54 protein-coding genes and 2 pseudogenes (1 of these 56 only partly in view) are annotated in these 55,272 nt (G+C 60.3%); 27 read left to right on the plus strand and 29 right to left on the minus strand.

Annotated features, from left to right (window positions below; all coding sequences use genetic code 11):
* The 3 genes and pseudogenes from V6M90_RS21830 to V6M90_RS21840 form a co-directional block, all read right to left on the minus strand.
* Positions 1–740: pseudogene (locus tag V6M90_RS21830) on the minus strand (type IV secretion protein Rhs); the annotation flags it as partial.
* Between the two features lie 198 nt (positions 741–938).
* Positions 939–2,420 (minus strand): methyl-accepting chemotaxis protein, encoded by a 1,482-nt coding sequence (locus tag V6M90_RS21835; protein WP_042944377.1) that lies wholly within the window; start codon positions 2,418–2,420, stop codon positions 939–941.
* Positions 2,421–2,516: 96 nt separating this feature from the next.
* A complete protein-coding gene (locus V6M90_RS21840) occupies positions 2,517–3,323 on the minus strand; it encodes a TatD family hydrolase (RefSeq protein ID WP_332847135.1) in 807 nt (268 codons plus the stop codon).
* 236 nt (positions 3,324–3,559) lie between these two features.
* Here V6M90_RS21840 and V6M90_RS21845 point away from each other — a divergent pair, with 236 nt between their 5' ends.
* The 3 genes from V6M90_RS21845 (at position 3,560) to V6M90_RS21855 (ending at position 6,082) form a co-directional block, all read left to right on the plus strand.
* Positions 3,560–4,981, plus strand: coding sequence for an MltF family protein (locus V6M90_RS21845; protein WP_332847136.1), 1,422 nt, complete (start codon positions 3,560–3,562; stop codon positions 4,979–4,981).
* 103 nt (positions 4,982–5,084) lie between these two features.
* On the plus strand, positions 5,085–5,519 hold the full coding sequence (locus V6M90_RS21850) for a DoxX family protein (RefSeq protein ID WP_003172694.1): 435 nt from the start codon (positions 5,085–5,087) through the stop codon (positions 5,517–5,519).
* 254 nt (positions 5,520–5,773) lie between these two features.
* Positions 5,774–6,082 carry a class I SAM-dependent methyltransferase gene (locus V6M90_RS21855; protein ID WP_305428838.1) on the plus strand — a complete coding sequence of 103 codons (309 nt, stop codon included), beginning with the start codon at positions 5,774–5,776 and terminating at the stop codon, positions 6,080–6,082.
* A gap of 18 nt (positions 6,083–6,100) precedes the next feature.
* Here the strand turns inward: V6M90_RS21855 and V6M90_RS21860 are convergent, their stop codons facing one another.
* The 3 genes from V6M90_RS21860 to V6M90_RS21870 are packed head-to-tail and all read right to left on the minus strand — an operon-like array spanning position 6,101 to position 9,510.
* Positions 6,101–7,846, minus strand: a complete 1,746-nt coding sequence (locus tag V6M90_RS21860; RefSeq protein WP_332847137.1) for a Gldg family protein — start codon at positions 7,844–7,846, stop codon at positions 6,101–6,103.
* A 15-nt stretch (positions 7,847–7,861) separates the two neighbouring features.
* Positions 7,862–8,587, minus strand: coding sequence for an ABC transporter permease (locus V6M90_RS21865; RefSeq protein WP_305428842.1), 726 nt, complete (start codon positions 8,585–8,587; stop codon positions 7,862–7,864).
* Positions 8,584–9,510, minus strand: coding sequence for an ABC transporter ATP-binding protein (locus V6M90_RS21870; protein ID WP_141063769.1), 927 nt, complete (start codon positions 9,508–9,510; stop codon positions 8,584–8,586). The genes V6M90_RS21865 and V6M90_RS21870 overlap by 4 nt, the downstream gene beginning before the upstream one ends.
* Positions 9,511–9,730: 220 nt before the next feature.
* Here V6M90_RS21870 and V6M90_RS21875 point away from each other — a divergent pair, with 220 nt between their 5' ends.
* Positions 9,731–10,720, plus strand: coding sequence for a hypothetical protein (locus tag V6M90_RS21875; RefSeq protein WP_141063768.1), 990 nt, complete (start codon positions 9,731–9,733; stop codon positions 10,718–10,720).
* Between the two features lie 118 nt (positions 10,721–10,838).
* Positions 10,839–11,312: a transcription elongation factor GreB gene (gene greB / locus V6M90_RS21880; RefSeq protein ID WP_003172701.1), complete on the plus strand. Its 474-nt coding sequence runs from the start codon at positions 10,839–10,841 to the stop codon at positions 11,310–11,312.
* 45 nt (positions 11,313–11,357) lie between these two features.
* Here the strand turns inward: greB and V6M90_RS21885 are convergent, their stop codons facing one another.
* Together V6M90_RS21885 and V6M90_RS21890 are read right to left on the minus strand one after the other, a co-directional pair.
* Complete coding sequence (locus tag V6M90_RS21885) at positions 11,358–13,868, minus strand: ABC transporter permease (RefSeq protein ID WP_332847138.1); 2,511 nt, start codon at positions 13,866–13,868, stop codon at positions 11,358–11,360.
* On the minus strand, positions 13,868–14,551 hold the full coding sequence (locus V6M90_RS21890) for an ABC transporter ATP-binding protein (RefSeq protein WP_078732218.1): 684 nt from the start codon (positions 14,549–14,551) through the stop codon (positions 13,868–13,870). The genes V6M90_RS21885 and V6M90_RS21890 overlap by 1 nt, the downstream gene beginning before the upstream one ends.
* Positions 14,552–14,561: 10 nt before the next feature.
* Between V6M90_RS21890 and V6M90_RS21895 the strand changes: the two genes are divergently transcribed.
* The 3 genes from V6M90_RS21895 to V6M90_RS21905 all read left to right on the plus strand — a co-directional run bounded on the left by V6M90_RS21895 (position 14,562) and on the right by V6M90_RS21905 (position 16,570).
* A complete protein-coding gene (locus V6M90_RS21895) occupies positions 14,562–15,167 on the plus strand; it encodes an arylesterase (protein ID WP_003172704.1) in 606 nt (201 codons plus the stop codon).
* A gap of 58 nt (positions 15,168–15,225) precedes the next feature.
* The gene (locus V6M90_RS21900; protein ID WP_003172705.1) at positions 15,226–15,519 is read left to right on the plus strand and encodes a hypothetical protein; all 294 of its coding nucleotides are present in this window, start codon (positions 15,226–15,228) and stop codon (positions 15,517–15,519) included.
* 85 nt (positions 15,520–15,604) lie between these two features.
* Entirely contained in the window at positions 15,605–16,570 is a 966-nt protein-coding gene (locus V6M90_RS21905; RefSeq protein ID WP_003172706.1) for a L,D-transpeptidase family protein, read from the plus strand.
* 182 nt (positions 16,571–16,752) lie between these two features.
* On the opposite strand, the gene oprI is transcribed toward V6M90_RS21905, so the two are convergent.
* Positions 16,753–17,004 (minus strand): outer membrane lipoprotei OprI, encoded by a 252-nt coding sequence (gene oprI / locus V6M90_RS21910; RefSeq protein ID WP_003172710.1) that lies wholly within the window; start codon positions 17,002–17,004, stop codon positions 16,753–16,755.
* Positions 17,005–17,615: 611 nt separating this feature from the next.
* Between oprI and V6M90_RS21915 the strand changes: the two genes are divergently transcribed.
* Positions 17,616–17,897 (plus strand): GNAT family N-acetyltransferase, encoded by a 282-nt coding sequence (locus V6M90_RS21915; protein WP_042944380.1) that lies wholly within the window; start codon positions 17,616–17,618, stop codon positions 17,895–17,897.
* 72 nt (positions 17,898–17,969) lie between these two features.
* Here the strand turns inward: V6M90_RS21915 and V6M90_RS21920 are convergent, their stop codons facing one another.
* Both V6M90_RS21920 and V6M90_RS21925 read right to left on the minus strand, forming a co-directional pair.
* Complete coding sequence (locus tag V6M90_RS21920) at positions 17,970–19,046, minus strand: 3-deoxy-7-phosphoheptulonate synthase (RefSeq protein ID WP_141063753.1); 1,077 nt, start codon at positions 19,044–19,046, stop codon at positions 17,970–17,972.
* A 131-nt stretch (positions 19,047–19,177) separates the two neighbouring features.
* Positions 19,178–19,612, minus strand: a complete 435-nt coding sequence (locus V6M90_RS21925; RefSeq protein WP_332847139.1) for a PilZ domain-containing protein — start codon at positions 19,610–19,612, stop codon at positions 19,178–19,180.
* Here V6M90_RS21925 and V6M90_RS21930 point away from each other — a divergent pair.
* The 5 genes from V6M90_RS21930 to cysB all read left to right on the plus strand — a co-directional run bounded on the left by V6M90_RS21930 (position 19,611) and on the right by cysB (position 23,512).
* Positions 19,611–19,997: a YbbN family protein gene (locus V6M90_RS21930; RefSeq protein ID WP_332847140.1), complete on the plus strand. Its 387-nt coding sequence runs from the start codon at positions 19,611–19,613 to the stop codon at positions 19,995–19,997. The two genes, V6M90_RS21925 and V6M90_RS21930, sit on opposite strands and share 2 nt — an antisense overlap.
* The gene (locus V6M90_RS21935) at positions 19,994–20,947 is read left to right on the plus strand and encodes a putative 2-dehydropantoate 2-reductase (RefSeq protein ID WP_141063751.1); all 954 of its coding nucleotides are present in this window, start codon (positions 19,994–19,996) and stop codon (positions 20,945–20,947) included. The genes V6M90_RS21930 and V6M90_RS21935 overlap by 4 nt, the downstream gene beginning before the upstream one ends.
* Positions 20,948–20,962: 15 nt before the next feature.
* A complete protein-coding gene (locus V6M90_RS21940) occupies positions 20,963–21,880 on the plus strand; it encodes a 5'-nucleotidase (RefSeq protein ID WP_003172717.1) in 918 nt (305 codons plus the stop codon).
* A 53-nt stretch (positions 21,881–21,933) separates the two neighbouring features.
* On the plus strand, positions 21,934–22,434 hold the full coding sequence (locus V6M90_RS21945) for a universal stress protein (RefSeq protein WP_003172718.1): 501 nt from the start codon (positions 21,934–21,936) through the stop codon (positions 22,432–22,434).
* Between the two features lie 103 nt (positions 22,435–22,537).
* On the plus strand, positions 22,538–23,512 hold the full coding sequence (gene cysB / locus V6M90_RS21950; RefSeq protein WP_003172719.1) for an HTH-type transcriptional regulator CysB: 975 nt from the start codon (positions 22,538–22,540) through the stop codon (positions 23,510–23,512).
* Between the two features lie 5 nt (positions 23,513–23,517).
* Here the strand turns inward: cysB and V6M90_RS21955 are convergent, their stop codons facing one another.
* On the minus strand, positions 23,518–24,000 hold the full coding sequence (locus V6M90_RS21955) for a GreA/GreB family elongation factor (protein ID WP_141063750.1): 483 nt from the start codon (positions 23,998–24,000) through the stop codon (positions 23,518–23,520).
* Positions 24,001–24,012: 12 nt separating this feature from the next.
* Positions 24,013–24,387 carry a hypothetical protein gene (locus V6M90_RS21960; RefSeq protein WP_305428853.1) on the minus strand — a complete coding sequence of 125 codons (375 nt, stop codon included), beginning with the start codon at positions 24,385–24,387 and terminating at the stop codon, positions 24,013–24,015.
* Positions 24,388–24,519: 132 nt separating this feature from the next.
* Between V6M90_RS21960 and earP the strand changes: the two genes are divergently transcribed.
* Both earP and V6M90_RS21970 read left to right on the plus strand, forming a co-directional pair.
* Positions 24,520–25,653 carry an elongation factor P maturation arginine rhamnosyltransferase EarP gene (gene earP, locus V6M90_RS21965; protein WP_003172722.1) on the plus strand — a complete coding sequence of 378 codons (1,134 nt, stop codon included), beginning with the start codon at positions 24,520–24,522 and terminating at the stop codon, positions 25,651–25,653.
* A gap of 49 nt (positions 25,654–25,702) precedes the next feature.
* Positions 25,703–26,275, plus strand: coding sequence for an elongation factor P (locus V6M90_RS21970; RefSeq protein ID WP_003172723.1), 573 nt, complete (start codon positions 25,703–25,705; stop codon positions 26,273–26,275).
* A gap of 65 nt (positions 26,276–26,340) precedes the next feature.
* Here the strand turns inward: V6M90_RS21970 and V6M90_RS21975 are convergent, their stop codons facing one another.
* The 4 genes from V6M90_RS21975 to V6M90_RS21990 all read right to left on the minus strand — a co-directional run bounded on the left by V6M90_RS21975 (position 26,341) and on the right by V6M90_RS21990 (position 29,526).
* Positions 26,341–27,357 (minus strand): alpha/beta hydrolase fold domain-containing protein, encoded by a 1,017-nt coding sequence (locus tag V6M90_RS21975; RefSeq protein ID WP_141063748.1) that lies wholly within the window; start codon positions 27,355–27,357, stop codon positions 26,341–26,343.
* 27 nt (positions 27,358–27,384) lie between these two features.
* The gene (locus V6M90_RS21980; RefSeq protein ID WP_003172725.1) at positions 27,385–27,804 is read right to left on the minus strand and encodes an organic hydroperoxide resistance protein; all 420 of its coding nucleotides are present in this window, start codon (positions 27,802–27,804) and stop codon (positions 27,385–27,387) included.
* Between the two features lie 239 nt (positions 27,805–28,043).
* Complete coding sequence (locus V6M90_RS21985) at positions 28,044–28,496, minus strand: MarR family winged helix-turn-helix transcriptional regulator (protein WP_003172726.1); 453 nt, start codon at positions 28,494–28,496, stop codon at positions 28,044–28,046.
* A gap of 79 nt (positions 28,497–28,575) precedes the next feature.
* Positions 28,576–29,526, minus strand: coding sequence for a LysR family transcriptional regulator (locus tag V6M90_RS21990; protein WP_078732311.1), 951 nt, complete (start codon positions 29,524–29,526; stop codon positions 28,576–28,578).
* A 109-nt stretch (positions 29,527–29,635) separates the two neighbouring features.
* Between V6M90_RS21990 and V6M90_RS21995 the strand changes: the two genes are divergently transcribed.
* Entirely contained in the window at positions 29,636–30,385 is a 750-nt protein-coding gene (locus tag V6M90_RS21995; RefSeq protein ID WP_003172728.1) for a sulfite exporter TauE/SafE family protein, read from the plus strand.
* Here V6M90_RS21995 and V6M90_RS22000 read toward each other — a convergent pair.
* A complete protein-coding gene (locus V6M90_RS22000) occupies positions 30,375–31,256 on the minus strand; it encodes a LysR family transcriptional regulator (RefSeq protein ID WP_003172729.1) in 882 nt (293 codons plus the stop codon). The two genes, V6M90_RS21995 and V6M90_RS22000, sit on opposite strands and share 11 nt — an antisense overlap.
* A 70-nt stretch (positions 31,257–31,326) precedes the next feature.
* Here V6M90_RS22000 and V6M90_RS22005 point away from each other — a divergent pair, with 70 nt between their 5' ends.
* Positions 31,327–31,533: a DUF1127 domain-containing protein gene (locus tag V6M90_RS22005; protein ID WP_042944384.1), complete on the plus strand. Its 207-nt coding sequence runs from the start codon at positions 31,327–31,329 to the stop codon at positions 31,531–31,533.
* 45 nt (positions 31,534–31,578) lie between these two features.
* Positions 31,579–32,805 carry a winged helix-turn-helix domain-containing protein gene (locus V6M90_RS22010; RefSeq protein WP_003172731.1) on the plus strand — a complete coding sequence of 409 codons (1,227 nt, stop codon included), beginning with the start codon at positions 31,579–31,581 and terminating at the stop codon, positions 32,803–32,805.
* A gap of 96 nt (positions 32,806–32,901) precedes the next feature.
* Here the strand turns inward: V6M90_RS22010 and V6M90_RS22015 are convergent, their stop codons facing one another.
* The gene (locus tag V6M90_RS22015; RefSeq protein ID WP_078823766.1) at positions 32,902–34,248 is read right to left on the minus strand and encodes a class II 3-deoxy-7-phosphoheptulonate synthase; all 1,347 of its coding nucleotides are present in this window, start codon (positions 34,246–34,248) and stop codon (positions 32,902–32,904) included.
* 123 nt (positions 34,249–34,371) lie between these two features.
* On the opposite strand from V6M90_RS22015, the gene V6M90_RS22020 reads away from it, so the two are divergent.
* Entirely contained in the window at positions 34,372–35,127 is a 756-nt protein-coding gene (locus tag V6M90_RS22020; protein WP_003172733.1) for a spermidine synthase, read from the plus strand.
* Between the two features lie 55 nt (positions 35,128–35,182).
* Here the strand turns inward: V6M90_RS22020 and V6M90_RS22025 are convergent, their stop codons facing one another.
* Positions 35,183–35,974, minus strand: a complete 792-nt coding sequence (locus tag V6M90_RS22025; protein WP_141063746.1) for a crotonase/enoyl-CoA hydratase family protein — start codon at positions 35,972–35,974, stop codon at positions 35,183–35,185.
* 422 nt (positions 35,975–36,396) lie between these two features.
* On the opposite strand from V6M90_RS22025, the gene V6M90_RS22030 reads away from it, so the two are divergent.
* A complete protein-coding gene (locus V6M90_RS22030) occupies positions 36,397–38,070 on the plus strand; it encodes a DEAD/DEAH box helicase (RefSeq protein WP_003172736.1) in 1,674 nt (557 codons plus the stop codon).
* A 105-nt stretch (positions 38,071–38,175) separates the two neighbouring features.
* Here V6M90_RS22030 and V6M90_RS22035 read toward each other — a convergent pair whose 3' ends face one another.
* Entirely contained in the window at positions 38,176–38,943 is a 768-nt protein-coding gene (locus tag V6M90_RS22035; RefSeq protein WP_003172737.1) for a DODA-type extradiol aromatic ring-opening family dioxygenase, read from the minus strand.
* 104 nt (positions 38,944–39,047) lie between these two features.
* On the opposite strand from V6M90_RS22035, the pseudogene V6M90_RS22040 reads away from it, so the two are divergent.
* Positions 39,048–39,700: pseudogene (locus V6M90_RS22040) on the plus strand (thiopurine S-methyltransferase).
* A gap of 89 nt (positions 39,701–39,789) precedes the next feature.
* Here the strand turns inward: V6M90_RS22040 and htpX are convergent.
* Together htpX and V6M90_RS22050 are read right to left on the minus strand one after the other, a co-directional pair.
* Entirely contained in the window at positions 39,790–40,677 is an 888-nt protein-coding gene (htpX, locus tag V6M90_RS22045; protein WP_003172740.1) for a protease HtpX, read from the minus strand.
* 303 nt (positions 40,678–40,980) lie between these two features.
* Complete coding sequence (locus V6M90_RS22050) at positions 40,981–42,192, minus strand: pyridoxal phosphate-dependent aminotransferase (protein WP_332847141.1); 1,212 nt, start codon at positions 42,190–42,192, stop codon at positions 40,981–40,983.
* A 202-nt stretch (positions 42,193–42,394) separates the two neighbouring features.
* Here V6M90_RS22050 and msrB point away from each other — a divergent pair, with 202 nt between their 5' ends.
* The 3 genes from msrB to V6M90_RS22065 all read left to right on the plus strand — a co-directional run bounded on the left by msrB (position 42,395) and on the right by V6M90_RS22065 (position 43,921).
* Positions 42,395–42,787: a peptide-methionine (R)-S-oxide reductase MsrB gene (msrB, locus tag V6M90_RS22055; protein WP_332847142.1), complete on the plus strand. Its 393-nt coding sequence runs from the start codon at positions 42,395–42,397 to the stop codon at positions 42,785–42,787.
* 160 nt (positions 42,788–42,947) lie between these two features.
* Positions 42,948–43,433 carry a glutathione peroxidase gene (locus tag V6M90_RS22060; RefSeq protein ID WP_003172744.1) on the plus strand — a complete coding sequence of 162 codons (486 nt, stop codon included), beginning with the start codon at positions 42,948–42,950 and terminating at the stop codon, positions 43,431–43,433.
* Positions 43,430–43,921 (plus strand): MarR family winged helix-turn-helix transcriptional regulator, encoded by a 492-nt coding sequence (locus tag V6M90_RS22065; protein ID WP_141063743.1) that lies wholly within the window; start codon positions 43,430–43,432, stop codon positions 43,919–43,921. The genes V6M90_RS22060 and V6M90_RS22065 overlap by 4 nt, the downstream gene beginning before the upstream one ends.
* On the opposite strand, the gene V6M90_RS22070 is transcribed toward V6M90_RS22065, so the two are convergent.
* Positions 43,875–46,184, minus strand: coding sequence for a hybrid sensor histidine kinase/response regulator (locus V6M90_RS22070; RefSeq protein WP_305429596.1), 2,310 nt, complete (start codon positions 46,182–46,184; stop codon positions 43,875–43,877). The two genes, V6M90_RS22065 and V6M90_RS22070, sit on opposite strands and share 47 nt — an antisense overlap.
* 163 nt (positions 46,185–46,347) lie before the next feature.
* On the opposite strand from V6M90_RS22070, the gene V6M90_RS22075 reads away from it, so the two are divergent.
* Both V6M90_RS22075 and V6M90_RS22080 read left to right on the plus strand, forming a co-directional pair.
* Complete coding sequence (locus V6M90_RS22075; RefSeq protein WP_003172746.1) at positions 46,348–47,238, plus strand: ATP-binding protein; 891 nt, start codon at positions 46,348–46,350, stop codon at positions 47,236–47,238.
* A complete protein-coding gene (locus V6M90_RS22080; RefSeq protein WP_003172747.1) occupies positions 47,235–47,717 on the plus strand; it encodes a GAF domain-containing protein in 483 nt (160 codons plus the stop codon). Before V6M90_RS22075 ends, V6M90_RS22080 begins: the two co-directional genes overlap by 4 nt.
* Positions 47,718–47,741: 24 nt before the next feature.
* On the opposite strand, the gene V6M90_RS22085 is transcribed toward V6M90_RS22080, so the two are convergent.
* The 5 genes from V6M90_RS22085 to V6M90_RS22105 form a co-directional block, all read right to left on the minus strand.
* Complete coding sequence (locus V6M90_RS22085) at positions 47,742–51,377, minus strand: transporter substrate-binding domain-containing protein (RefSeq protein WP_141063742.1); 3,636 nt, start codon at positions 51,375–51,377, stop codon at positions 47,742–47,744.
* An 8-nt stretch (positions 51,378–51,385) separates the two neighbouring features.
* Positions 51,386–52,003 carry a response regulator transcription factor gene (locus V6M90_RS22090; protein ID WP_003172749.1) on the minus strand — a complete coding sequence of 206 codons (618 nt, stop codon included), beginning with the start codon at positions 52,001–52,003 and terminating at the stop codon, positions 51,386–51,388.
* A gap of 250 nt (positions 52,004–52,253) precedes the next feature.
* On the minus strand, positions 52,254–52,655 hold the full coding sequence (locus V6M90_RS22095) for a response regulator (protein ID WP_003172750.1): 402 nt from the start codon (positions 52,653–52,655) through the stop codon (positions 52,254–52,256).
* Between the two features lie 170 nt (positions 52,656–52,825).
* Positions 52,826–54,157, minus strand: a complete 1,332-nt coding sequence (locus V6M90_RS22100) for a deoxyguanosinetriphosphate triphosphohydrolase (RefSeq protein ID WP_003172751.1) — start codon at positions 54,155–54,157, stop codon at positions 52,826–52,828.
* Positions 54,158–54,228: 71 nt separating this feature from the next.
* Positions 54,229–55,272, minus strand: the 3' portion of a protein-coding gene (locus V6M90_RS22105) for an EAL domain-containing protein (protein WP_003172752.1). 120 nt of this gene lie beyond the right edge of the window; only the last 1,044 of its 1,164 coding nucleotides appear in the window; its start codon lies beyond the right edge, outside the window — the gene reads right to left on this strand; the stop codon is at positions 54,229–54,231.

A 55,272-nucleotide genomic window follows, 5' to 3' on the forward strand; every position in this document is an offset into this window, starting at 1 on the left:
GCCAGCAGCTCATCGAGTTCGGCCTGGGAGATGTACGCCAACAACTTTTCGCTGTTGGCCTTGAGATCCGATAGCAGCTCATACAACTGCGTGACGTTGTCCCACAGGTTGTAGAGGGCTTTGGCCAATCCGCTTGAAAACGCCAAGCCTTGCATCGCGCTGCGTTCGAACGGCCTGGCTTTGGCAAAATCCTTCCATTGGGCTTTATAGGTTTTCTTCCAATCGTCACGCAGACGGTCTTCCAAATCCGCGATCACCGACTGATAAGACGCATACAGCGCCTTGACGTGATCCCTGGAAACGTTGGGATAAAAAGTGATTTGGTATTTCTGGTCGCGGGTACATTCCTGGATTTCAAGAATGCCGCTGGGGCCAATGGTTCGATGGATGGGCGGGCCCGTCGGGCTGCCATCCTTGGCGATGGCTTGCAGCATCACCGGCGTGTTGCCGATAGGCACCGACCGTGTGCTTTCGAACATGTGCACCAGGGTCAGCGAGCCCTGGGCATCACACTTGGCGACGACAGCGTTGGGTTCTCTGGAAGAAACCGGCGCGATCAACGCAACCTCTTCGCCGACTTTGAAGACCTGCTCCACCTCAAGCGTCGAGCCACTCCAGAAGCTTTCGGCCCAGTCGTCAAAGGTGTTGAGGCACGCCCGGAAATCACGCAAGACGCCTTCAACGTCCGGCGCCTTGGCGTTCATGGGAGACAGGACGAACTTGCCTATGACCGGAATCAAGAGGCAGCCCCACTGAACAGGGCATTTATGGATGGGTGCATCGGCTGTCCCTCGCACTGAATGATCAGGCGAGGGACTTTGAAGAGGTTCGTCGGGTAAAGAAGTCGGCGTTATTCGCCAGGACGGCTAGGAGGTTTCGCCAAAACTTCAGGTAAACGGAGGGTCGATTGTAGGAGTCGGATTACAGGTTAATCAGTCCTACAGTTTCAACTGGCCAATCGCCTTGCTCAACTCTCCAGCCAGGGTGGCCAGCTCCTTGCTGGTGGTCGCCGAGTCCACGGTTTGCTGCACCGTGTTTTCGGTCACATCGCGGATGCTCACCACTGCGCGGTTCATCTCTTCGGCCACGTGGCTTTGCTGTTCGGCGGCGACGGCGATCTGGGTATTGCTCTCGCGCATCTGTGCCACTGCGCCGGTTATTTCGGCGAGTGCGGCACCGGCTTCCTGGGCCTGCTGCACGCAGTCGTCGGCCTTGAACGAGCTTTCCTGCATGAAGTCCACGGCGTCGCGGGTGCCGGCTTGCAGCGCCGAGACCATGCGGGTGATTTCGTCGGTGGAGCTTTGCACGCGCTTGGCGAGGTTGCGCACTTCGTCGGCGACCACGGCAAAGCCACGGCCCATTTCCCCGGCGCGGGCGGCCTCGATGGCGGCGTTGAGGGCGAGCAGGTTGGTCTGTTCGGCGATGCTGTGGATCACACTGACCACGCCGTTGATTTTCTGGCTGTCTTCGGCCAGTTTCTGGATCATTTCGGCGGTCTGTTGCACGCCGCTGGACAGACCCGCAATGGAGTGTTGCACGCGGGTCACCACGACTTGGCCGCTGCCGGCGAGGGTATCGGCAGCCTGGGATAAATCGCGGGTGGCGCCGGCGTGCTGGGCGATGTGGTGGACGGTGGTGGTCATCTCGTTGATCGCGGTGGCAGCCTGGTCGGTTTCGCTTTGCTGGCCGAGCATGCCGTGTTGCACCTCGTTCATGCTGCTGGCCAGGCGTGCGGCGCCTTCGTCCAGTTGCCGCGCGGTGCGAGCCACCGTGTTGACCACACGTTGGTAGCCGGCCTGCATGGCATTGAACGCAGTCGCCATCTGGCCGACTTCATCCTTGCACGCCAAGGGCACGCGGGCCGACAGATCGCCGGTTTTCTCCACGTGCAGCATCACGTCCTTGAGGGTGTTGAGCTGGCTGAGCAGGAAGCGAATCAGCAACTGCGAAGCGCCGAGCATGGCGAGCATCAGGATCAGCACTGCCACCGCATAGTTGGCGAAGCGCTCAGCGAACACCTGGCTCATGCTGGGGGCGAAAGCCAGCACGGCGATGTATTGCCCGTCCGGGCGGGCGATTACATCGGCACCCATCAGCGGGTTTTCGCCGAACAGCGGCATATGGTTGAGTTCGATCCAGCCCGTGGCTGTGCCCAAGGCTGACAGATCTTGATCACCTAGCTGTGGGACTTGGCCGCGCGCAAACGTCAGCCACTGTTCACCTTTGGGCAGCGGCTTGTCGACCGGCCATGCATTCAGCAGCCGCCCCTGGGCCTGCGCGGAGGCCTGGGATGCGGTGCTGCGCGCCTGCTGTTCGAGCTGCACGGCGTAGAGCACCAGCAGCAGGGTGGTGATGAAGGCGACCGCATTCACGGCCCAGAATTTGTACTTCAGCGAGATATTGCTAAGCCAGGCACCCATGGAAGGTTTTCTCTGATAGCGGAAACAGCATTGGCAAGGTGCCATTATTGTGCCGCTACTGAGGAAACCGGTTTTGACATGGGTCAATGCGCCGCATCAATCCAGGGCAGGCAGCCCAAAAAATGCGCGGGAGCAGGCGGTGCTGTGTTGGGCCAGGTCTTCTTGGCCCTCATTGCGGTGCAGTGCGACTTCGCGCAGTACTTCGGGCAAATACGCGGGTTCGTTGCGACCGTTTTTCGGTTTGGGTCGCAGGGTCCGCGGCAGCAGGTAGGGCGCGTCGCTTTCAAGCATCAGACGACCTCGGGGAATTTCTCTGACAAGCGGGTGCAGGTGTGTCCCACGGCGTTCATCGCAGATCCAACCGGTGATGCCGATGTGCAGGTCGAGGTCGAGGTAGCCGAACAGCGCCTGCTGTTCACCGGTAAAGCAATGCACCACCGCCGCAGTGAGGTGGTCGCGGTAGTCTTTGAGGATCTCCAACAGGCGCTGATTGGCGTCGCGCTCGTGCAGGAACACTGGCAGTTTCAGTTCGACGGCCAATGCCAGGTGCTGTTCCAGGACTTTTTCCTGCTGCGGGCGTGGGGAAAAGTCCCGGTTGAAATCCAGCCCGCACTCGCCCACCGCCCGTACGCGGTTGTTGCTGAGCACATTGCGCAAACGTTGGGCGCTGTCGCTGTTCCAGTCGCTGGCGGAGTGGGGGTGGATGCCGGCGGTGCTGAACAGTCGCTGGCCGCTTTCATCGAGCTTTACGCACAGCTCCAGTGCCTGTTCGCTGCCGTCGACGCTGGTACCGGTGAGCACCAATTGCTGTACGCCGGCGGCGTAGGCGCGGTCGAGAACGGCCTGGTGCCTGTCGTCGAAACTGGGGTTGGTCAGGTTGACGCCGATATCAATGAGTTGCATGGTGCTATCTCCGCCTGCGGCCGGAAAGCATATCAGAGCTGTAGAATTATAAGAAAATCGAAGAACTACAACGAGTTATAGCTGTCTTTGAACGTCGCGACCGACATTGTGGCTGGCCCAACGCCTTGCCCCTGGCCACGGTTGCCCGCAAAGCCTGCGCATAAAGCGCTCTGTTTCTGACCCCCAACGCCGCGTTTTTCGCGAGGGCGTTGGCCAGTTTTCTTTCCGGAGAGCGGATGATCCGACCCTCGGCGTTGCTTATGTTGTGCCTGACATTACTGCTGCCCATGGCGGCGGTCGCGCGTCTGGACGGGCCGCTGGAAGTGACCAAGTCTGGCAAGGTCCGCGACCTGGCAGAGATCCGCGCCAGTCGCACCCTGCGGGTATTGGTCAACCAGAGCCGTAACAGTTCCGGTGAAGTGCAAGGCCAGGCCATCGGTGTCGAGTACCATCGCCTGCGCGCTTTCGAGCAATACCTCAATGCCCGCGCACGAGATGGCCAGGAAATCAACCTCAAGATCATTCCAAAGGCCAAGGATCAGTTGCTGGGCGCCCTGGCCCGTGGCGAAGGTGATGTGGTCGCGCCCGGCGAATTACTGGATGTGAACGCCGCTCACAGGATCGCTACCAGTGACCCGATTGCCAGCGATGTGCCGCTGTGGCTGGTCGGCGTGAAAGGCGAACGTCGGTTCACCAAGCTGGAGCAACTGTCAGGGCGCACGCTGGCGCTGACCACTGGCAGTGCCGCCGCGGATGCGGTCAGCCAGGTCAATCAGAAGTTGGCACTGCACAAACAGCCGCCGATCAAGGTGGAATGGGTCGATCCGACGCTCGCGGTCGAAGATGTGCTGGAGATGGTCCAGGCCGGGATTTTTCATCTGACCATTGTAGAAAAGCCGATTGCCGAACGCTGGTCGAAGGTCCTGCCCAAGTTGCGCTTCGACAAACAGGTGGTGATCAATGAGCCGGGCGACGAGTACTGGTTTGTGCGCCAGGATGCCTCGATGCTGCGCGCCAGTATTGATCGATTTCTCAAGACCTATCACACGCCGTCCGACCAGGACGTGGCGTTCCAGCGCATCTACCGCCGCCTCTACCAAGTGCGTAATCCTCTGGCGCGCGCCGACCGCCAGCGTCTGGAAAAACTGCGTCCGGTATTGCAGAAACACGCCCGCGAGCAGGGCATGGATTGGCTTAACCTGGCGGCATTGGCCTTCAAGGAATCGGCGCTCGATCCAGGCGCGCGCAACAGCGGCGGCCCCACCGGCCTGATGCAGATCACACCCTCGGCGGCGCAACGGGTGGGCGTCAACAATATCGAGAATCTCGACAGTAACGTTCAAGCGGGGGCGCGTTATCTGGCGATGATCCGTCGCAAGTTTTTCGCCAGCCCCAAACTCAACGAACGCGAGCGCATGGCGTTTGTGCTGGCGGCGTACAACATGGGGCCCGAGCGCGTGCAGGGCATGCGCACCGAGGCCAAGCGCCGAGGGCTCAACCCCAACCAGTGGTTCTTCCAGGTTGAACGCATTGCCATGGAGCAGGTAGGGATGGGCGGCGTCAGCTATGTTAATAGCGTCAATAAGTACTATTTGGCGTTTGATCGGGAACGAGAGTCGCTGGAACCGCCGGCACCTAAAGTGGTATCACGTAAATAATCGATTATATTGATATTAATTAGGCATTTTTTCGGCTTTTATCATTGCTTAAACTGATTAATATAGCGGCCAACCAACCCCTACCTTGAAAAGGATTTGCACCATGAGCCCATTGATCAAAAGCATTCTGTCCACCCGTGCCGGCTACGGCTTGACCATCCTGCGCATCGTGGTCGGGGTCATTTTCGCTGCCCACGGCTCACAAAAACTCTTCGGCTGGTTTGGCGGCTACGGCCTGGCAGGTACCGCTCAGTGGATGGAGAGCATCGGCCTGGCGCCGGGCACCCTGATGGCGCTGTTGTCGGGCGGCACGGAGTTCTTCGCCGGTTTGGCGCTGATTATCGGTTTGCTGGTACGCCCTGCGGCATTGGGCCTGACCATCCTGTCGGTCGTGGCGATCTTGTCGGTGCATATCCACAACGGTCTGTTCATGGCCAACAATGGTTATGAGTTCGCTCTGGCCCTGCTCGGCGGCTCGCTGGCGGTGCTGCTCGAAGGTGCGGGGAAACTGTCTGCCGACCGTGCCATCGCCCATTAAGGGCACTGTAGTAACCGAAAAGGCCCGCACCCTGGTGTGGGCCTTTTCGTTGCTCTGGATTCTTGACACCGCCCCACCGGCTTCTCTACGATGCCGCTCATGCGCCGATTTAAACAGCTAATTGCGGGGCGCCACCGGGACTCATTGAAGCCCGACAGAAGCCGGGTCCAGACCCGCTTTGAAATTCCGCTAAAGCGCTGGTTCGGTGTTGCCTCTCACCTGCCCGCAGACTTTTGAGGCAGAGACACGACACGATGAATGCACCACGCCCCCTCATACGCCTGGCCCCGATCACCGCGGACCTCACTCAACGCAATCCAAAAATCCTCCTGGGCGGCAAGCACCAGCCGACGCTATTGCGTTACCTGGACGGTTGGCCACGGCGTACCGGACGACCTTCGGCGTTTCTGATCCAGTTTGTCGAAGACGGCGATTCCCTGGCCCGCTTTGCCAGCAACAGCTTTGACCTCGCGGTTATCCAGGCGCCCAGTGTCGGCGATGCGGAAGAAGTGATCCGCCAACTGACGCGCATTGCACGTCAGGGCTTGATCGCTCGTCGTTGATTGCCTTTGGTGGGGCGTTCAGTGAAACACCGTGCCGGCTCGTGAGTAACGACGATGCTGGCGCAGGTAAATGCCCCAGGCGATCAGGCATAACATCAGCGGTATTGTGAAGATCAGCAGCAGTTTTATCGCCAGTTCCAGGCGATGTACCTGGGCGTACGCTTCAACTTTCAAGGCATGCAGCTCGATGGGCAGGCGCAGGCGCTCCTTGTTGAGCGCTTGCAGCTGTGAGCTGGTATCTACCGTCTGGCTCACCACGCCGAGCGTCGACGGGCTCAGCAATTGCCATTCCTGCTCCGTTTGTTGCAGGCGCCGCTCCAGTTCGGCTGCTTCGTCACGATAGGCCCGCGCGGCGTTGTCGCGCATCTCGCTGAGTCTGTTCGGCAACTTCCGCGTCGGTGTACGCGGCCGGACGCTGGCGAGCGCATCGGGGGCGGTCAGGTTGTCCAGGGTGTTGAGGATAAACAGCATGTTGCCGTCGGGCGCTGAGCCGGCGACTTGATCGGTCAGCATGTCGGTGTCCGCGACCACCACCACCTGAATCTGCGTCGCTTTTTGCAACCCGCCCGGCTGACCCTTGATGCCGTCGGGAAAGATCGAATGAGCCGGCCCCTCGATACGGGCCGCGATCACATGGGGTTGCGCTTGCGTGGACGATGCATCGATCAGTGAGCCGAACTCGGTTGCCGAAGCAAAGCGGTCCGTGTCCAGCAATACCGATTGCCTGGAGCTTTGCAGGAGCGGGGTGAGGTGGGTACGACTGTTTTTGAGGGGCAATAGGGCGCCGCTGCTCGACAGCGTTACCCGGTTCAGCTTCCAACTGCTGATGTCGTGGGGGTTCATCGCGTCCCGGGGCAGGTTCAAGCGGGCCGGATGGAGTATCCCGGGTTTTCCCGGCTCCGGCGTTACCGAGGACGCGTAGAGGGGGTCGACAAGCAACTTGTCTTGCGGCATCTGCATGCCCCAGGCCGCCAGCAGTTCGTCCAACCTGGCATTGGCCGGCGTGGCGTTTGGGCCTTGCCCGCTGACGGGGTCGATAAACATCATCAACCTTCCGCCCCTCAATACAAATTGTTCAATCCCATACAACGTTTGCTCAGGCAGCGCACGTGGTTGCACGACGATCAGCGTCTGGACGTGTTCGGGCACACGTCCGGTGGCCCCCCCCAGATTGACCAGCGTGAAGTGAGGTTGCAGTGTCTTCAGCAGCCCGCTGGCGGACTCGTCCATCGCCAAACCTGACAGCAGCCCCACAACCCTGGGCTTCGGGTGCTGCAGTTTATGAATCAGGTGGCTGATTTCATATTCGAGCAGCGGTTCCCGGTCGAGGCTGAAAGCTTCAATGCGTTGTGCGCCGAGACCTGCGCGGGTACCGATCAAACCGAGGAAGCCCGCCTGATGGTCGAGGCCATAGAGCTGGGCCTTATAGGCATCTTCCGAAAACGGTGCAGGGTCGATAATGTGCAGGTTGAGCATGCCCTTCGCTGCCTTTTCGTATTCGCCAAGCAGGTCTTCGATGTGCTTGCCGTAGCGTCTCAGGGCATGGCTTCTGTTGGGGGCGTCGCTCGCGTTGAAATAGTACAGGTCCACAGGATGTTCCAATGACGCAAGTAACTGGCGTGCTGGAGGCGAGGGGGTATGGGTTTGCTGTTGGGAGACATCCCAGCGGATATCGGGAAGTTTGCCTAGCCAAACCAGATTGAATGCCAGAAACAGTAACAACAGGACAGCGAGTGTCATGCCGGTGCGCAGAGTGGAACGCATGGAGGGCTTTCCTTCTCAGCGGTTTTTGTAATTAAGAGTGACTGTTGTTGCGGTGAGAAAGGCGAGGATAATGCTGATGAAGTAAGCACTGTCGTGAAGCGTTAGTTTGCCACTGTCGAGCATGCTGAAGCGTGAGTGGGGATTAAGCGTGGCCAAACTATCAACGATCCAGATCGGTGCCTGATGCTCAAGAGCGTCTACCACCGAAGATAGGCCGGAGGCTATCAATAACAAGCTTGATGTCAATATGAACACCACCGTACGCTGGCGTATAAATGTGCAAATAAAACAACCGACAGACAAATAGCTTCCCGACAGAAGCCAACTTGCCAGCAATTGCGAGGCGATGACGCTGTTATCCGCAGTTCCGACGAAGTTGGCAAAAATGACCAGTGGAAACGTTAATATCAGGGCCCAACCCGCCACCACCCAAGCGGCCAGAAACTTGCCGATCGCAAGTTCAGCCCCGGTGACGGGGAGTGATTTCATCAGGTCACGAAAACCGACATGGGATTCGTCCGACCAAAGCTGCGTCGCCAGGGCAGGCATCAGCAGCAGATAGAGCCAGGGGTGTAACTGGAAGAACAGGCGCAAATCGTGGATGTCCTGCTCCAGCCATCGGCTGGCGTACAGCCCCAGGGCCATGGTCAGGGCTAGAAATATGGCGACACTTACGTAGGTGGCAGGTGACCCGGCATAGCAAGCGAGCTGGCGCTTGAAGATGGTGGACAGCAGTCTCAAGGAAGAACCTCCTGGCTCAAGTGCCGAACCACATCGTTCACGCGACCGGGCTCCAGGCTCAATGTATTGATTTTCCAACCGCGGTTGGCGATGAGTGAATGAACGTGTGAGTAGATAGCGTGCCCCGGCATGGCAAGTACGGTCACCGTGCCAGGGGTGTGTCGATGCTCTTCGATGCCGGCGACCCCCGGCAGTACGGCAAGGGCCAGCAGGTCCAGCGGCGCATCGGCGGTGAGCGTGACTGCCTGGAAATGGCGGGAGTCACGCTGTAGGTCGGGCAGAGGGGCATCGGCGACCAGGCGTCCGCCTGCGATAACCAGCGCCCGCGTGCAGAGCGCTGACAATTCATCGCTATTGCGGGAGGCGATGATCACCAGCATGTCTTGGGTCAGGGACTGAATGAGTTGCCTGAACGGGTGCTTTTGATCAGGCGCGAGCCCCTCGGTCGGCTCGTCCAGTAACAACAAGGCGGGGTTATGCACAATGGCCTGCGCAATCGCGACTCTGCGCTTCAGACCGGTGCAGAGGGCGTCGAGGGGCGCGTTGAGAACCGGTAGCAGCTCCAGGCGGGTGGCGGCGTGTTCCACGCGGGTGCGTTTTTCTGCACCGTTGAATCCGCGAAGGGCGGCGATGTAATAAAGGAATTCCCTTACATACATCGTCGGATGAGTGAGTATGCGGTCAAGTTGATAACCGACCAGACTTTTGGCTTTAAGAGTCTGGGCTTGAGTGTTGAAGCCCTGAATAGTGATATGCCCACTGGAGGGTGTTATCGAGGCCGATATCAGATCCAGCAAGGTGGTCTTGGCTTTACCGTCCTCTCCAAAGAGTCCCAGGCATTCCTGTTGTTTGGCGCTGAATGAAAAACCGCTGATTATATTTTTCTTGTCCAGGTGTTTTGTGAGATTGCTTATTTCGATCATTTTTTTACCGAATAAGTTTGGCAGGACAGAGAGGGCTGAGGTTGAAAGGGTACGGTTAATGATCATGTTTGGGAACGACGATCACTACTTATAAGACAAGTCCTACGTGCGTTCCCGGTGAGTCACTGAAACAATTGGTGTGTGTTTTGAATGCCTGAATGCTGAATGTTTAATTGATGTTTATATAAACTTCCATCCTTTTAATAAGGTCATGATTGACATGATGCTGCTACGTACTCTTGTTCTTGAGCGCAACGGTCAGGATGCGCCGGTCAACGGCGCTCTGCTCTGCGGGTTTGCCGTCGGTCAGATAGCCTCCAATTTTCTGGTTTATAGCTTGGACGAGGAGGTTGAACCGGGGAGCTCCAGGGTCTATATCGCGGCCTTGCGCAAAAAACTCGAACGCTATTTTCTGAGCGGGATTGAATCCAAGGAAGACCTGCAGATCGCCATGCACGTGTTCAAGCAAATCCTGATGCTGGCCAGCACGTCGGGCGCCAAGGCGGGCGGTGTCACCGAAACCCAGGTGCCTTACTATTTCGTCGATCTCAAAGGCTGCAAGTTGCCGCCTGCCAGGCCCGAAGACCATCACTCGGTCAACATCAAGAAGGCGCTGGTGATGAAAGTGATCACATTGGGAATATCCGCCCCTACGCTGCCTGCGATCGAAAGTACGTCGTTGATCGTGCCGTCCATTCGGTTTTCATCGCAAATGATCTCGCCACCCAGAAGTGGGAGCCCCGCTGAACCTGACCGGCAACCTGAACACGAACAATCGCTTGAAGAAAGCCTGCAGACTGCGGTTGAAACACCGTTGGTCCGGGTGTCGGTCGCGCCTGCTGATGTGCAGGAGCCTGGCCTGCCATCGAAGCCTCAACTACCGGCGCCGACCGAGCACGATGCCTTGCCCGAAGTGGACAGTACGTTGACCAACCTGGCGCGCGTCGCCCAGGAACTGACGCAACAAAAACATGCGGTACTTGAACGTGAGGCCACGCTGGAGCAGTGGCAGGTTCGGCTACAGCACGAGCAGAACCAGATGGATGACAAGGCGCGAGCCTTGGAGCAGCGCTGTGCGCAGTTGCATGATCAAACGCAGGCATTCAACCAGAAGGCCGATGCGTTGAACCTGATGAAGTCGCAATTGGCGCAGTTGCGCCAGAATCTGCAAGGGATGCTGCACGCGCTGGATCAGGTGCTGGAGGGGTGAAGCTGAACGGGTCTGGCTACTTTCCCGGGTTCATTTATCATCAACGTCAGCCCGTCGGTGCCAGGACTCGGAACCTGGCGTATCGTCATCACTGCACATTGCCTGGGGATGCAAGCGTTTGAGTACCAAGCTGATAACCAAAGAAGGTCATGAGGCGCTGAAAAAAGAGCTGGATTACCTGTGGCGCGAAAAGCGTCCAGACACCACGCGCAAAGTAACTTGGGCGGCTTCGCTTGGGGATCGCAGCGAAAACGCCGACTACCAATACAACAAAAAGCTGCTGCGCGAAATCGACCGTCGCGTGCGCTACCTGCGCAAGCGCCTGGAAGACATGCGCGTTGTGGAGTACATGCCCGAACAGGAAGGCAAGGTGTTCTTCGGTGCCTGGGTGGATATCGAAAACGAGAAAGGCGAAACCAAGCGTTTTCGCATCGTTGGCTACGACGAGATTTATGATCGAATGGACTACATCTCCATCGATTCACCCATGGCCCGCGCGCTGTTACGCAAGGAGGTCGACGATGAAGCCATCGTGCAGACCCCCAATGGCGAAGTGTGTTGGTGGATCACCGGTATCGAGTACGTAAAGTAGGCGACCGTGGCTCGCACGCGGTGAGGCATGCCTGCCATCGGTCGATCAGCCTTCGCGCAGAACGGTCAGTGGGCTGGCGTTCAGCGCGCGACGCGTACCGAATACTCCGGCGCCCCCGATCAACACTGCGCCTATGACCGGCAGCAGTAACAGCCAAGGGTGCGGTTGCCAGGCCAGGTCGAAGGCATAGCGGTACAGCACCCAGGTCACCAGTTCGGTGCCCAGCGCCGCCAACAGCCCGCTGACGGCTCCCAGCAAGCCGAATTCGATGCGTCGGGCCTTGACCAGCAACCTACGTTCAGCACCCAGTGCACGCAGCAGCGCACCCTGGCGGATACGTTCATCCAGGGTGGCCTGAAGGCCGGAGAACAGCACCGCCATCCCCGCCGCGAGCACAAACAACAGCACGTACTCCACTGCCAGGGTCACTTGGGCGAGGATGCTGCGCAACTGCTCCAGCAGGGCTTCGACCTGCAGGATGGTCACGGCCGGGAACGCCCGTGACAGATCGACGATCTGCGAGTCATGGCCCGGAGCCAGGTAGAAGCTGGTCAGGTACGTGGCTGGCAGGTCCTTCAAGGTGCCCGGCTGGAAAATCATGAAGAAGTTGGGTTGGAAGTTATCCCAATTGATGGTGCGAAGGCTGGTCACCCGCGCTTCGCGATTTTCCCCGGCGATAGTGAATACCAGGTGATCGTTGAGCTTGAGCTTGAGGCTTTCGGCAACCTTGGCTTCTACCGAGACGCCGGGGATGCCATCGCCGGGTTGCTGCGACCACCACGAACCCGCGGTGAGCACATTGCCCGGTGGCAGTTCGGCGGCCCAGGTCAGACTCAAGTCGCGCTGCACCGCGCGGTCACCGCTGGAGTCCTTGCTGACAATCTCCTGCACCGGCGCGCCATTGATGCTGATCAGTCGGCCCGGTACCACCGGGTACAACGGCGCCGATTGTGCCTGTACTTCCAGCAGGCGTGCACCAAAGGCGTCCTTGTCGGCCGGCAGGATGTTCAGCGCGAAATAGTTGGGGGCGTCCTTGGGCAGCTGGTTTTGCCAGGTGTCCAGCAATTCGCCACGCAGCAGGGCGATCAAGCCCATGGACAACAGGATCAAGCCGAACGCCAGGGATTGGCCGGCCGCCGCCAGTGGATGGCGCAACAACTGGCCCAGGCCCAGGCGCCAGGGCAGGGCGGCCCGGGCCAGCAAGCGTCGCAGACTCTGCAGCAACAGCAGCAGCAAGCCACCCAGGACCAGGGCCGCCACGACGCCACCGCCCAACAGGGCGAAGGTCAGCACCAGGTCGAGGCTCAGGCGCCACATGATCAGGCCCAGGGCGAACAGGGCTGCGCCGTAGACCATCCAGGTGCTGGAAGGAATGGGCAGCAGATCGCGACGCAACACCCGCAGCGGCGGTACGCGGCCCAGCGCAGCCAACGGCGGCAGGGCGAAGCCGGCGAGGGCGACCAGCCCGGTGCCGATTCCGGCAACGGCGGGTAACAGCCCGCCGGGCGGCACGTCGGCCGGTAGCAGGTCGTGCAGGAAGTAGAACAGACCAAACTGCGCCAGCCAGCCGAGCACAGCGCCGGCCAGGCTCGCCAGCAAGCCCAGGACCGTCAGTTGCAGGCTGAACAACAGCATGGCTTCGCGTCGCGACAACCCCAGGCAGCGCAACAGCGCACTGGCATCGAAACGTCGGGTCGCAAAGCGGTTGGCCGACAAGGCCACGGCCACACCGGCCAGTAACACGGCCACCAGGCTCGCCATGTTCAGGTAGCGCTCGGCCTTGCCCAGGGCCCCGCCGATCTGCTGGTTGCCGTCCCGTGAGTCTTGCAGGCGCTGGTTAGCGGCCAGGCCCGGTTTGATCAAGTCGCGATAAGTCTGCAACGCGGTACTGCCTTGTGGGCCACGCCACAGCTCGCGGTAACTGACGCGGCTGCCGGGCTGGACCACGCCGGTGGCGTCAAGGTCCGCCAGGTTGATCATGACCCGGGGCGTGAGGCTGTAGAAGTTGCCGGCGCGGTCCGGCTCATAGGTGAGCACGCGGGCCAGGCGCAGGGTCTTCATGCCCACATCGATGCTGTCGCCGACTTTGAGGTCCAGCGCTGTCAACAGGCGCGCTTCCACCCACGCTTCACCGGGTTTCGGTTCGCCGCCCGGGGTTTGCTCGGCGAAGGGCGCGGCGGCGCTTTTGAGTTCGCCGCGCAGCGGGTATTGCTCGCTGACCGCTTTGACACTGGAGAGCTGGATGCCGTTGTCGGTGGCGATGACGCTGGAGAATTCCACCACGCGGGCATGGTCCAGGCCCAGTTCGGTGCCGGAGCGGATTTGCTCCGGGCGGGCCGGCGAGCTGCCTTCGAGCACCAGGTCGGCACCCAGGAATTCGGTGGCGCGCAACAGCATGGCGCCGTTGAGACGCGCACCGAAGTAGCCGATGGCGGTACTGGCGGCCACAGCCACCAACAAGGCAAAGAACAACACGCGCAATTCGCCGGCGCGGGCATCGCGCAGTAATTGGCGCATGGCCAGGCTGAACAGGCGCAACAGCGGCAAACGTGCCATCAAGGCTCCAGGGGGGCGACCATCAGGCCGGCTTCAAGACGGATCAGGCGCCGGCAACGGTGGGCCAGGCGCTCGTCATGGGTGACCAGCACCAGCGTCGTGCCGTTCTCTTTATTGAGTTCGAACAGCAAGTCACTGATGCGCTCGCCGGTATGGCTGTCGAGGTTGCCGGTGGGTTCGTCGGCAAACAGCACGTCCGGCTCGGCGGCAAAGGCGCGGGCAATCGCCACGCGTTGCTGTTCGCCACCAGAGAGTTGGCGCGGCGAGTGGGTCAGGCGTTGGCCCAGGCCTACGCGCTCCAGCAGGTGTCTGGCGCGCTCGCGGGCATCTTTGCGGCCGTCCAGTTCCAGCGGCAGCATCACATTTTCCAGTGCATTGAGGCTGTCGAGCAGTTGGAACGACTGGAACACGAAGCCTACGTGTTCGGCGCGGATGCGCGCCCGTTGGTCTTCGTCGAGACTGCTGAGCGCCTGGCCGGCGAGGGTGACTTCGCCGCTGCTGGGCAGGTCGAGGCCGGCCAGCAGGCCCAGGAGGGTGGATTTGCCGGAGCCGGAGCTGCCGACGATAGCCAGGCTGTCGCCCTTGTTCAGTTCCAGGCTCAGTTCGTGCAGGATAGTCAGTTCACCTTCCGCGCTGGGAACCACTTTGCTGAGGTTTCGCGCGGTGAGAATGCTTGCGCCCATGGAGAGTCCGATGCGAATGTGGTTTTTGAGTGCTGGCCTGGCCTTGTTGTGCGTGGCCCAGAGCGCAGCGGCGGGTACGATCCTGATCGTCGGCGATAGTATCAGTGCCGGTTTCGGCCTGGATACCCGCAAAGGATGGGTTGCATTGCTGGAGCAACGCCTCAAGAAGGAAGGTTTCGACGATAAAGTGGTCAACGCCTCCATCAGTGGCGATACCAGTGCCGGAGGGCTCGCGCGGCTGCCGGCGGCGCTTGCGGAGCATAAGCCGGACGTGGTGGTTATCGAGCTTGGGGGCAATGATGGCTTGCGCGGGCAGCCGCCGGCGCAATTGCAACAAAATCTTGCGTCGATGATTGATCAGTCCAGGGCCGGCGGCGCCAAGGTACTGTTGTTGGGGATGCAGTTACCACCTAATTACGGTCCGCGATACACCAAGGCCTTTGCCGAAGTCTTTGGCACATTGGCCAAGGAAAAAGACATTCCGCTGGTACCGTTTTTCCTTGAAGGTATAGGCGGCCATCCGGAGTTGATGCAGGCTGACCAACTGCACCCGGCGGTCGCCGCCCAGGGCAAGTTGCTGGAAAATGTCTGGCCGGCGCTGAAACCGCTGTTATGACGCTTTTCTACCGGCAGGCTTTCGGCTAAGGTGGCGCCCCCCCGATCTGGAGCCCCCGATGTCGCGTCCTGCCTGGTCCCTGTTTAATTACCAACTGATCGAACCGGACGAGCAGCTGGATCTGTTCGCCTGCCAGGAAGTGCGGGTACATCTGGTCACGCGTCAATTGGAGCTGGGGGGCTCTATCGATCGCACGCTGTGCGGCACTTTATTGCCGGCGCAACCACGCTGGTCGCTGGTCGATCGATCGATTTTTCAGGATCAGCGCCTGTGCCCCTTATGCCGGGCCATTCTTGAGTCCCAGAAGCGTGGCACGCCGCCGATCTGGCCGGAGTTGCGTTTCGAACTCTAGGAGCTCTACACGCTTGCGGTTAGAGGCTCGCTTCACGTATACAATCGATTTTTACCTACCCGTCGTTCTGCGAAGGATTTTCCGGATGTTGTCGCGCCTTTCCGTCGTCACCTGCTGCCTGTCTCTCGCTGCACTCTGTGCGTCCGGTTCTGCGTCCGCGTTGCAGTTGCCTTTGCCACCACCCGGTGAGGACATCGTCGGCCAGGTCCAGGTGATCAAGGCCAAGTACGAAGACACCTTCGCCGACCTGGGCACTACCTACGACCTGGGCTATTCGGAGATGGTTGCGGCCAACCCCGGTGTCGATGCCTGGTTGCCGGGGGCGGGCACCGAGATCGTATTGCCGACGCGCTTCATCCTGCCACCGGGGCCTCGTGAAGGCATCGTGATCAACCTGGCGGAGTACCGGCTCTATTACTTCCCCAAGGGCCAGAACGTGGTCTACACCTTCCCGCTGGGGATTGGTCGCGAGGGCTGGGGCTCGCCGATTGCCCATACCAGCATCATCGCCAAGACACCGAACCCGACCTGGACGCCACCGGCTTCCATCAAGGCCGAACACGCCGCCAATGGTGACCCGTTGCCCAATGTGGTACCGGCCGGCCCGGACAACCCCCTGGGCCCGTTCAAGTTCACCCTGGGCACACCGGGTTACCTGATCCACGGTTCCAACATGAAGTTCGGCATCGGCACGCGCACCAGTCACGGTTGCTTCCGCATGTTCAACAACAACGTGCTGGAGATGGCCGGCATGGTGCCGGTGGGCACTTCGGTGCGCATCATCAATGATGCCTACAAGTTCGGCAGCAGCGGCGGCAAGGTCTATCTCGAAGCCCATACGCCGTTGAACGACGATGGCACGCCGTCGGTGGTCGACAAGCACACGGCGGTGATCAACGCGTTGCTCAAGCGTGAAGACCTGGCCAATAACCTGCGAGTCAACTGGGATCAGGTGCGTGATGTGGTGGCGGCGGAAGAGGGCTTGCCCACCGAAATCGGTGTGCCGGGCGCTGCGCCGATAGCCTCCAGCGCGCCGATTGATCTGCAGTAATAAACCCGAGCAAACCCTGTGAGAGGAGGCTTGCTCCCGATAGCGGCCGGTCGTTACCTGATGTGCTGACGGTTAACCCGTTATGGGGAACAAGTCGAGACGCCGCAACGTTCCTCTCGCATTCAGGCAATAAAAAAGCCGACCCATAAATGGATCGGCTTGATAACAACCCCGAGGGGTTATTACTTGCGGCTAGCTTTTTCAAGCATGCGCAGAGCGCGCTCGTTAGCTTCGTCAGCAGTCTGTTGTGCTTTTTGAGCAGCAGCCAGAGCTTCATCAGCTTTACGGTAGGCTTCGTCTGCACGGGCCTGGGAGCGAGCTGCTGCGTCTTCAGTTGCAGTCAGACGAGCTTCGGTTTCTTTGGAGACGCTGCTGCAACCGGTAGCCAGAACTGCGGCCAGAGCCAGAGCAGAGAATTTCAGAACGTTGTTCATCGTGTTCCCCTTCAAGGACTTTCTATTAAATGGCTACTTTCTCAGAGTGAGCTAATAGCCGGCGTACATACTACCCATTACTTGTAGTAAGTAAACTGACGTAGCGCAAGAAGCAAAAAAAATTCTCGCGGCGAATCTGTTTTGGCTAACCTTTTGGGGATTTGTATAAAAAGCGTCCAATTTTTTTCGATCGGGCGCAAATGAGACCCAGGCTGAAAGGGCCGGCCCGCATGTGCCAAGCCTTGCAGATAGATGAAAATTTATATATTCATCTCGACACTTGCGTTGCGTTGACTGTGGCCTTGCCGGGCATCTTTTACGCATGTAGAGGTGACTTTAAGAGCGCCTGTTCGTCTCAAGGTTCAACAGCCGGCAATGTTCAGGCTTTCGATCCGCGACGGGTCGAGGTCTTTTCTATATCCACCCGTGGCAGGGGATGACGAGTGCGCCTTGAGCAATCGCAGGATTGGTGCCTACTATTCCCTACGTGCAGGTGTGAGCGCTCAAGGTTTTCTCGTTGTCGAAACCGGCACGGGGTGGCGTAGATGTTCCTTCGCCGGAAAAACATCGGTAAGGTAGGGGTCAGAAACCAAGACCCGCAAGGAGTAGTGATGAGCGAGGCGTTGTCCATCCACCATGACCAGGCTGGTCATCAGTTCGAGACCAATGTGGACGGTCATCGTGCCTATCTGACCTATATGGACCTTGGGAAGCAGACCCTGGATATCTATCGGACCTTTGTGCCTAACGCACTGCGGGGCCGTGGCATTGCGGCGGCGCTGACCGAAGCGGCCTTGAAGTTTGCCGAAGAGGCTGGCTACACGGTGATTCCGTCCTGCTCCTATGTCGAGCGCTACATGGAGCGCCACCAGCGCCATGCCGCGAAGCTGTAAGGCATAAAACAGCCGTGTAAAAAAACGCCGGGCTCAGCCCGGCGTTTTTGTGGTGCGCTGTTGCGCTCCGATTCAAGTGCGTTTGCGTTTGGGCAATACGTCCTTGAGCTTGGCGTGCATGCTGCGCAGGGTGTTCTCGGTAGCGGACCAATCGATGCAGGCATCGGTGATCGACACGCCGTACTGCAAGTCGGCCAGATCTTTTGGAATGGCCTGGCAACCCCAGTTCAGGTGGCTTTCGACCATCAGGCCGATGATCGACTGGTTACCTTCCAGAATCTGGTTGGCGACGTTTTCCATCACCAGCGGTTGCAGGGCCGGGTCCTTGTTGGAGTTGGCGTGGCTGCAATCGACCATGATGTTCGGCTTGATTTTGGCCTTGTTCAGCGCCTGTTCGCACAGGGCAACGCTGACCGAGTCATAGTTGGGCTTGCCGTTGCCGCCGCGCAGCACCACGTGACCATAGGCATTACCTTTGGTGGTGACGATGGAGACGCCGCCTTCCTGGTTGATTCCCAGGAAACGGTGAGGGCTGGACACCGATTGCAGCGCGTTGATCGCAACCGTCAGGCCGCCGTCGGTGCCGTTCTTGAAGCCCACGGCCGAAGACAGGCCGGATGCCATTTCACGGTGGGTCTGGGATTCGGTGGTGCGTGCGCCGATGGCCGACCAACTGATCAGGTCCTGCAGGTACTGCGGGGAGATCGGGTCCAGCGCTTCGGTGGCGGTGGGCAGGCCCATTTCGGCCAGGTCCAGCAGCAGCTTGCGGCCGATGTGCAAGCCGTCCTGGATCTTGAACGAGTCGTCCAGGTACGGGTCGTTGATCAAACCTTTCCAGCCCACGGTGGTACGCGGCTTCTCGAAATAGACGCGCATGACCAGGTACAAGGTGTCGGACACTTCAGCCGCCAGCACCTTGAGGCGCTCAGCGTATTCGTGGGCGGCCTTGAGGTCGTGGATCGAGCAGGGGCCGATCACTACAAAGAGGCGGTGGTCGGTGCCGTCGAGAATATCACGGATGACTTCGCGGCCCTTGGTGACGGTCTGCAATGCAGCCTCGCTCAAAGGTATTTCGCGCTTGAGCTGATCGGGCGTGATCAGTGTCTCGTTGGATTCGACGTTTAGGTCATTGATCGGTAAATCAGCCATCGTGTTACTCGTCAGGGTCACGGGTGCCGGCCGCCAGCCATCCCCGTGCGGCGGAGCACAGCATGATTTGGATGCAGGGGGGAGGAACCTTAGCGCGTAACACGGGCCCGCGACAATGGGCAAAGCCCGCTTTAATCCCGCGCTGGCTGCACAAACGCCTCATGGGAGAACTCACCGGCATGGCGCGCCACCCACTCGCGGGCCAGGGCTTCGAGTTGCGCAGGGGTGGGGTCGACCTCTTCGTGCTGGCGGCAGTAGCGCTCTATCCTGCATGCTTGCTCACCCATGCGCGCCCCGAACAGGGCATGCTCATCGGTAAACGAAACCGCGACGCGATAGCCGTCTTCCACCTTGCGACACCATGCCACGTAGCCCGGATAACGTGCGTTGGCACCCAGCGAGGGAATGTGCAGATCAACAGCGGTGCCCTGGCGCCAGGCACGCGGGCAATTGCAGGCGATGCCGCCCAGGCCGATAGTGTGCAGGCGTTGGCGGGGAATGGCGGGGGAAGGACGTTGGATCAACAGCGCGGCGACATCATCAGGGTGAGGTAAAAAACGACCCATGTACACGGACTCCGAGCACCGTCCAGTCGACGGCGGTGGCAGCAGTATAGTGAAGGAACTGGAATTGACCGATCTGGATATTGACCAGCAATTGCTGGGATTGCCAGGGATTTCGCTGGTGGTGTTCGCAAGCGAAGGGTGTTCCAGTTGCCGTTGGGCACGCCAGCAATTGCCGGGTTGGCGTTTGCCGGTGGACCGTGTGTGCTGGGTGGATGCCGGGCACAACGGTGGCGCGGTCGAACGCTACCAAATCTTTCATTTGCCCGCGTTGTTCGTGGTGTGCGAGGGTCAGTTCCTCGGGCAATTACAGACACGTCTTACATTTTCTGACCTGACCAGCGCGGTGAATCACGCGCTGACCCGCACTCCTGAGGACTTGCCATGACCGTTCCATCGCCACGTATTGGGATTATCGGCACCGGCGCCATTGGTGGTTTCTACGGTGTGATGCTGGCACGTGCCGGGTTCGACGTGCACTTCCTGTTGCGCAGCGAGTATGCGGCGGTCAGCCAGCATGGTCTGCGTGTCAACAGCAACGTGCATGGCCAGTTGCACTTGCAGCCGGTACAGGCGTATGCGAGCGCTGCCGATATGCCGCCCTGCGACTGGCTGCTGGTGGGCACCAAGTCCACGGGGAACGTGGAGCTGGCGCCGACACTTGCCCAGGTCGCCGCGCCGGATGCCAAGGTGGTGTTGCTGCAGAACGGCCTGGACGTTGAAGACAGCCTGCGGGAGCACCTGCCGACGTCACTGCATCTGCTGGGCGGGCTGTGCTATATCGGTGTGCACCGATCGAGCCCCGGTGTTGTCGAGCATCAGGCGCTGGGTCGAGTCAACCTGGGCTACCACAGCGGTTCGGCGGCCAACGACGAACACCTTCAAACATCCATCGTCGAGGCCGGTGCCGCGTTGTTTCACCAGGCCGGCATCGAGTCCCAGGCCATGGCCAATGTGCATCAGGCGCGCTGGCACAAGCTGGTGTGGAACGTGCCCTTCAATGGCCTCTCTGTCTTGCTGGGCAGCGGCACCACAGCGTTGATGGCGGACGAATCCAGCCGCGAACTGATCCAGGCGCTGATGGCCGAAGTGGTGCAGGGCGCCCGCGCCTGCGGCCATGACATTCCCGCCAGTTACGCTGGGCAGATGTTCACCATGACCGAATCCATGGACGACTACCTGCCGAGCATGTACCACGACCACGTGCAAAAACGCCCGTTGGAGCTGGCGGCGATCTACGCGCGTCCGCTGGCCGCTGCCAAGGCCGCCGGTTGCGAGTTGCCGCGGATGCGGGCGCTGTACCAGGCCTTGAGCTTTATTGATCGGCACAACCGCTGAGTCGGGGGACACATCATGGCAAAGGGATTGGGCGACAAACTGGTACTGGCGATTTCATCGCGAGCGCTGTTCGACCTCAGCGACAGCCACAAGGTCTATCTGGCCCAAGGGGTTGAGGCTTATCGCAAATACCAGATCGAACACGAGGAAGAAATCCTTGAGCCTGGGGACGCCTTTCCGTTGGCCAAAAAGCTGCTGAGCCTTAACGCCAGCCTGGGCCGGGCGCGTGTCGAGGTGGTGTTGGTGTCACGCAATAGCGCAGACACGGGCCTGCGTGTGTTCAACTCGATTCAGCATTACGGCCTGGATATTTCCCGCGCCGCTTTCGTAGGCGGGCGTAGTCCTTATCCTTATTTAGCCGCATTCGGTTGCCACCTGTTTCTGTCGACCCATGCTGAGGATGTGCGCAGTGCCCTCGATGCCGGCTTTGCCGCCGCGACGATATTGTCGGGCGGTGCGCGCCGGGCCTGCAGCGAGGAACTGCGGATTGCCTTCGACGGCGACGCGGTACTGTTCTCCGATGAGTCGGAACGCGTGTACCAGGCCGGTGGCCTGGAGGCGTTCCAGGCGAGCGAACGCGAATCGGCGCGTCAGCCATTGCACGGCGGGCCGTTCAAAGGCTTCCTGGCGGCGCTCAATTTGTTGCAGCGCGAGTTTCCTGATGAGGCCTGTCCGATCCGTACAGCGCTGGTCACGGCGCGGTCGGCGCCGTCCCATGAACGGGTGATTCGCACCTTGCGCGAGTGGGATATCCGCCTGGATGAATCGTTGTTTCTCGGGGGGTTGGAAAAATCCGCGTTCCTTGAAGCTTTTGCCGCCGATGTGTTTTTCGACGACCAGGCCGGTCATTGCGAGAAGGCCAGGGAAGTGGTGGCCACCGGACATGTCCCCCACGGCATCAGTAACGAGGTGCGGATTCAGGCCGAGCCTTAAGGGCGCTGCTAAGCTCATTCAATCTCCTCCAGCCTGGCAGTCCAGGAGGTTTTATGATTCGCTCGATGCTGTATGCCACGGACCTCGGTCCGTACGCGCCTTATGTGATGCAGCATGCATTGGCGCTGGCGCGAACGTTCAAGGCGGATCTGTATGTCATTCATGTGGTCGAGCCCATCGGGCTGTTCGCCGAATCGGTGTTGCAGAGCTACCTTGATGAGAAAGCCCTGAGTGAGTGGCAAGCCCAGGGGGTGACGGCGGTGATGGCTACCATCGAACAGCGTGTGCTGGACAGTTTTCGCGAGGAGTTGGGCGATGGGGAGCAGGATCTGCAGTTGATCCGGTCGGTCAGGGTGATTCAGGGGGACCCGTGCGAGGTGATCCTCGACCAGTTGCGCAAGCTGTCCGTCGATCTGTTGATCGTAGGCAGTCACAGCCACGCAACCGCGGCCGCTACGCCGCTGGGACGCACCGCTGCACGGGTGCTGCAGCTGTCCAGTGTGCCGGTTTACCTGGTGCCGTCGCTACAACGTCGACGCAGTGATGACGTGTGAATGGCAGAAAGGATAAAAAGTTCTAGATTTATCCGTCTGACCTTTAATATAGTTATATACCGTCGCTGATACCCGTGGCGTCTATCTGCTTTGAGGGATACATATGAAGCTCCAACAACTGCGCTACATCTGGGAGGTGGCGCACCACGATCTCAACGTTTCCGCTACCGCTCAAAGCCTGTACACCTCGCAACCCGGTATCAGCAAGCAGATCCGCCTGCTCGAAGACGAGCTGGGTGTCGAAGTGTTCGCCCGCAGCGGCAAGCACCTGACCCGCGTGACCCCGGCCGGTGAGCGCATCATCACCACCGCCGGCGAGATCCTGCGTAAGGTCGAAAGCATCAAGCAGATCGCCCAGGAGTTCTCCAACGAGAAAAAGGGCACCCTGTCGATCGCAACCACGCACACCCAGGCGCGTTACGCATTGCCCCCGGTGATCCGTGACTTCATCAAGCAATACCCGGATGTGGCCCTGCACATGCACCAGGGTTCGCCGATGCAGATTGCCGAAATGGCGGCTGACGGCACCGTCGATTTCGCCATCGCCACCGAAGCCCTCGAGCTGTTCGGCGACCTGGTGATGATGCCGTGCTACCGCTGGAACCGTTGCGTGGTGGTGCCTCAGGGTCACCCGTTAGCCAAGCTGCCGAAGCTGACCCTGGAAGCCCTGGCTGAATACCCGATCGTCACCTATGTGTTCGGTTTTACCGGCCGTTCCAAGCTCGACGAAGCCTTCAGTCATCGCGGCCTCACGCCGAAAGTGGTGTTTACCGCCGCCGACGCCGACGTGATCAAGACCTATGTGCGCCTGGGCCTGGGCGTGGGGATCGTCGCCAAGATGGCGGTCGATACTCAGCTCGACAAAGACCTGGTGGTGCTCGATGCCAGCGAGCTGTTCGAGTCCAGCGTGACCAAGATCGGCTTCCGTCGTGGCACATTCCTGCGTGGCTTCATGTGCGATTTCATCGAGAAGTTCGCGCCGCACCTGACCCGCGAAGTCATGGCCAAGGCGATCCAGTGCCACAACAAGCAGGAACTGGAAGAGTTGTTTGACGGCGTTGAACTGCCGATCCACTGAGTGGCTCAGCGGGCCTCGGTGACCGTGAAGTGTTGCCGGGCGCCCGCCACCTGAATCTCTACCTCATCATCGATGCACTTGCCCAGCAGGCTCTTGCCCAAGGGTGAGCGCGGGGTGATGACCGTCACCGGTTGCCCGACCACGTCCACCTTCAAACCCGCCGCGTCCGGTGCCAGGAACAGCCACTGCTGGCGACCGTTTTCGTCTTCCAGGCCCATGAGCGTGCCGATTTCTATCCCGCGCCGCTCATCGTAGGCGCGCAGTTGCAGGTTCTGACACAGCGCCAACGCCTGCTTGATCTCCTCGACCCGCTTGGCCTGGCCGGCCGCCAGGTAGGAAGCCTCCAGCCCCAGAGTGTCGTATTTGTTTTCGGCGATGTTCTCTTCGTGGGTCGCGGTTTCGTAAGCGGTCTGCGCGGCGCGCTGGGCGATGCAGAGGTCGGCGGTGAGCTTTTCCAGAATCAACTGGTGAACGGCGTGTTTATTCATGGCTGTGCTTGATCATTCGCAGAATTGCAGGACATTTGCCCGGCTCTTTTCATTCGGCGCGTTCTGGTCCTGTTGCAGCCAGAACTGGCATTTTGGGTTGGACAAGTTACGTGCGTTGTTGCGCGCCTGGTCGAGGGTTTGCTGCTGTTCCTGTTTTTGCAGATTCTGTTGGTATTGCTCGAACATGCGGTTGGGCGGCTCCGGCGCCGGTGACGTCGCGGCCGGCTTGCCTAGCTGTTGCACGGCTTGCGCCACGGGGGCCAGGCTCTGCGGGAACAGGTAGCGCGAGGCCAGCCAGGCGGTCAACGCAATGGCAATAAACCCCAGCCACAAGCCAAAAGCCACAGCGGCACTGAGCTTGAACAGCGACAACGGACGTTCGGACATGATGGCCTCCTGGCAGGCATTGACGGTGTGGCGACGATTGTCGCACAGCCAGAGGGCAGAATAATCGCGATCAAGCCTTCTGCATCCGCGCATTTATGCGGACAATCGAGCCTTTGAGTGTTGGAGCCCGGAATGAAAGCCCGCTGGGATATTTTTTGCAGCGTCGTCGACAACTACGGCGACATCGGCGTGACCTGGCGCCTGGCCCGTCAGTTGGTGGCGGAGCAAGGATGCGAGGTGCGTTTGTGGGTCGATGATCTGCGTGCCTTCGAACGCATGTGCCCCGAGATTGATGTGCAGGTGACGCAGCAGTGGCAGGCGGGCGTCGACGTGCGTCATTGGCCCGCCGAGTGGGCCGGTGCGCCGCCTGCGGATGTGGTGATTGCAGCGTTTGCCTGCCAGTTGCCGCCTGGCTATATGGACACCATGGCCGAACGCGAGCGTGCGCCGCTGTGGATGAACCTGGATTACCTCAGTGCCGAAGACTGGGTAGTGGGCTGTCATCGGCTGCCATCGGTAAAGTACAAGGGCGTGCAGAAGTACTTCTTTTTCCCTGGTTTTCGTCCTGGGACGGGCGGCCTGTTGCGTGAAGCGGGATTACTGGAGCAGCGTCAGGCTTTTCAACAGGATGCGGTTGCGCAGCGGCAATTCCTGCAAAGCCTCGGGGTATTTCGGGCAGATGGTGCGCGATTATTCTCCCTGTTTGCCTACGAAAACGCCGGGCTCGCCAGTTGGCTGGATGTATTAGCGACGGACGGGCGTGCCACTCATCTGTTGGTGCCGGAAGGGCGCATCCTCGGTGACGTTCAGCGTTGGCTCGGTGCAGAGGGGCTGACAGCGGGGGATGTGCACCGACGTGACGCCCTGACCGTGCAGGTGCTGCCATTCGTGCGTCAGGAGCAGTACGACCATCTGCTGTGGTGTTGCGACTTCAATGCCGTGCGCGGTGAGGACTCGTTCGTGCGTGCCCAATGGGCCGGGCGGCCATTGTTGTGGCATATCTATCGCCAGGACGAAGACATCCATCTGGACAAGCTCGACGCTTTTCTGGCGCTGTACACCGCGGCTTTGTCGCCGGCGGCCAAGGCTGCGCTGGTAGCGCTCTGGCAAGCCTGGAACACCGAGGATGATATGGCGCAGCCATGGAAAATGCTGCTGGAGCACTGGCCGGAAGTGAGTCTGCACGCCCAAACCTGGTGTCTGGAACAGGGCTTGCAGGCCGATCTTGCGACGGCGCTGGTACAGTTTTATGAAAGTTGGATATGATACGCCACCTTGAATTTTGTAAATCCCATCCAAATTTCGGATATATGCAATGAAAACTGGTAAAGAACTGAAACCCGGTACAGTGATCCGTCTTGAAAACGACCCTTGGCTGGTTCAGAAAGCTGAGTTCACCAAGTCTGGTCGTAACAGCGCAATCATGAAGACCAAGCTGAAGAACCTGCTGACCGGTTACAAGACCGAGATCGTCTACAGCGCCGACGACAAACTGGACGATGTGATCCTCGACCGCAAAGAAGCGACCCTGTCCTTCATCAGCGGCGACACTTACACGTTCATGGACACCACTGACTACACCATGTACGAACTGAACGCTGAAGACATCGAAGCCGTTCTGCCGTTCATCGAAGAAGGCATGGAAGATGTCTGCGAAGCTATTTTCTTCGAAGAGCGCCTGGTTTCCGTAGAACTGCCGACCACTATCGTGCGTAAGGTTGCCTACACCGAAGGTTCCGCTCGCGGTGACACTTCGGGCAAAGTGATGAAGCCAGCCAAGCTGAGCAACGGTACCGAGCTGCAAGTGGCCGATTTCATCGAAATCGACGACCTGATCGAGATCGACACCCGCGAAGGCGGTTCGTACAAAGGTCGCGCCAAGAAGTAATTCTGGCCCTGCCGTACGAAGCAAAAAACCCGACCATGAGTCGGGTTTTTTTATGAGCGCAGGTTTTACTTCAGGTGTTGCTTGAGCTCATCCGACGCTTGCAGCATTGCCGAACGCACCGCCGGCACCTGGCTGACCACGTTGAGCAAACCGTAGTCGTGGATCATGCCGTTGTAGCGCACCGCGGTCACTGGCACACCGGCGGCATCCAGCTGGCGGGCATAGGCTTCACCCTCATCACGCAGCACGTCGGCACCGGCGGTCTGCACCAGCGCGGGCGGCAGGCCCTTGAGTTGTTCAGTGGTGGCCCGCAGCGGCGAGGCGTAGATCTCGGCGCGTTGCTTGGCATCGGTGGTGTAGTTGTCCCAGAACCACTTCATCATGTTCCTGGTGAGGAAGTGCCCTTCGGCGTATTGGTTGTAGGACCCCGTGTCGAAGTTGGCGTCGGTCACCGGCCACAACAGCAGTTGGAACTTGATTGCCGGTGTGCCTTTGTCCTTGGCCATCAAACTGACCACGGCCGCCATGTTGCCGCCGACGCTGTTGCCCGCGACCGCCAGGCGCTTGCCATCAACGTTGATCTCTTTGCCATGCTCGGCCACCCATTTGGTTGCGCCGTAGGCCTGGTTGATCGCCACCGGGTAGTGCGCTTCAGGGGACGGTGTGTAATTGACGAACACCGCCACCGCCCCTGAACCCGCCACCAGATCTCGTACCAGACGCTCATGCGTAGGGTAATCCCCAAGCACCCAGCCGCCGCCGTGGAAGAACATGAACACTGGCAATGTGCCCTTGACCCCGGCCGGACGCACGATCGTCAGGTCCAGCGGCTTGCCATCGACCTGGATGGTCTTCTGGCTCACATCGGCCTTGGGCAGCGTCAGCTTCACACCGGCCTGGGCGCCAGTCAGCACCGCACGGGCGTCTGTAGGCGTCAACTGCTCAATCGGCTTGCCCGTGCCAGCGTTCAGCGCATCCAGGAACGCCTGGGTGTTGTGTTCAACATCGCCGCTGGCGGCGAAGGCATGAGTGACGGACAGGGCGAGCAGGGTACCGGTGAGCGCTTTGGCAAAGGTGTTCATGATCTTCTCCTGGGCTGGCAGAGTTGGTTAGACGGCTACGTGCAGGCGCACATCGACGTTGCCACGGGTGGCGTTGGAGTACGGGCACACTTGGTGAGCGGCGTCGACCAGGCTTTGCGCCTCATCCTGGGCCAGGCCTGGCAGGCTGATGTGCAGGTCGATATCCAGGCCGAAACCGCCGGGGATCTGGCCGATGCCAACGTGGGCAGTGATCGAGGCGTCGTCCGGGATTTTGCGTTTGGTCTGGCTGGCGACGAATTTCAGTGCGCCGATGAAGCAGGCCGAGTAACCGGCGGCGAACAATTGTTCCGGGTTGGTGGCCTGGCCGCCGGCGCCGCCCAGTTCTTTCGGCGTGGAAAGTTTGACGTCGAGGATGTTATCGCTGGAAACAGCACGACCATCACGGCCGCCGGTGGCGGTGGCTACTGCGGTATAGAGCGTTTGCATAGGGTTTTCCTTTTGGGTTGTTTGCGCTAAATGTTTGCGCGCTAAGTAGTTGGTGAGATGAATGTATAGCGCTAATGTTTAGCGCGCAAGATAAATTTATAAATATTTTTTCTGAACACCCTAAACCAATGTGAGAGGGGGCTTGCTCCCGATAGCAGTGGATCAGCGACAGATATGCTCACTGACTCACCGCTATCGGGAGCAAGCCCCTCCTACATGTTTGAGCGCTTTATTGCTTGTTAGAGCGTGCTTTGCAGGTTGTTGCGCAGGGTAATCAACTCAGCTTGCAGCCTGCGCAGTTGGTCCAGCTCCAGCCCGCTGGCGCCGAGGATGCAGTGGGGAATGTTCATGGCCTTGTCCTGCAGGGCGCGGCCGGCGTCGGTCAATTCCACCACGACCACGCGTTCGTCTTCACGGCTGCGGGTGCGGCTGAGCAGGCCTTCAACCTCTAAGCGTTTGAGCAAAGGGGTCAGGGAGCCCGGATCGGTCAGCAAGCGGCTGCTGATTTCGCCGACGGTCAAACCGTCCTCTTCCCACAGCACCATCATGGCCAGGTACTGCGGGTAGGTCAGGCCGAGGGCTTGCAGCAGGGGCTTGTAGACTTTGGTCATCAGCAGCGAGGTGGAGTGCAGGGCGAAGCACAGTTGGTTGTCCAGCATCAGGTTTTCGCAGGGATCAGGGTTCTTGCTCATGGCGGGGGCCTTTAAAAACGTGTCTGGCCTGGAATCTAGCGGGCAAATGTTTAATGCGCTAGATAATTCTGGCGAATGGTCAGACCAGGCCGCTTTGCAGGGCCAGGTCCCATGGCGGTACCGGGCTGAATCGGGATTTCAGGTATTCCAGCAGCAAGCGGCTGCGTGCATTGGGCTGCTGTTCCAGGCGCAGGGCATAGATGCCGGTGGTTTCCGGACTGGGCAGACCGTCTTCGCAAAACAGCGGCAGCAATTCGCCACGCACCAGGTACTCGCTGGCCAGCCAAGTGGGCAAGTGGGCGATACCCAGTCCGGCCAGCGCGCCGCAGAGCAGGGCTTCGGCATTGTTGGCGCTCATGCGGATGCGCTGCGGGCGGTATGTGGCGCGGCGTCCGTCCATTTCAAAACGCCAGGCGAACATCGGCGCCAGGCCATCCCAATCCAAGCCGTCATGGTCGCTCAATTCGCGCGGGTGGGTCGGTGTGCCTCGGCTTTTCAGGTAGGCCGGGCTGGCGCAGGCGATGCGCACGATGCTGGCCAGGGGCGTGGCGATCAGCCGGGTATCGACGATGTGCCCGGCACGCAGCACCAGGTCGACCTTACCCAGGTGCGCGCCCTGCATGTCCACAAAGCTGTCGATCAGGTGCAGGTGCACATCCAGCCCCGGGTACACATTCAAAAAGTCTGCAATCACCGGCGCCAGATGCCGCCGACCAAACGCCGCCGGCGCGTCCACGCGAATCAGACCCTCCGGTGCATGGCTCAGGGACACTGCTTCAGCGCGCGCCAGCTGCAACTCGCTGACAATCCGCCGCGCGCGCTCGGCAAACGCCAGGCCTGCCGGGGTCGGCAGCACCGCATGGGTACTGCGCTGGAACAGGCGACTGCCCACCGAACTTTCCAGGCTGTCGATACGCCGCGCCACCGCCGAAGGCGTCAACGGATGGCGGCGTGCGGCGGCGGAAAAACTGCCGGTTTCCAGTACATCGAGAAACAGGCTCAGCTGATCGGTCAGGAGATTAGGGTTCATGCAGGCGCGCTTATGCAAGATTGGCACAGCCATTGTGCGTTGCTGTGCCTTTGCGCGCCAGAGCCGACTGCGTAGCATGCAAGGCCATGGGTTCGTGGAGTAATGAGTGGTGTTGGATTTAGCGATGTACCTGGTATTGGGCGCGGCCTTGGGCACGGTGGGCGGGCTGTTTGGTATCGGCGGAGGGCTGATTGCCATCCCGGTGCTCGGTGTGCTGTTCGGCCTGGATCAGCAGATCGCCCAGGGCACGGCGCTGGTGATGGTGGTGCCGAACGTGATGCTGGCCCTGTGGCGCTACCACCAGCGCAACCGGATTGAACTGCGCCATGCATTGCCGCTGGGGCTGACGGGCTTCACCTTTGCCTGGCTCGGTTCGATCTGGGCGGTGGGCCTGGATGCCGGCGCGATGCGTATCGGCTTTATTGCCTTTCTGGTGGCGCTGTCGACCTACAACCTGGTGCGCATGTTCACGCGCAACGCACCGCCGACGGCACAGATGCGCTATTCCTGGCCTTGGCTGGGGGTGTTGGGCGCCGCGTCCGGCTCCATGGGCGGTTTGTTTGGCGTCGGCGGCGCGGTGGTCGCGACGCCCGTGCTGACCAGTATTTTCGGCACCACCCAAGTGGTCGCCCAAGGCTTGTCCCTGGCCCTGGCGCTGCCCAGTACCGGTGTGACGTTGGTGACCTACGCCTGGCACCACGAAGTCGACTGGATGATCGGCATCCCCCTGGCGGTCGGCGGCCTGCTCAGCATCAGCTGGGGCGTGAAAGTCGCCCATGCGCTGCCGGAGCGTCTGTTGCGCGGCCTTTTCTGCGGCTTCCTGGTGGTCTGCGCGGTGATGCTCACCTTCAAAGTTTGAAGCCTTCGAGAATGTACTCGGCCAGGCATTCGGTGATGGGCGAGGCCATCGCCGGGTTGCGTAGCAGGCGCAGGTTCATCGAAGGCAAGGGCGGAAAACCTTCGTTGCTGCCGAGTATCCGCAAGTCTTCGGTCACCAGGCTTTCCATGCTGGCCATGACCGCAAGCCCGGCGCCGACCACGCTCTGAATCGCCGCGCAATTGGAGCTGTGATAGGCCAGGCGGTAGTCGAGCCCGGCCGCCTCCAATGCCGTTTGCGTCCACTGGGTACCGAAGCAATCGGTCCCCGAAACAGCTAAAGGCACGACCTGGTGCTCATCCACGCAGAAACTCTGCGCCGCTGCCCATACCAAGCGCTCAGTGCGCAACAGTTCTCCAATGTCATCGCCGGGCTGGCGGCTGATCACGGTCAAGGCCAAATCCCGGCGTTGCATTAAAACTTGCGACGACTCGCAGTGCATCTCGATCTGGATCAGCGGATAAGCCTTGGAAAACCGTTTGAGAATCCCAGGAAGAAAGCGCATCACGTAGTCATCCGGCGTGCCGATGCGTACCAGCCCGACCATATGCGGCTCTCGGAGGGTGTTGAACACTTCGCTGTGCAGTTTCAGGATGCGCCGCGCATACCCGAGCAACACCTGGCCTTCGGGCGTCAGCCGCACCTGCCGGCCGTCGCGCTCGAACAACTTGCGCTGCAGCACGTCTTCTTCCAGACGCTTCATCTGCATGCTCACCGCCGATTGCGTGCGGTTGACCTGTTCGCCGGCGCGGGTAAAACCGCCCTGATCGGCGATGGCGACGAAGGTGCGCAGCACTTCGGTGTCGATACTCGGGTAGCTGGACAATTGATCAATCCCTGAGATGTATTGCATAAGAAACATTCGTTGGATTGATCATAGAGCCAGGCACACACTTTCGTCATCCCCAAGGGAGGGCGCGAAGATGAAAGGTCAAAAAGGTTTTGTACTGATGGCGAAACGGCCACTTGCCGGGCTGTTCCACACGCTCATGCGCTGGCAGACGTTGCACCGCGAGCGCCAGACGCTGGCGAGTATGAACGACGACGCGCTCAAGGACATCGGCCTGAGCCGGGCCGATGTAGAGCAGGAAAATCATCGGCATTTCTGGGAAGACCCGCTGCGAAAATAGTCCGGGATGCAGTAGGGTAGGACGCGAGCACTCAAGGAGATGTCCATGCCCGCCGAACTGTCCTTTTCCCTCAAGCAGGCTCGACGCATGGCGCTGGCGGCCCAGGGTTTTTCCGGGCGCCAGACGCCTGCACAGATCAAGGCCGCGCACCTCAACCGTTTGATCGGGCGTTTGGGTGTGTTGCAGATCGACTCGGTCAACGCGGTGGTGCGATCCCATTACCTGCCGCTGTTTTCGCGACTGGGCAATTATTCCCCATTGATGCTTGAGCAGGCGGCCTGGAGCCAGGGGCGGCGGCGTACCTTGTTTGAATACTGGGGCCATGAGGCTTCTCTGCTGCCGATGGCGTTGTATCCGTTGATGCGTTGGCGCATGCAGCGGGCGCAGCAGGGCCAGGGCATCTATGCGCAGATGGCGCGTTTTGGGCGGGAGCAGCAAGCCACCATTCAACGTGTTTTAGCGATCGTCGAGCGGCAGGGCGCGCTGGGCGCAGGCAGTTTGTCGACACGCGAAGAGCGCGCCGGGCCCTGGTGGGATTGGAGTGAGGAGAAGCACGCGCTGGAATGGTTGTTCGCTGCTGGCCTGGTCACCGTCGCGGGGCGACGCGGGTTCGAACGGCTTTACGATTTACCCGAACGTGTCATTCCTGGCGATATCCTTCAACACGTCCCTCTGACGGAAGCCGAGGCCCAGCGCGGCCTGCTGCTGCACAGCGCGACTGCCCTGGGCGTGGGCACCGAAAAAGACCTGCGCGACTATTTCCGCCTGGACCCCTCCGACAGCCGCAGCCGTTTGGCCGAATTGGTCGAAGACGGTCACTTGCTGGCGTGTCGGGTGCAAGGCTGGAAGCAGCTGGCTTACTGCCTGCCCGAGCCGAAGGTGCCCCGCAAGGTGCCGGCCAGTGCCTTGTTGTCGCCATTCGATTCGTTGATTTGGGAGCGCAGCCGCACCGAGCGGTTGTTTGATTTCCGTTATCGGCTGGAGATCTACACCCCGCAACACAAACGGGTGTACGGCTACTACGTGCTACCGTTTTTGCATAACGAGCGCATTGCCGCACGGATCGACCTGCGTGCCGAGCGCGCCAACGGACGCCTGGCGGTGCATGCGGTACACGAAGAAGAACCGGGGTTGGATGAGGAAGGCATATTGGCGCTTGCGCTGAACTTGCGGCAAATGGCCGCCTGGCTGGGGCTGGAGCAGGTCCAGCTCAATTGCCAAAGCCCGAGTGCCGCCCGGTTAAGGGTGGCGATGATCAATATCGGGCTTTAGGGCCTCATCGCGGGCAAGCCCAGCGCCCACATTTGTAATGCGCTTCCTTGTGGGAGGGGGCTTGCCTGCGATGAGTCAGTTCAGTCGGCAAGTCTCTCAGCGCTTGACCTGCTTCAAGGTCTCGGCAATCAGAAACGCCAGCTCCAGGGACTGATCGGCATTCATCCGAGGGTCGCAATGGGTGTGGTAGCGGTCCGATAAACCGTCTTCGGTGATGGGCCGCGCGCCGCCGATGCATTCGGTTACGTTCTGCCCGGTCATCTCGATATGGATCCCGCCGGCATAGGTGCCTTCGGCCTGGTGCACCTGGAAGAAGTCCTTCACTTCCCCCAGGATCTGCGCGAAGTCGCGTGTCTTGTAACCGCTGCTGGCCTTGATGGTGTTGCCGTGCATGGGGTCCGAACTCCACAGCACCTGTTTGCCTTCGCGTTGCACGGCGCGGATCAGCTCCGGTAAATGATCGCCGACCTTGCCTGCGCCCATTCGCGCGATCAGGTTCAGACGGCCTGGGTCGTTGTCCGGGTTGAGGATATCGATCAAACGGATCAGGTCATCCGGGTTCATGCTCGGGCCGACCTTTACGCCAATCGGGTTGTTCACTCCGCGCAGGAACTCCACGTGAGCGCCGTCCAGCTGACGGGTACGGTCGCCGATCCACAGCATATGGGCCGAGCAGTCGTAGTAATCGTTGGTCAGGCTGTCGCGGCGCACGAAGGCTTCTTCGTAGTTGAGCAGCAGCGCTTCGTGGGCGGTGAAGAAGCTGGTTTCGCGCAGTTGCGGCGAGCTGTCCATGCCGCAGGCACGCATGAATGCCAGGGTTTCATCGATGCGGTTGGCCAACTGGCTGTATTTTTCAGCCAGGGCAGAGTTGGCGATAAAGTCCAGGTTCCACTTGTGCACCTGATGTAAATCGGCAAAACCGCCCTGGGCAAAGGCGCGCAGCAAGTTGAGCGTGGCGGTGGACTGATGGTAGGACTGCAGCAGGCGGTCCGGGTCCGGCACGCGGCTTTTTTCGTCAAAGCCGATGCCGTTGACGATATCGCCACGGTAGGCAGGCAGGGTGATGCCATCGATGGTCTCGTCGTTGGCCGAGCGCGGCTTGGCGAACTGGCCGGCCATGCGCCCGACTTTCACCACTGGGCACCCGGCGGCGAAGGTCATGACAATCGCCATCTGCAGCAGCACTTTGAAGGTGTCGCGGATCTTTGCCGCGGAGAACTCGGCAAAGCTCTCGGCGCAGTCGCCGCCCTGCAACAGGAAGGCGCGACCCTGGGTGACCTCGGCAAACTGACGGCGCAACTCGCGGGCTTCCCCGGCAAACACCAGCGGCGGATAGCTGGCCAGGCTCTGTTCCACCTGCAGCAGGTGTGCAGCGTCCGGGTACTGGGGTTGTTGCTGGATTGGCAGGGCGCGCCAGCTGTCGGGGCTCCAGGGTTGGCTCATCATGAACTCGTTTGGCTGATTGACGGTCGGGCGCCAATGTTATCAGCAATTAGTGCGTGACCTGTTGCCGCCGGTTGGCCGACAATTGCGCTTTTGCATGCAGCAGCCCCGTTAGGAGTAGTGATGACAGAGGAGCGTGTCGAGCGCCTGCTGGCCGAGGTCCATGATGATTTCGGCATGATCCGCGTGCTCGAAGTGGCCGATTACCGATTTCTCGAATTTGGCGACGCCATTGAGCAAAGCTGTGTGTTCACCGCCGATCCGAGCTGGCTGGAGTACGACTACACCCGTGCGATGCTGATCGGTGCGTTGTGCCACGATCAGCCGGAGAGCGCATTGTTCCTCGGTTTGGGCGCCGGCACGCTGACCCAGGCCTGCCTGAAGTTCCTGGCGTTGGAAGACGTCGAGGCCATCGAGCTGCGCCCCGAGGTGCCGCGCCTGGCCATTGAGTTCATGGGGTTGGATGACGATCCGCGGCTGTACATCCGCATCGGCGACGCTCTGGAGTTGTTGGAGACCGCTGAACCGGCCGACCTGATTTTTGTCGACCTGTATACCGATGTCGGCCCCGGCGTCGGGCACCTGGCCTGGACTTTCCTGGAAAACTGCCAGAAAAAACTCAACCCCGGCGGCTGGCTGGTGATCAACCAGTGGGCCACCGACGATGGCAAACCCTTGGGTGCTGCGTTGCTGCGTGGGTTGTACCACCGGCATTACTGGGAGCTGCCGGTGAAGGAGGGCAATGTGATTCTGCTGGTGCCTTCGGAGCTGGATCAGGAGTTGGACCGTGCCGCGCTCACGGCCCGCGCCGAGGCGCTGGCGCCGCGTTTGGGGTATTCGTTGCAGGCGTTGATCAAGGCGATTCGGCCGGCGACTTAGTCGTCTGTCCTGGCGTCATCGGAGGCTTGCCCCCGATGACGGCCGTACAGCCAACTCAAATCCCCTTGAACACCCCCGGCCGCTTTTCAATCATCGCCCGCACCCCTTCCTTGGCATCTTCGCTGTTAAACAATTTATCCACCATCGGCGGCAACGCTGCCGCCGCTACCGTCTCGCCTTCCATGCGCGCCAAACGCGACGACATCAACGTAGCCTGCACGCCCAGTGGGGCCTGGCGCGCAATACGGCTCGCCAGTTCGATGGCGCGCGGCAGCAGGTCCTCGCTGGCCATCACTTCCTGCACCAACCCCAGGCGCAGGGCTTCATGGGCGTCGAACTCATCGCCGGTGAGCAGCCAGCGCATCGCATTGCCCCAACCGGCGATCTGATGAAAGCGCAATGTTGCGCCGCCAAAGGGAAAGATCCCACGCTGCACTTCCATTTGCGCAAAGCGCGTATTGCTCGCGCAGAGGTTGATATCCGCCGCCAGCATCAACTCGATACCGAGGGTCAAGCAGTAACCCTGGGCGGCGACGATCACCGGTTTGCTCACGCGGGGGCCGGCGAATACGCCCCACGGATCGCAGCCGCCCAGCGGGGGTTGCCAGCCGCCGGCCATCACGGCGCTGACATTGGCCAGGTCCAGGCCGGCGGTGAAGTGGTCGCCGTGGGCAAATACCACGGCGACCCGCGCCTGGTCATTTCGATCAAATTCGCCATAGGCCAGGCTCAGCTCGTTGAGCAGACCCAGGTCAAAAGCGTTGCGCTTGGCCACCCGGTCCAGGCCCAACAGCAGGACATGACCCTGGAGTTCACGGCTGACACGGCTGCTGCTGGCTTGATTCATCGGGAGTGCCCTCGGGCGCAGGGAAGGGTTTCGGACCAAAGGTCTTCAGGGTTGGGTGAACCGTTTAAGCGTTATGACCAACAGGGCCGGGCCTCTGAAAAATAGACCCTGGCGGGATTATCTGCAAAGACTCTGACGCAGCACGGTTTATCGGCGCTTTCGGATAAAAAAAGCTCCCTTTTTCAGCTATTTCCGGTATAGTGCGCGCCGGCCTTTAACCGGGCCGCGTTTAGGTAGCGCAATTCCCCGAAGTCAGCTTCGGCTGCACGTCCGCACAGCGGACTCTTCCTTGACGAATCTTTTTCATTCATTCGTTTTCGCAAATCCCCGCCGACAAAGCAGCCAGGGCGACTCTTGAGTCTCAACACGGCATGCGCAGCTTTGGAGCATGGGTCTTTGCGGATGCACTTAGAGGCAGACCCATGACCCAGGAAACCGGCGGCTTCGCCGCTTTTAATCTTAACCCGAACATTCTTGCTGCCGTCATCGCGACCGGCTACGAAGAACCTTCGGCGATTCAGCAGCAATCGATCCCGATCATCATGGCCGGCCAGGACATGATTGGCCAGGCGCAGACCGGTACCGGTAAAACCGCCGCGTTCGCCCTGCCTATCCTGCACTGCATCGATCCTGCCAAGCGCGAGCCGCAAGCCCTGATCCTGGCGCCAACCCGTGAGTTGGCGCTGCAAGTAGCAACCGCTTTTGAAACCTACGCCAAGCAAATGCCAGGCGTAACCGTTGTGGCCGTTTACGGCGGCGCGCCTATGGGCCCACAACTGAAAGCCATCCGTAACGGCGCACAGATCGTTGTCGCCACCCCGGGCCGTCTGTGCGACCACCTGCGTCGTGACGAAAAAGTCCTGTCGACCGTGAATCACCTGGTGCTCGACGAAGCTGACGAAATGCTCAAGCTGGGCTTTATGGATGACCTGGAAGTCATCTTCAAGGCACTGCCACCGACCCGTCAGACCGTACTGTTCTCGGCGACCCTGCCACAGTCGATCCGTGCCATTGCCGAACGCCACCTGCGCGATCCGCAACACGTGAAGATCCAGACCAAGACCCAGACCGTTACCGCGATCGAACAGGCTCACCTGTTGGTTCACGCTGACCAGAAGACCTCGGCTGTATTGAGCCTGCTGGAAGTCGAAGACTTCGATGCCCTGATCATGTTCGTGCGCACCAAGCAAGCGACCCTGGACCTGGCCAGTGCCCTGGAAGCCAAAGGCTACAAAGCCGCTGCGCTGAACGGTGACATTGCCCAGAACCAACGTGAGCGCGTAATCGACTCGCTCAAGGATGGCCGTCTGGACATCGTTGTGGCGACCGACGTTGCCGCCCGTGGTCTCGACGTTCCACGTATCACCCACGTGTTCAACGTCGACATGCCTTACGATCCGGAATCCTACGTTCACCGTATCGGCCGTACCGGCCGTGCCGGTCGCGAAGGTCGTGCACTGCTGCTGGTGACTCCGCGCGAGCGCCGCATGCTGCAAGTGATCGAGCGTGTAACCGGTCAGAAAGTGGCCGAAGTCCGCCTGCCGGATGCCCAGGCCGTTCTCGATGCCCGCATCAAGAAACTGACCAACAGCCTGGCACCACTGGTGGCTGACGCTGAATCGACCCACGGCGACCTGCTGGACCGCCTGACCGCCGATATCGGTTGCACCCCGCGTGCCCTGGCTGCAGCCCTGCTGCGCAAGGCCACCAACGGTCAAGCCCTGACCCTGGCAGCCATCGAGAAAGAACGTCCACTGGTACCGAACAACGCGCCACGCGGTGATCGTCCAGAGCGTTCCGGCGACCGTCCAGACCGTGGTGATCGTGAGCGTCGTGCTCCGGTTCCATTGGCTGAAGGCCGTGCTCGTTGCCGTACCGCGCTGGGCGCGCGTGATGGCATTGCCGCCAAGAACCTGCTGGGCGCTATCCTCAACGAGGGTGGCCTGGCCCGTGAAGCCATCGGTCGCATCCAGGTGCGTGACAGCTTCTCCCTGGTGGAACTGCCGGAAGATGGTCTGGAAAAACTGCTGACCAAGCTCAAAGACACACGCGTTGCCGGTAAGCAGTTGAAGCTGCGTCGCTACCGCGAAGATTGATCCGCCCTTGGGTTGATTGATCGCACATAAAAAATCCCCGACTGGTTCGGGGATTTTTTTTGCGTGAAAGTTCTGTACCAGCGTCCGCCCAGCCGTCGATCGGTGTCAGCCAAAGCGATAGATGTCCATGCCCAGGGCGCCCAACGTGAAGCCTTGATGCGCCACGCTGAAATCACCGCCTGCGCCGCGCGCAAAGTACAGCGGCAACAGATGCTCATCGCTGGGATGGTTGCGTACCGCATTCGGCGCCCGGCGACGATAATCATGCAGCGCGGTTTCATCATCGGCCGCCAGCTTATCCACTACCCAATCGCGAAAATCTCGTGCCCAGGGCTGGATGCTCTCAGGCCCGGCATGCCAGTCCAGCTCCCCCAGGTTATGGGTGATGCTGCCCGAGCCGACCAGTAGCACGCCTTGCTCGCGCAGGCTGGCCAGTGCGTGCCCGACTCGGGTTTGCAGGGCAGGGCCCAGGCGGCTCGGCAGGGACACTTGTACCACCGGAATATCCGCCGCAGGGTACATCAGCGACAGCGGCACCCAAGTACCATGATCGAAGGGGCGGGTGCCATCGGTGCGGGCATTCAGGCCATCGGCGTGCAGCAAATCGACAATTTCGCCCGCCAGTTGCGGGTCGCCTGGCGCCGGATATTGCACAGCGAACAGCTCCCGGGGGAAGCCGCCGAAGTCGTGCCAGGTCTCGGGCGCGGCGCTGGCGCTGACCAACAGTTCCTGGCTTTCCCAATGGGCCGACACCACCACAATCGCCCGTGGCCGGGGCAGTTCTGCAGCCAAACGCCGCAGCGCCGGACCGCTGTCGCCTGGCTGCAGGGCGAGCATGGGCGAACCGTGTGAGATAAACAGGCTGGGGAGCATAAAGGGGTCCTGAGGGTTAATATGAGGCCATCTTCAATCAGATCATTGATCTAAATCTAATATAAGTTTTAGTGCTGTTTGATCGAATTTACGGAGGCGATTCCATGGAGCCCAAGTTTTGGCAGGAGCGCTGGGCGCGCAATCAGATCGGCTTTCACTTGCCCGAGGTCAATCCTTACCTGCAAAAGCATTGGCCCGGACTGGCCGTGGAGGAGGGCGCCAAGGTGCTGGTGCCGCTGTGTGGCAAAAGCCTGGACCTGATGTGGCTCGCCAGCCAGTGCCATCGCGTGCTGGGTGTGGAATTGTCGGAACAGGCGGTGGAAACCTTCTTTGACGAGCAGAACCTGACGCCGCGAATCACCCGGCGGGGTGAGTTCAAGGTGTATCAGGCTGATGCCATCGAGGTGTGGTGCGCTGACTTCTTTGCCCTGGACGCGCAGGCGCTGACTGCACTGCACTCTACGACCGTGCTGCGCTGATCGCCTTGCCGCCGCTGATGCGGGCGCAGTATGCCGAGCATTTGAACGTCGTGCTGCGGCCCGGTTGTCAGGGCCTGTTGATCGCCCTGGACTACGACCAGACGCAAAAGGCCGGCCCACCCTTTGCCGTCACCGATGAAGAGGTGCATATGCTGCTTGGCGAGCATTGGTCATTGGAGGTGTTGGAGCAGCAGGACATCCTTGGTGAGAGCTGGAAGTTCTTGCAGGATGGTGTTACGCGCCTTGAAGAGCGCGCTTACCGGCTCGTCAGGTGCTGAAAGGCGCGTTGTTCATACCGGTGCGATGACGGTATCGGCACCCACAAAAAAGGGGCGATCCTATCGCCCCTTGTCGAGTCGCCTGTCTATCAGCCGCGACGACGCAATGCTTCGATGCGTTCTTCCAGTGGCGGGTGGCTCATGAACATGCGCGCCAGGCCCTGCTTGATTCCGCCGTTGATGCCGAAGGCAGTCAGACTGTCCGGCATGTGCACCGGCATGCCCTGTTCGGAGCGCAAGCGTTGCAGCGCGCCGATCATTGCGCCGGTGCCCGCCAGCCGCGCACCGGCTTCGTCTGCGCGAAACTCGCGTTTGCGCGAGAACCACATCACGATCGCGCTGGCCAGGAAACCCAGCACCACTTCGGCAAAAATGGTTGCCACGAAGTAGGCGATGCCGCGACCTTCTTCATTTTTGAAGATCACTTTGTCGACGAAGTTGCCGATGATCCGCGCAAAAAACATTACGAAGGTGTTCACCACGCCCTGCACCAGCGCGAGGGTGACCATGTCGCCGTTGGCGACGTGGCCGATCTCGTGGGCCAGCACGGCTTTTACTTCGTCGGGCGAAAAACGCTCCAGTAGCCCCTGGCTCACGGCCACCAGGGCGTCGTTCTTGTTCCAACCCGTGGCGAAGGCGTTGGCCTCATAAGCAGGGAAAATCCCCACTTCGGGCATTTTGATGCCTGCTTCTTGAGACAACTGCTCCACGGTCTGCATCAGCCATTGTTCGTGGCGTGTGCGTGGTTGCGTGATGATCTGGGTGCTGGTGCTCATCTTCGCCATCCACTTGGAGATGAACAGCGAGAACAGCGAGCCGGCAAAACCAAAGACCGCACAGAAAATCAGCAGCTGATTGAGGTTCAGATCAACCCCGTTGGCCGCCATGAACCCATTGAAGCCAAAAAGGCTCAGGGTGACGCTGGCAATCAGTACAACCGCCAGGTTAGTGGCCAAGAACAGCAGGATGCGCATCATGGTTGTAGAGTTCTCCTCATGCTTAATATGTCGCTTACTGCGGGGTATATAAGGTGCGGCATGGGGTGATTCAACCGGGCGACTATTTCAAACTGTGTCCTACAGCTGAAATGTAGCACTTTGAAGGGATTTTCCTACCTCCAATCCCCTGCCCGGTCAGCCATCGAGTGCGTCGCCCCCCCGTGAACACTAGGGGAGGGCGGCTGGCACGGGGCTATCGTCGCGTTTCAGGCCGCGCACTCCAGAGAAGTGTTGCCAGATAATCGCCGTACGACCCAGAAGGCCGGTACGACGTCATTTCGGTTACTGGCGATAGGACTTGAGGAAGTTGCCGATGCGACCAATGGCCATGTCCAGGTCATCCACTCGCGGCAAGGTCACTACGCGGAAGTGGTCCGGCCATGGCCAATTAAACGCGGTGCCCTGGACCACCAGCAGCTTTTCCGACAAGAGCAGGTCGAGCACGAACTTCTCGTCGTTGAGGATCGGGCAGACTTTGGGGTCGATCCGTGGGAAGGCATACAGCGCGCCCATGGGTTTTACGCAGCTCACGCCCGGGATCGCATTGAGCAGTTCCCAGGTGCGGTTGCGTTGTTCCAGCAGTCGGCCTTGGGGCAGGATCAGGTCGTTGATGCTCTGGTAGCCACCGAGTGCGGTCTGGATCGCGTGCTGGCTCGGCACGTTGGCGCACAGGCGCATGTTGGCCAGCATGTCGATGCCTTCGATGTAGCTCTGGGCATTGTGCTTGGGGCCGGAGATGGCGATCCAGCCGGAGCGGAACCCTGCCACGCGGTAGGACTTGGACAGACCGTTGAAGGTCAGGCACAACAGGTCCGGCGCCAGGGAGGCGGTGCACACGTGTACGGCGTCGTCGTAGAGGATCTTGTCGTAGATCTCGTCGGAGAACACCACCAGGTTGTGCTGGCGGGCCAGTTCGATCATGCCCAGCAGCACTTCTTTAGAGTAAACGGCGCCGGTAGGGTTGTTCGGGTTGATGATTACCAGCGCCTTGGTGTTCGGGGTGATCTTGGCCTTGATGTCGGCCAGGTCCGGGAACCAGTCGGCGCCTTCGTCGCACAGGTAGTGCACGGGGTGGCCGCCGGCCAGGGTCACGGCAGCAGTCCACAGCGGGTAGTCCGGCGCCGGTACCAGCACTTCATCGCCGTTGTTGAGCAGCGCCTGCATGGACATCACGATCAGCTCGGAAACGCCATTGCCCAGGTAGATGTCTTCGATGCCGACACCTTCCACCTGCTTTTGCTGGTAGTACTGCATCACTGCCTTGCGCGCACTGAACAGGCCTTTGGAGTCGCTGTAGCCCTGGGCGGTCGGCAGGTTGCGGATCACATCCTGGAGGATTTCGTCCGGCGCTTCGAAACCAAAGGGCGCCGGGTTGCCAATGTTCAGCTTGAGGATGCGGTGGCCTTCCTCTTCCAGACGTTTGGCGTGCTTGAGCACCGGGCCACGAATGTCATAGCAGACGTTGGCGAGCTTGTTCGATTTGCTGACCTGCATGGCGATGTGATCCTGAAAATGAACGATCCAGACGGCATGGACACTACCGTACTGTGAAACCTGCGAGGCCCGCACCCATAAATACGTTTGAATGCCGATAGCGCGGGTGCCAGACTGGCGTTTTGACGAGGCGCAATCATACGTGCCGCCTGATCCATGGAAAAGACACAGATCAGGCTTTTTCAGTTGTCGAGGTGTACCGATGGAAAAGTTGCAGAAGACCTTTGAAGAATGGAAAGCCATGCTCGATCCGGAGCAGTACAACGTGTGCCGTCTCAAGGGTACCGAGCGACCTTTCAGCGGCAAGTACAATGCCACCAAGACCGACGGCGTTTACCACTGCATCTGCTGCAATGAACCGTTGTTCGATTCCAAGGCCAAGTTTGATTCGGGCTGCGGCTGGCCGAGCTTCTTTGAGCCGATCGCCGACAGCGCGATGGTCGAGATCCGTGATGTCAGCCACGGCATGATCCGCACCGAAGTCACCTGCGCCAAATGCGACGCGCACCTGGGCCACGTGTTCCCGGACGGCCCGCCGCCGACAGGGTTGCGATACTGCATCAACTCGGTGTGCCTGGACCTGGTGCCGCGCTAGGCCTCACTTGATGCAAGGTGGGAGGGGGCAAGCCGAATTGTCGCACCGCCCTCTCATCGATAGAACCGGGCTTATCGGCTACCATCATTGCGATCAATTGAATTGCACGCAACTGAATCGCTCGCTATGGTTTGCCTCTTTTCTACGTCGAGGCACTGCCATGAGCAACAACCTGCTGAGCATCCCATGCACCACCATCAAGGGTGAGCAAAAGACCTTGGCCGATTTCGCCGGCAAGGCCGTGCTGGTGGTCAATACCGCCAGCAAATGCGGTTTTACCCCGCAGTACAAGGGCCTTGAGCAGCTCTGGCAGCAGTACAAGGATCAGGGCCTGGTGGTGCTGGGCTTTCCCTGCAACCAGTTCGGCAAACAGGAGCCGGGTGACGAAGGTGCGATTTCCGAATTTTGCGAGCTGAATTTCGGCGTGAGCTTTCCGCTGTTCAAGAAGATCGACGTCAATGGCAGCGACGCCCACCCGTTGTTTGTGCAACTTAAGAAATCGGCGCCGGGGCTGCTGGGCTCCAAAGGCATCAAGTGGAATTTCACCAAGTTCCTCATTGGTCGCGACGGCCAGGTCGTCAAGCGCTTTGGCCCGACCACCAAGCCGCAGGACTTGACCCAAGAGATCGAAGCCCTGCTCAAATGACCTCTTTACCGACCCTTTCCCTGGCCCTGGACAACCAGCTGTGTTTCAAGCTGTACGCCGCCTCGCGGGCGGTGACCCGCGCCTATAAACCGATGCTCGACCAGTTGGGCCTGACCTACCCGCAATACCTGGTGATGCTGGTGCTATGGGAATGGCGCGACACAGGCGCGCAACAGCCCACGGTCAAGGCACTTGGCGAACGCCTGATGCTCGACTCGGGCACCCTGACGCCGTTGCTCAAGCGCCTGGAACAGCTTGGCTGGGTGACGCGCCGGCGCAGCGCCAGGGATGAGCGGGAAGTGCATCTGGGCCTGAGCGACAGCGGTGTAGAACTGCGCGACCAGACCCATGCCCTCAAGACCCGTCTGTTGTGCGACAGCGGCATCGACCTCAACAGCGCCGACGCCTTGCGCGAGGGCCTGGATCAACTGATGGTGCAAATCACAGCGGTGTCGTCGTCGGCACCCACAGGTCCAACAGCGCGTTGAGTTCTTCACGCCGGAAGGGCTTGGCCAGGTAGTCATTCATGCCGGCGGCCCGACAACGTTCGCGTTCTTCGGCCATGGCGTTGGCGGTCAAGGCGACAATCGGCAGATCCGGCCAGCGCCCGCTGCGACGGATCTGCCGGCTGGCTTCGTAGCCATCCATCACCGGCATGTTGCAGTCCATCAGCACCATATCGAAGGGCTGTTCTTCCAAAAGCTTGAGCGCTTCACCGCCGTGGGCGGCCACAATCACTTCGCAGCCCAGCTTGCCGAGCATGCCCTTGGCCACCAGTTGGTTCACCGGGTTGTCCTCCACCAGCAGGATGCGCGCACGGCGCGCAAGAGGCGCGGCGTCCAGTTGCACCGGGTCGAGGACTGGCTGGGTGTCGCTGCGCAGGTTGCGCTGCAGGATCTGGTACAACGCATTGCGGCTCAATGGCCGGGCCTGTTGCTGCAAGGGCGCGAGGGCCGCCACCTCTTCGCTCGGCATGAAGTTGCCGTAGGCAGTCACTACCAGAATCGGCGCGGTGATGCCCGGCCGCAGGCGGAACAGGCATTCCGGGCAGTCGGTGATCAACAGGTCGGGATGCTGTGCGCTCAAGTCGTCATCGATGCTGTAGCAACGCGGTTTGAGTCCCCAATAGGGCAACAGGGTGGTCAGCAATTCGGCCAGGCCGCTGCTTTGCCCGGTAATCACAATGACATCGCCTGCCAATGGCGCCTGCGGTGATGCCGGCAGGTGCGCCGGCAACGGCAGTTGCGCACAGAACTGGCTGCCGAATCCCACCTCCGAACTGATGCTCAAGCGCCCCTTCATCGCTTCGCACAAGTTATACGTCAGCGCCAGGCCCAGCCCCGTGCCGCCAAACTGGCGGGTGATACCGGCGCCGGCCTGGGTGAACGGCTGGAAGATCTTCATCTGCGCGTCCTGCGCAATGCCGATGCCGGTATCGCAGACTTCAATGCTCACCGTGTCATCAATGCTGCTCAGGCGCACGTCCACCCGTCCGAAACGGGTGAACTTCAAGGCATTGGACAGCAAGTTGCTGACGATCTGCCGCACCCGGGTCGGGTCGCCCAATACCTGGGCGGGAAACTGCGGGTCGATCAGGCAGGTCAGTTCCACGCTGGGGGCCGCGTTTTGCGAGAGCAGGTTGGCGGTGTCTTCCACCAACGAGCCCAGATCGAACGGGATGCGCTCGAGCTCCAGCTGACCGGCGTCGAACTTGGACAAGTCGAGGATATCGTTGAGCAACTCCACCAAGACCTTGCCGGAGTCATGGGCGATGGACAACTGCTGGCGCTGTTCGGCGTTCAGCGGGCTATCGAGTGACAGGGCGATCATGCCCAGCAGGCCATTGAGCGGGGTGCGGATTTCGTGGCTCATATTGGCCAGAAACGCCGCCCGTGCCTGGGCCATCCCCAAGGCGTTTATTTTCGCGGCCTCCAGCTCATCGTTGGACTGGCTCAGGCGCTGGTTGCTGGCCTTGAGCTCAAGGGTGCGCGCGGAGACGATGTCTTCCAGTTGGCCCAGGTACTCGGTGAGACGGTCCTCGGCATGACGGCGTTGCTGGATCTCGGTCTCCATGGTTTCGAATTGCTGGTTGGCCACGTTCACCAGCACGCCGATTTCATCGTTTTCGTGGCCCGGTGGGCAGTCCAGTCGCGTGTTTTTACGCGTACTCAGTTCGCCAATGAGCCGCACCAGCGGCTGGGTCAGCATCACGTAATACAGTCCGAGCAGAATGCCGGTCAGCAGCAGGCTGCGCACGAACCCGTTGAGCAGGGTGATCTCGGCGCGACGCAGGAAACGGCTGCCGAAGGCGTAGGTGTCGACGTCCAGGCGCAGCACGCCGAGGGACTCGTCGGGCATGTGGCTGAGGAACAGGCGGTCTTCGAATTGGCGGTTGGCACCGAAGAGGAAGTCGCTGAGCGGCCGATAGGTGCTTTCCTTGCGCGGGTGGCCTACGTCGGCGAGTACCACGCCGTTGTTGTCGATCAACTGCGCGCGAATGACGGCGGGGGAGCGCAGCAGGCCCAGGGTCAGTTCCTGGGCCAGTTCAGCGTCGATGTTGTAGGCGATGCGTGACGCCGGGTTATGGCTGATTTCGATCAGTGAGCGAATTTCACGGTTGATGGATGCGTCTTCGCTGGCATAATCAATGCCGATCTGGATCAGGCTGAGCAAGGTTCCCAAGACGAAACCGACCAGCACAGTCAATCGGGCTTGTTTATAAGACAAGCGGTGGGCGAACTTGATATCCATCGAGTGTTGAACCACTTCACGTTTCCCTTCGCCCGGCAAGCATAGCTGAACATCCACACGCTCTGGCCTGCCCGGCATAATTCTGTTTTTACGCAGCCTGATGTGATCTGCCGCAGGGTTGCCAATACGCCATCTTTTGCAAGAACTTGCCAGAGGAATAAGTGTGGATTCTCGATTGAATGCCTTTCTTGAGCGAGCCGACGCCGTGCTCGCCCGTCTGGAACCCTTGTTGCCCATGCCACGCCAGGCCATCGACTGGAACCAGTGCCTGGCCGCCCGTTGGCAGCGTGAGGGCCGCAGCGGTTTCCTGATGCCGCTGGACGTGAGCCTGGACATGCGCCTGTCCGACCTGATCGGCGTGGACACGCAACGTGAAACCCTGGCGCGCAACACTCACCAATTCCTCGATGGCCTGCCCGCCAACCATGCGTTGCTATGGGGCTCGCGCGGCACCGGCAAATCGTCCATGGTACGTGCCTTGCTGGCCCAGCATTGCCAGGCCGGTTTGCGCCTGATCGAAATCGAGCGTGACCACCTTGCCGACCTGCCGCGTGTGGTCGAGCAACTGGTCAAGCTGCCGCAGCGTTTTATTCTGTTCTGTGATGATCTTTCGTTCGACGCCGGCGAAGGCGACTACCGCGTGCTCAAGAGTGTGCTTGACGGCTCCCTGGAACAGGCCCCGGAAAACGTGCTGCTGTATGCCACGTCCAACCGCCGCCACTTGGTGCCGGAAAACCAGAGCGACAATGAGAACTGGAAACGCGTGGACGGCGAATTGCACCCCAGCGAAGCGGTGGAAGACAAGATCGCCCTGTCCGACCGCTTCGGCTTGTGGCTGTCGTTCTACCCATTTACCCAGGAACATTTCCTGGCGGTGGTGGAGCACTGGATCGGCGAGTTGGCGGGCAAGGCCGGCTTGCCATGGCAGCGCGACGAAGCCCTCGACATTCTCGCCGTGCGCTGGGCGACCGGCCGCGGCAACCGCAACGGCCGTTGTGCTTATCAATTCGCCCGTTACTGGGTGGGCCTTAAATTGCTGGAGCGTCAACCATGATCGATCTGCAACACGCCGGCACCGGCCTGGACGGCTATGCCATGCTCTGCGCACAACTGGAATCGTTGCTGGCCGATGAACGGGATTTCATCGCCAACAGTGCGCAGTTTTCGGCATTCCTGTTCAACCAGCTGGATGACTTGAACTGGGCCGGCTTCTACCTCAATCGCAATGAAGAACTGGTGCTTGGTCCGTTCCAAGGCCAGATTGCCTGTGTGCGTATCCCTTTTGGCCGCGGCGTATGTGGTGCGGCCGCGGCGTCGCGACAAACCCAGCGCGTTGATGACGTGCACGCGTTCCCCGGCCACATCGCCTGTGACAGTGCGTCCAACAGCGAACTGGTGGTGCCGCTGGTCAAGAACGGCCAATTGATTGGCGTTCTTGACCTCGACAGCCCTTCACTGGCGCGTTTTACCCAGCAGGACCAGGTGGGCATCGAACAACTGGCGTCGATTTTCCTGCGCTTGACCGACTGCTGAGGCACGAGGGGCGGTCGCCGCCCCTTATTCGCCGTCCAGCCCACGCAGTTGTACCTGCAGCTCCCTTTCCAGTTCCAGCATCAGCTTTTCCAGGGATTTCACGGCCGCTTCGATCAGCGCTGGCTCATCGCCGCGTGCGCACGCCTGCTCGAGGGTTTCGCATTGCGAGGCCAATGCACGGGCCTGGACGATACGGGCTGCGCCCTTGATCTTGTGGGCCTGCTCGATAATGTCCTGGAGCGAAGCCTGCGCCGCCAGCAAGGCGAGCAGGTCCTGGCGATCCTGGCGACTGCTGCTCAACAGCTCTTCGAGCAGGCGCCGGCTCATCTGTGGGTCGCCGCCTGTGAGCGTGTCGAAGTTGCCGAGATCGAACGACTCGCCGACCGGTTGAGGACTGATCTGTGCCAGTTGCCGCTCCAGCGCGGTGAGGCTGATGGGTTTGAACAGGCAGTCGTTCATGCCGGCCTGGGCGCAGCGCTGTTTCTCTTCGGGTTGGGCATTGGCGGTAAATCCCAGGACCACGCAGGGCGTCAGTTGCTCGCGCTGCTCGTATTCGCGGATCGAGCGACTGAGCTCGTAACCGTTCATGATGGGCATGTTGCAGTCGGCGATGACCAGGTCGAAGTGTTGCTGGCGCCAGGCCTGGAAACCGGTGGCGCCGTTTTGAGCGGCGGTGAAGTGATGGCCGAGGTAGCCCAGCTGCTGGCACATCAACAGGCGGTTCGCCGGGTGATCGTCCACCACCAGCACATTGAGTACCGTCGCGGCCGCGGGCACCTCGGGGGTGAACTCATCCACCGCCAGCGCCGGCTGCAGACGAATCATCTTCAGGCTGACATGCACCTGGGTACCCACCATCGGCACGCTGCTCAGGCTGAGTTGCCCGCCCATCATGGCGCACAGGCTGCGGCAGATCACCAGCCCCAGGCCTGCGCCGCTCCTGGCCAGTTGCCCGGAGTTGTCGGCCTGGGCAAAGGGTTCGAACAGGCGCATCTGGTCTTCCCGGCTGATGCCGATGCCGGTGTCTTCCACCACCAGTTTCATCTCGATCTGTTGCGGCAGGTCGGTGGGCAGGACCTCTACCTTGATCTTTACCTGGCCGCGCTCGGTGAACTTGATCGCGTTGCTCACCAGGTTCGACAGCACCTGCTTGAAGCGCAGCGGGTCGATCAACACTTCGGTGTCGTCAAGGTCGGGCTTGAACTCCAACAGCAGGCTAAGGGTTTTCTGGCGTGCCAGGCCATCGAACACACGCACCACCGAGGCGATGACCTCTCGCAGGTTTACGCGTTCCGGTGCCAGGCTCAGGCGCCCGGACTCGATGCGCGCGATGTCGAGGATATCGCCGATCAGCTCCAGCAGGTCCTTGGCCGAGTTGTAGGCGACTTCAATGGCCGGACGATCGAGATGGCCCTGGTCGGCGCGTTTCAGGGTCAGCTCCAGCATGCCGATCACGGCGTTCATCGGTGTGCGGATTTCGTGGCTCATGGTGGCGAGGAAGGTACTCTTGGCACGATTGGCCTCGTCGGCGCGTTCCTTGGCCGCACGCAGCTCATCGAACAACTGGCGTCGCTCACTGATGTCGACCCAGCCACCGATGATGCCCTGTACCTCGCCAATGGAGTCGCGGTACGGCAGGATCCAGTGGTAGATCGTCAGTTTTTTTCCGCGGATATGCAGGGTACGGTCCAGGATCAACGGGTTGCCCTCTGCCACCACGCGCTGATAGTCGGCATGGTATTGCGCCGCTTCTGCCGCTAGGGCCGTGCTGATCTGCATCGCGCTTTTGCCAATGACGTCTTCGCGCTTGACGTCGAACACCTGCAGGTAGCTGTCGTTGCAGGTCTGCAGCAGGCCCTGGCGGTCACGTACGTAGATCGGGTGCGGGGTCTCATTGACCAGGGCCCGCATGAACTCGAACTGGTCGTTGAGGGCGCGTTCGGCCATTTTGCGTTGCTTGATCTGGCGGCGCATGTACGCATTCCAGGTCAGGGAAATCAGCAACAAGAGCCCGGTGCCGATGATGATGCGAGCGATCAGTTGGTGATAGTCGCGCCAATAACTGTCGCCGGCGGCGCTGTAGCCCCGCCAGCGGCTGTTGATCACCCCCAGTTCATCCGGGGCGATGCTGAGCAGGGCCTTGTCGAGAATCGAGCTGAGCTCGGTGGCGCGGCGTGAAGTGGCCAGCGCGAACGTGGCAGGCATCGTGCCGATGCTGAAGCTGATTTGAACCTTGTCCTGGAACATCGGTGAGGACAGGAAATAGTTGGCGATCACCAGGGTATTCACCGCGCCGTCCACGTGACCGTTGACCAGCAGTTCAGTCGACTTGAAGGTATCCCCCGTCTCTACCAGCTCGATCTTCGGAAAGCTGTCGCGCAGAAACTTTATCAGTGGGCTGCCTTGCGTCACCGCCAGGCGCTTGCCCGCCATTTCTTCCAGGCCGGTGGGTGCCTGGGCCTCCTTGCGCGTCAACATGACGTAGGAGTTCTCCAGGTAAGGACGACTGAAATCCAGTTGGGTTTCGCGTTCGGCGCTGGGGACGATACCGCCGATGATGTCGACTTTGCCGGCCTCGACCTGATCGATCATCGTGTTCACATCGCGCCCGCGCACGATCTTGAAGCGTAACCCGGTTCGCAGGCGAATCAATTCCAGCAGATCGGCCGTGATGCCACGAAAATTGCCGTTGGCGTCGAAGAATGTCAGCGGCGCATAGGCTTCGTTTACCACCACGCTGACTTCCGGGTGGTCTTTGAGCCAGCGTTCTTCGCGGGGCGTCAGTTGCAGTTTGTGGTCGGTCAGCAGGATATCGCTGCCGGCACTCCAGCGCTTGGCGATGGCTTCCCGTTCACTGGTGGGCACGCTCATCAGTACGGCGTCGACGATACTCAGCAGGATGGTCTGGTGCTGGGGCATGGCGAAACTGAAGCCATAGGCTTCATGTTTACCGAAGTTGGCCATGCGGATGTTTTTAAGGTAGCCCTTGTTGATCATGTAATGGGTGGAAATGGTGTCGCCGAGGAATACGTCAGCCTGGTCGAACGCCACCGCATTCAATGCGTTCTGATACGACGGATAGGCGCGAATGATTGCCTTGGGGTAAAGCTTTTCCACCTCGCCCATGGGCAGATAGTGATAGACCAGAGCCAGGCGCAGCCCCGCCAATCCATCACTCAGGCTGCGGGTTTCGCCTTCGCGGGTCACCAGCACCGGCTGGTCGGGGGCATAGGGCTCAGACAGGCTGAGGTTGGGGTTTGCCGCCTCGAAGCTGTTGGAGGAACCCAGCAGATCGATATCCCCCGCTTCAAGGGCGCGGATGGCAGCCTCTCTCGAGGAATAGCGCAACACTCTTACCGGCAGGGCCAGTGCCTTGTTCAGCAGCCCGGCATAATCGGCGGTGAAGCCTTCGTAGTCGCGTCCGCTGGAAGTGAGGTCAAAGGGTGGGTAGTCGGGGGACGCTGTGCCCAGGACCAGTTCGCGTTTGTTTTGCAGCCACAGGCGTTGCGTCCTGTTCAGATGGGGTTCCAGTTGTACCGAACCTGCGCGACTCAATAAGTTAAAGTGTTCCGGGCCCGTTTGATGATTTGCAGGCACGGCCGTACTGAAGCACAAGCCGGCACTCAATATAATCAGATAGTCCTTTATACATCTGGGCATCCGCTTTCTCACACTAGCGCGTTTCGTTTTGCCATCTCGATAAGTTCTACCAAGGACTTGGCTTGAAGTTTTTGCATGAGTCGTTTTTTATAAGTACTTACGGTTTTATTACTCAAGAACATGCCCTTGGCGATTTCCTTGTTGGTACGACCTTGAGCAAAAAGTTGCAATACCATTAGTTCGCGATCGTTGACGGCCTTGAACAGTTCAAGTTCCCTGCCGTCTGCGCCATGAGTGGTCAAGGCCTGGCTGGGAAAGTAGTTATAGCCTGACAGCACCGCGCGGATGGCGCTCAGCAGTTCGCTCAGGTCGCCTTCCTTGCACACGTAGCCATCGGCGCCCGAGCGCATGCAGCGAGTCGCGAACAAGGTGGGGGACTGGGCCGTCAGCACCAGCGTTTTCATGGTGGTATTCATGGCGTTGAAGCGGCAGAGCACTTCGAGCCCGTCGAGTTTGGGGATACTGATATCCAGGATGATCAGGTCCGGCAGGCTTTCGCGAACCATTTGTATGGCGTCGCAGCCATTATCCGTTTCTCCCACTACTTTGTAGCCTTCGTGCTCCAACAACATCCGGATGGCGAGCCTTATAACCGGGTGGTCGTCGATAATAAAAACGGTGTTCATAGTCACGTTCCATGCAGGTGTAAATAAAGCGGGCACATTAGCTCAGAAGCGGTGCCAGGAGCATGAAGCCAAGGCCGAGTAGATATAAAACAGGAGATTTCCTACAGCAAAAAAGGTAATGGCCTACCGGTTGCCAAGGCTTTGTGAGGTGGTTTGTCAGCGCTTGGCCGGCCGCGTGGCCAAATCAGGAAGCCAGGCATTTAATGGCGGTTAGTCGAGCACTTTTCGACGGGTCAATATGTTTAAAGTCCTACACTTGTAGTGTGAGTAAAGGTTGTATCAGTTGTGAAAGTTCATCGTTGTTCAGCGGTTTTGGCAAATAGCCAAGCAATGGCAGGCCGCGTGCCAGGGCCTGGGCATGCAACAGTGACAATTCCGCCACCGGCAGTCCGCTGAGCAGGATGGCGTTGCCGGCAAAACCGCCGTGGATGGCGATTTCGATCAATTCCAACCCGGGTAAGTCAGGCAGGCACTGGTCACACAACAGTACATCGAACGGGGCCTCGGCCTGCCTCATACAACGGATTGCCTGTTCGGAGTTCTCCGCCAGGGTCAATTGTTCGAAGCCGAAGCTCTTGAGCAGGCACTGGCTGGCCAGCAATTGAAAGGGATGATCCTCCACCAGCAGGATGCGAAGGGGATAACTGGGCATGGAAGGCACCCGGTGAGTCAAGCATCGATGGGGGGCATGTAGGAGTAGTTCGCCAAATTTGCCCGGAGCGTGCGCGATTATTCCTCGGATACTTGTGCGAATTCGATCAGGCCGCTCTGTTCCCGTTGTAGGCAGATTCCTTTCAGGGAGCAGGCGGCGCTTTCGGCAGGTTATTGCGGGCTGGACCGTCCTGTCATCTCTCGCGCCATTTCGGTGGCGTAGCTGTCGGTCATGCCGGCAATAAAGTCAATCATGCGCAGGAACGACTTGTGCAAAGGCCAGGCAGGGTCCGGTGCGTTGTTGCCGAGCAGATCGAGAATGCGTCGGTTCTTGAATGATGGCGTACGGCCGCCATGCTGCTCCAGGGCGGCGCCACAAAACGCGTTCAGGAGAATCTCCAGGGTGGTGTAGGCGCCGATTTCATGCAGCGTCTTGCGCTTGTCCTGGAAGATTTTCTTGCGCGCCATGTCCTTGGCATCCAGCACGCAGCGTTTGGCCGGGCCATGCATGTGCTCCACCAGATCGCCCGGCAGGGTGCCGGCCAGCAAGGCGTCCTGTTGTTCGACGAAGGCGTGTGCCGCGGCGTTGGTCAGGTGCTCGATGGCCTTGCCACGCAGAATCGCTAACTTGCGGCGACGCGAGTCCATTGGGCCCAGTTGTCGATAGGTCTGCGGCAGATCGTCGCCCACCAGGTCAAGCAGCAGGGATTCGACTTCGGCGTATTCCAGCAGGTCCATTTCCAGGCCGTCTTCCAGGTCGATGAGGGCGTAGCAAATGTCGTCGGCGGCCTCCATCAGGTACACCAGCGGATGACGGGCCCAGCGTTGTTCTTCAAGTTGCGGCAGGCCGAGCTTGTGGGCGATCTGTTCCAGAATCGGCAGTTCGCTCTGATAACAGCCGAACTTGTGCTTCTTGTAGCCCAGGGAGTCGGCGTGGCGAGCGGTCCAGGGGTATTTCAGGTAGGTGCCCAGGGTGGCGTACGTCAGGCGGGTGCCGCCGTCGAACTGGTGGTATTCCAGCTGGGTGAGTACGCGAAAGCCCTGCGCGTTGCCTTCGAAATTGAGAAAGTCATTGCGCTCGGCGGTACTCATGTCGTCCAGCCAGCCGCGCCCGGCCGCCTGCTGGAACCAGTGGCGGATCGCGTCCTCGCCGGAATGCCCGAATGGTGGGTTACCGATGTCATGGGCCAGGCACGCCGACTGCACCACCATGCCCAGGTCGCTCGGGTCGCACCAGTCGGGCAGGGCGCTGCGCAAGGTTTCACCGACGCGCATGCCGAGGGAGCGGCCCACGCAACTGACTTCCAGGGAATGGGTCAGACGGGTATGGATATGGTCGTTGCTCGACACCGGGTGCACTTGGGTCTTGCGTCCCAGGCGGCGGAACGCGCCGGAAAAAATGATGCGGTCATGGTCTTTGTGAAACGGGCTGCGCCCCAGTTCTTCCGGGCTGTGCAGCGGCTTTCCAAGACGTTCGCGGGTCAGCAGGGTGGGCCAATCCAAGGCGGGTACTCTCCGTACGGTGAATGACCCGCCCAGCTTCCCGGTTCGGCGCGGCCTGGGCAAGCGAAAATCTACAGGCCGACCGCGTCGATATCGATTAACAGTAAACGCTGACCGTTATCGAAGAATTGTCCGGCGGTGAGGCAGTACTGGTTCGTGGTGGCGTCGCGGTAGGTCGACGACAGGGTCAGGCGTCGCTCCTCCCAGCCTTCGGCCAGCAGGTGATAGAAATACGGGCGCCATGACCAGTTGTGGCCCAGGTAGCGACTGTCGGCCTGCCAGGCGTCCTGGCGCCATTCGAAGTTGGGCGTCAACTGTGTGCCATGCCGGTCGCACTGGTAAAAGCGCAGCAACCAGGGGAAGGCCGGCAGTTGCGGCAACTGCGCAAGCGGCGCCTGGTCCTGGGCCCAGGTTTGCAGGATGTTCATCAATTCGGCCAATTGCTGGCGCAACTGCATGGTGCGTCCGCGTTCCGTCAGTTTCTGCTGGACATACGCCGTGCGCAGCTGGGCAAAACGCGGCACGAAGGCGTCGGCGGCGAACCAGTCCAGCTGCGCCTGGGCAAACAGATAGCCCTGCACGTACCGCGAGCCGCATTCCAGGGCGAAGCTCAGTTGAGCCTCGGTTTCCACGCCTTCGGCGATGATCCAGCACCCGGTCTTTTCCGCCATCTGCGCCAGCGCCCGCACCACGTCGCTGCTGGGCCCGCCTCGCGCGGCCGCCTGGAACAGGCGCATATCCAGCTTGAGAATATCGGGCTGCAGCGCCAGCACCCGGTCGAGTTGGGAGTAGCCGGCGCCAAAGTCGTCGATGGCGATACGTGCGCCCGCCTCGCGATAGCGCGTCACTACGTCGGCCAGGCGTTGGATGTCTCCGCCCAGCTCGGTGATCTCGAACACGATGCGCGCAGGGTCGACGCCGTGCCGGTGAATCTGTTTCAGGCTCGGCAGCGCCTGGCCCGGGCGCAGGCGGTTAATCCAGCGCGGCGAAATATTCAGGCTCAGGAACCAGTCTTCGGGGGCCTCATGCAGGCGGCTCAGTGCATTGTCGCGAATCTGCCGGTCCAGGCGGCGCAAGGCCACGCCCGGTGTGCGCGGGTCGTCGAACAGCGGGCC

The sequence above is a fragment of the Pseudomonas lactucae genome (genome assembly GCF_036688725.1).
Taxonomy (GTDB): domain Bacteria; phylum Pseudomonadota; class Gammaproteobacteria; order Pseudomonadales; family Pseudomonadaceae; genus Aquipseudomonas; species Aquipseudomonas lactucae.

Bases quoted from the DNA above. Each gene is read 5' to 3' on its own strand.
- V6M90_RS21945 (WP_003172718.1), top strand. From the start codon at position 21,934: ATGATTCGCTCGATGCTGTATGCCACGGACCTCGGTCCGTACGCGCCT.
- V6M90_RS21855 (WP_305428838.1), top strand. From the start codon at position 5,774: ATGAATGCACCACGCCCCCTCATACGCCTGGCCCCGATCACCGCGGAC.
- V6M90_RS21930 (WP_332847140.1), top strand. From the start codon at position 19,611: ATGTACACGGACTCCGAGCACCGTCCAGTCGACGGCGGTGGCAGCAGT.
- earP (WP_003172722.1), top strand. From the start codon at position 24,520: ATGAAAGCCCGCTGGGATATTTTTTGCAGCGTCGTCGACAACTACGGC.
- V6M90_RS22070 (WP_305429596.1), bottom strand. From the start codon at position 46,184: ATGGATATCAAGTTCGCCCACCGCTTGTCTTATAAACAAGCCCGATTG.
- V6M90_RS22090 (WP_003172749.1), bottom strand. From the start codon at position 52,003: ATGAACACCGTTTTTATTATCGACGACCACCCGGTTATAAGGCTCGCC.
- V6M90_RS22080 (WP_003172747.1), top strand. From the start codon at position 47,235: ATGATCGATCTGCAACACGCCGGCACCGGCCTGGACGGCTATGCCATG.
- cysB (WP_003172719.1), top strand. From the start codon at position 22,538: ATGAAGCTCCAACAACTGCGCTACATCTGGGAGGTGGCGCACCACGAT.
- V6M90_RS21875 (WP_141063768.1), top strand. From the start codon at position 9,731: ATGATGCTGCTACGTACTCTTGTTCTTGAGCGCAACGGTCAGGATGCG.
- V6M90_RS22060 (WP_003172744.1), top strand. From the start codon at position 42,948: ATGAGCAACAACCTGCTGAGCATCCCATGCACCACCATCAAGGGTGAG.
- V6M90_RS21840 (WP_332847135.1), bottom strand. From the start codon at position 3,323: ATGCAACTCATTGATATCGGCGTCAACCTGACCAACCCCAGTTTCGAC.
- V6M90_RS21970 (WP_003172723.1), top strand. From the start codon at position 25,703: ATGAAAACTGGTAAAGAACTGAAACCCGGTACAGTGATCCGTCTTGAA.
- V6M90_RS21960 (WP_305428853.1), bottom strand. From the start codon at position 24,387: ATGTCCGAACGTCCGTTGTCGCTGTTCAAGCTCAGTGCCGCTGTGGCT.
- htpX (WP_003172740.1), bottom strand. From the start codon at position 40,677: ATGATGCGCATCCTGCTGTTCTTGGCCACTAACCTGGCGGTTGTACTG.
- V6M90_RS22015 (WP_078823766.1), bottom strand. From the start codon at position 34,248: ATGAGCCAACCCTGGAGCCCCGACAGCTGGCGCGCCCTGCCAATCCAG.
- V6M90_RS22085 (WP_141063742.1), bottom strand. From the start codon at position 51,377: ATGCCCAGATGTATAAAGGACTATCTGATTATATTGAGTGCCGGCTTG.
- V6M90_RS21890 (WP_078732218.1), bottom strand. From the start codon at position 14,551: ATGGGCGCAAGCATTCTCACCGCGCGAAACCTCAGCAAAGTGGTTCCC.
- V6M90_RS22065 (WP_141063743.1), top strand. From the start codon at position 43,430: ATGACCTCTTTACCGACCCTTTCCCTGGCCCTGGACAACCAGCTGTGT.
- V6M90_RS21935 (WP_141063751.1), top strand. From the start codon at position 19,994: ATGACCGTTCCATCGCCACGTATTGGGATTATCGGCACCGGCGCCATT.
- V6M90_RS21905 (WP_003172706.1), top strand. From the start codon at position 15,605: ATGTTGTCGCGCCTTTCCGTCGTCACCTGCTGCCTGTCTCTCGCTGCA.
- V6M90_RS21985 (WP_003172726.1), bottom strand. From the start codon at position 28,496: ATGAGCAAGAACCCTGATCCCTGCGAAAACCTGATGCTGGACAACCAA.
- V6M90_RS22025 (WP_141063746.1), bottom strand. From the start codon at position 35,974: ATGAATCAAGCCAGCAGCAGCCGTGTCAGCCGTGAACTCCAGGGTCAT.
- V6M90_RS21920 (WP_141063753.1), bottom strand. From the start codon at position 19,046: ATGGCTGATTTACCGATCAATGACCTAAACGTCGAATCCAACGAGACA.
- V6M90_RS22000 (WP_003172729.1), bottom strand. From the start codon at position 31,256: ATGCAATACATCTCAGGGATTGATCAATTGTCCAGCTACCCGAGTATC.
- V6M90_RS21850 (WP_003172694.1), top strand. From the start codon at position 5,085: ATGAGCCCATTGATCAAAAGCATTCTGTCCACCCGTGCCGGCTACGGC.
- V6M90_RS22010 (WP_003172731.1), top strand. From the start codon at position 31,579: ATGCCCGCCGAACTGTCCTTTTCCCTCAAGCAGGCTCGACGCATGGCG.
- V6M90_RS21845 (WP_332847136.1), top strand. From the start codon at position 3,560: ATGATCCGACCCTCGGCGTTGCTTATGTTGTGCCTGACATTACTGCTG.
- V6M90_RS21885 (WP_332847138.1), bottom strand. From the start codon at position 13,868: ATGGCACGTTTGCCGCTGTTGCGCCTGTTCAGCCTGGCCATGCGCCAA.
- V6M90_RS21955 (WP_141063750.1), bottom strand. From the start codon at position 24,000: ATGAATAAACACGCCGTTCACCAGTTGATTCTGGAAAAGCTCACCGCC.
- V6M90_RS21895 (WP_003172704.1), top strand. From the start codon at position 14,562: ATGCGAATGTGGTTTTTGAGTGCTGGCCTGGCCTTGTTGTGCGTGGCC.
- V6M90_RS22035 (WP_003172737.1), bottom strand. From the start codon at position 38,943: ATGCTCCCCAGCCTGTTTATCTCACACGGTTCGCCCATGCTCGCCCTG.
- V6M90_RS21860 (WP_332847137.1), bottom strand. From the start codon at position 7,846: ATGCGTTCCACTCTGCGCACCGGCATGACACTCGCTGTCCTGTTGTTA.
- V6M90_RS21870 (WP_141063769.1), bottom strand. From the start codon at position 9,510: ATGATCGAAATAAGCAATCTCACAAAACACCTGGACAAGAAAAATATA.
- V6M90_RS21900 (WP_003172705.1), top strand. From the start codon at position 15,226: ATGTCGCGTCCTGCCTGGTCCCTGTTTAATTACCAACTGATCGAACCG.
- V6M90_RS22095 (WP_003172750.1), bottom strand. From the start codon at position 52,655: ATGCCCAGTTATCCCCTTCGCATCCTGCTGGTGGAGGATCATCCCTTT.
- V6M90_RS21980 (WP_003172725.1), bottom strand. From the start codon at position 27,804: ATGCAAACGCTCTATACCGCAGTAGCCACCGCCACCGGCGGCCGTGAT.
- V6M90_RS21915 (WP_042944380.1), top strand. From the start codon at position 17,616: ATGAGCGAGGCGTTGTCCATCCACCATGACCAGGCTGGTCATCAGTTC.
- V6M90_RS21990 (WP_078732311.1), bottom strand. From the start codon at position 29,526: ATGAACCCTAATCTCCTGACCGATCAGCTGAGCCTGTTTCTCGATGTA.
- V6M90_RS21975 (WP_141063748.1), bottom strand. From the start codon at position 27,357: ATGAACACCTTTGCCAAAGCGCTCACCGGTACCCTGCTCGCCCTGTCC.
- V6M90_RS21940 (WP_003172717.1), top strand. From the start codon at position 20,963: ATGGCAAAGGGATTGGGCGACAAACTGGTACTGGCGATTTCATCGCGA.
- oprI (WP_003172710.1), bottom strand. From the start codon at position 17,004: ATGAACAACGTTCTGAAATTCTCTGCTCTGGCTCTGGCCGCAGTTCTG.
- V6M90_RS22005 (WP_042944384.1), top strand. From the start codon at position 31,327: ATGAAAGGTCAAAAAGGTTTTGTACTGATGGCGAAACGGCCACTTGCC.
- V6M90_RS22030 (WP_003172736.1), top strand. From the start codon at position 36,397: ATGACCCAGGAAACCGGCGGCTTCGCCGCTTTTAATCTTAACCCGAAC.
- V6M90_RS21925 (WP_332847139.1), bottom strand. From the start codon at position 19,612: ATGGGTCGTTTTTTACCTCACCCTGATGATGTCGCCGCGCTGTTGATC.
- V6M90_RS21835 (WP_042944377.1), bottom strand. From the start codon at position 2,420: ATGGGTGCCTGGCTTAGCAATATCTCGCTGAAGTACAAATTCTGGGCC.
- msrB (WP_332847142.1), top strand. From the start codon at position 42,395: ATGGAAAAGTTGCAGAAGACCTTTGAAGAATGGAAAGCCATGCTCGAT.
- V6M90_RS22050 (WP_332847141.1), bottom strand. From the start codon at position 42,192: ATGCAGGTCAGCAAATCGAACAAGCTCGCCAACGTCTGCTATGACATT.
- V6M90_RS22020 (WP_003172733.1), top strand. From the start codon at position 34,372: ATGACAGAGGAGCGTGTCGAGCGCCTGCTGGCCGAGGTCCATGATGAT.